Source organism: Nodosilinea sp. FACHB-131 (assembly GCF_014695395.1).
In the GTDB taxonomy this organism is placed as follows: Bacteria; Cyanobacteriota; Cyanobacteriia; order Phormidesmidales; family Phormidesmidaceae; genus Nodosilinea.
The window spans coordinates 55236-111672 of record NZ_JACJOF010000007.1; the positions used below are offsets into that span (position 1 = coordinate 55236).

The window sequence follows — 56437 nt, forward strand, 5'->3', positions numbered from 1 at the left end:
TGGGGGTGAATTTGCCCGGTCAGGCGCTCCACGCTGAGCGCCTAGAGCTGCGCCATCCGGCTACCGGGGAGACAGTGGTGGCGATCGCCCCCCTGCCTGACCATTTTCTCAAGTTGTTGACCGTGCTCAGGAGCCGGTCGGTTTAGCCGGCGATGGGCTGGGGCGGTGGAGGTTTAAGTGAGTCGACGTTAGCGGCAATTACAGATACAGAACATTTCATGGGCAACTGTGTTGCATCGGTCACAATGGAGTTAAGTGTTGGTCAAGTGAGCCCGGCAAGCGGCTCACAGTGGGCTGACTAAACCATAATCGAGTCGGCCTAGGGCAGCCGCACTGCGATCGCAGTCGTACTGCTACCCAGTTCTGACATTTATCCTCTCCCAATTGTCATGGCCATGCGTCCTCTCCTGTCTCAGTCGCCACGCCCCTGGGGCCATACTTCAGAACAGAACAGACTGGGCCGTTTAGACCAGTTGCTCACCTTTGCGATCGGGTTCTTAACCACCACCTGGTTGGGAATGGCTACAGCCAACTTCTCCTGGGCTGCACCAGAACCGCCCGCTATTACTCAAGACCTCAGGGGCAAACAAGACGCTGAGACTCCCAGTCCGCCGCCCTTACCAACGTCTCTTCCCGACCCCATCATCCCAGAAGCAACGGGCATCATTGGCCTGGCCCCAGCCTCCAACGACGACGTCGGGGTAGGGCATCTGCGTCCCGTCAACCTGTCAACCGATGCTGCGGGCGCCCTCTCGGGTGCTGGCTGGCTTCGAGATGTAGCCCTACCCATTTATCCCAGTCCAGACAGTACCCACTGGGGATGGTTGATCAACGGCTGGCTCGTGCCTAACGACGCAGACCCCCTGGCCATTGGCCGCGACGCTGCTTTCTCCATGGTGCAAACTGAGCAGCAGATTTACACCTTTCCGGTTTTAGAGATTCGCCCCGATGGCTGGTTTCGCTTTCAATACACTCCTGCCGGAGCCGCTTGGGCACACACCTCCCACTTAGAGCTGGGTGCCATACCTCTCACTGTTGAAACTTGGGAGTCGTCCATGCAAGATGCCTCCCGGGTTGAGTTTCGGCGACCGGGCCTAGCCCAACCCATGCGCTTAGCCCCCAGCGGTACTGCCCCGCTCCAGGCCCTGGTGGGTTCTAACAGCATTATCCAACCCCTCGATCTTGAGGGCGACTGGCTGCGGGTGCGGGTGACTCAACCTGCCCAAGGGTGCACCCCACTGCCCGGCTCCAGCATCTCAGAGGGCTGGGTCCGCTGGCGCAGCGACGCCAAGATTCCCCTAATTTGGTTCTCGTCAACCGATTGCCAACAGGGATGAGAATTGTCCTGTTGGCTAGCTGCATTAGTTACCCGGGTAAACGTTCTAGCAGTCTTTGTAAACGAATTTTGGCCATCACATAGAGCGGAAATTGGTAATGTTCAGCGATCAGCCAGCCCACCATGGCGCTGTGGGCGGCTAATGTCCCGATCGCCCAAACCATAGACCAGTTCACTCCTGTAGCCTCTAGGGGTGGGAAGACGTAGCCCCCCAAGGCGACTAGACCCGCCGGAAAAATGACTAGGGCCAACCCCACTAGCCAGAGAATTAGAGTAAGGTCTCCCCGGCCTTGGTAAAGCGGTTGCCAGCGCCAACCTTGCCAGCGCCAGCCCATGGGCTGCACGCTGTCTACCACATGCACCGTTTGCTGGTCGAGGTTCACTTCAAAAATGTGGCGGCAAAAGCTACAGGCGTAGGCATCCATCAGCGCCATCGGCTCAATTTGCCCATGGCGACATACTGGGCACTCGTAGGTGTCCCCTTCAAGCCCCAGCGATCGCGGTGCCCCTTTTCGACCAAAAGATGTCTGACTACCGCCCATGGGTTAACTCCCCCAAGCCGACTGAATAACCGCTAGGGTTAGCAAGCGCCATTAACTAAATTGGGCCGGCTCCTAGCCACCTGGCTAACCCCTTTGGTATATCAATTTTGAGCCGGGTGGGCCGCCAAACTTAAGCAAAACTTTGCTTTGCCAACATCACGGCTATGGTCGAGAGTGCCAAACAGCTAGAGGGCACTCACCATGGGAGCTCCGACAGTACGCGTGTAGTCTTTACCATCGTAGGTTAGTACTACCATGGGCTCTTGCCCAGACATATCCACAGACTTAAGTTTGATGCGGCCACCAGCCAGCATGTCACCCTGGGCAACACGACGGCTGACGGTGCTACCGGGCTCGGTGATAATCACGCTGATGCCGCTGCCTACCTGAACTACGCCGCTGACCACCACTTGGTCGACTAGGCTTTGAAAAGCCGGGCTGCCGGTGGGTGCAACGGCGAGGTCTGTGGGGATAGGTGGCACGCTACCGGGTAGGAAGGGGGCCGGTAGGTTGGGCAGGGCCACAGACTGGGTTACTTGGGGCAGAGGGGGCAAACTCTGGGTTGCCGACACGGGCACCGTTGGCAGTGCTTGACCTCGGGTCGGGGCAGGTGCTGGCGTCAACGCGGCGGCTGCCCGGTTAGGACGCGATACTTTGGGGCCTGGCAACACCACCGAGGCAAACGGGTCAGAACGACCGGCGGCGATCGCCTCTACTCGAGCTTGGGGAGAGGTGGAGCGCAGCAGGCTCGGGTCGGCCAGCCGTAGCGGTGCCGATGCCGCATAGAAAGGCTTTGACTGAAATGGAGTAGCCGCTTCTCCGGTGGCAGGGGTTAGAGCGCCATCGGCGGCTGGGTCAGAAATGACCGCGTCGTTAACGGTCGCGACCGCGTCGACCTCGTTGCTGCGGGAGTCGGCTGTGGTGAGTCTAATGGTGGCTCCGGCCGCGATCGCCAGCAGCAGGCCCCCTGCGATTGCAGAGTACAGCTTTCGGTTGGCTAGGCTTTTTAGCTTGGGCTCTCCAGATTGCCTCGGCTTGGCAGAGTAGGTCATCGCAGCATCTCCCCACAAAATCCCCCTAACCATAGCGAATTCTTCAGAAAGTGGCGCATTTTCGCTGGGCTAAAGAGGCGATCGCCGGTTACAGCGCCATCAATATCTAGACAGCCGGTGCTACAACACTGTCAGGATTGCTCTGTCGCCGCTGATGCTTAGCCTGCAACTGCAACAGTAAAGCCTCGGCCTCGGCCTGCAAGTGCAGCAGCTCCACCTGCTGACTGGGGTGGTAGGGAGCCTGGCGCACCTCGAGCCAGCAAATTTTATCGGCGGCGGGGGCTGCCGCTGGTTCTGGGGCCGATCCATTGGAGAGAACCGTTGCCTGAACGTTAGTGCGGTCTATGGAGGCGTTCATGGGCGAAGTTGGGTAGAGAATTGTACTCAGTCAGAAAGTTAAGACATTTTAACCATCCTGTCCAGCAACTAATCTTAAACCAGGCGATCGCAAACCGCAGAGCCGACCTAGGGCAGTTTGTAAACTGGAGATATCCCTAAAACAGAAATTTCTAGTCTCGTCGGTGCTAAAAACACAGCTCTTGATCGGTTGGCGTCAAGGCACACGGTAAACTAGAAAACAAAGGCTGAGCCTGGGCTAGGTCTCGCTGATCTACGTCTTTAGCCTGCCGTACCTATCGTCAACCTACCGTGACCCTAAGCGTAAACCCTGCCGCCACCGCCGTTTCCCGCTCTCTCGCCGCTGGGCTCCAGCCCTGGCCAGGTCTGATTGAAGCCTATCGAAGCTACCTACCCGTCTCCGATCAGACTCCAGTGGTGACCCTGTGTGAGGGCAACACCCCGCTGATTCCCATGCCAGTCTTGGCCCAACATATCGGCAAAGATGTAAAGGTGTGGGTCAAGTACGACGGCCTCAACCCCACTGGCAGCTTCAAAGATCGGGGTATGACCATGGCCATCTCCAAGGCCAAAGAGGCCGGGGCCGAAGCGGTAATTTGCGCTAGCACGGGCAATACCTCTGCCGCTGCTGCCGCTTACGCCCGTCGAGGGGGGATGCGGGCCTTTGTGCTAATTCCCGATGGTTATGTGGCGCTCGGCAAGCTGGCCCAGGCCTTGCTCTACGGGGCCGAAGTGCTCGCCATCAACGGCAACTTTGACGATGCTCTTGCCATGGTGCAGGAATTGGCAAAGGATTACCCCATTACTCTGGTTAACTCAGTCAACCCCTATCGCCTAGAGGGGCAGAAGACCGGGGCCTTTGAGATCGTTGATGCCATGGGCGATGCTCCCCACTGGCTGTGCATTCCAGTGGGCAACGCGGGTAACATTACTGCTTACTGGATGGGGTTTTGTGAGTACCATCAGCAGCGCAAATGCAGTCGCTTACCCCGCATGATGGGCTTCCAGGCCGCCGGGGCCGCCCCTCTAGTCAATGGTCACGTGGTGCGCGATCCGCAAACCCTCGCCACTGCCATTCGCATCGGTAACCCCGCCAGCTGGACCAAAGCCGAAGCCGTACGCGATGCCAGCCAGGGTGAGTTTAACGCCGTTACCGATGCAGAAATTTTAGACGCCTACCGTCTGCTGGCTCTGGAGGGGGTGTTCTGTGAACCCGCTAGTGCCGCTTCGGTAGCAGGGTTGCTGAAGGTTAAAGACCAGGTGCCTGCCGGCATCAATATTGTCTGTGTGCTGACCGGCAACGGATTGAAAGACCCTGACACTGCGATCGCCCACAGCAACAACCAGGTCAAAGGGAACCTCAATCCAGACCCTGGTACCCTCGCCAAGGCCATGGGCTTCTAAACGCCGGTTAATATTTGCTGCCGTCCGAAATCGGTAGACTTGCTGCTGTAGTCAACATCTGGAGAATGTGAACCGCGTTCAACGTCCTTCCAGAGCAACAACGACCTGTTTGCCTCGGCCCAGCGCCGAGGCATTTTTTGTGGCGGCTGAGTGTTGGGCTATCGGCTTCCAGTGGCTAGATCAGAGGCAGACTGGGTTGCCTGGGACTGGAGCCAAACCGCCTTAAGCCGCTCCAAAAAGGCAAAAACCGGCGGGGGCAAGAGCGCATCCCGCAGCACAATGACCCCAATCACGCGTTCTAGGGGTTGGGGCAACTCCGCTACCCGTAGCCCCGGAGGGATAGGCTCTGCGGCCAGGGACGCCATGATGGTGGCCCCCAACCCTCGCTCCACCATACTGAGAATAGTCGAGTCTTCGCGAACGGCATAGGCTGGCTGTAACTGCTGATCCCAGCTGTGCAGCAGGCGATCGAGGTACTGGCGATCGCCATCGTCATTGGGGGTCAAAATCAGCGGATAAGCTGCCAGGTCCTGCCAGGTAAATGGCTGGGGCAGGGGAGCATGCGGTTGGGAGCTAGGCGGCAGGAGGATGATGTAGCGATCGCGCAGCAGTTCCCACTGCTCAAACTCATCGCGGCTGGGCAAATAGGTAAACCCGACATCGGCCCGCCCCTGGCGCAGATCGCTTTCCACCATTTCATAGTGAGATTTTTCATCAATGGCAATGGCGACCCCAGGGTACTGCTGCCGAAACTGACGAATCACCTCCGGCAAAATGTGGGTCGCCACGCTGCGAAAGGCCGCAATTCGCACTTCGCCGGTTTGCAGCCCCTTCGCTTCGTCAGCTCGATTGCACAGGGCATAGAGCGATCGCAACACCTGTCGGGCTTCCTCAGTGATTTGTTCACCCACTGGCGTCAGCACCGCCCCCTGGCGGCCCCGGTTGAGCAATGACACCCCCAGCTCTTCTTCCAGAGTGGCAATGGCATGGCTCACCGCCGATTGGGAAAGCTCCATGTGCAGAGCGGCCTCGCTAAACGAACCCCGGTCGGCAATAGCCACGAGCGCTCGCAGTTGAGAGAGCTTCAGGCGATGGGGGTCAGCTTTAGCCATTGTGCTGTCCTACTCGACGTGGATAAGCTAGACACTAACCCTTGATTGCCGCTTAGCGAAAGAGACATTCCACAATTTCTGCGGTTCTATCGGCCTCTGCCTGGCTCTTGACAATGTTCTGAATGCCGTCGCAGCAATACTGAGGCCACATGGCGTAAATGCAGCCTCAGTATTGCTACGGCAATTTTTGCTACCTGATTCCGCTCGAATTACTGAAGCTTTATCTGATGCCCAGGGGATCTACTCAGGCTCTCCCTGCTGTGGCCGGATAGATTAGACCCAAGCCGTGCAAATATCACTGGCCCTAGGGCAGCCTAACTCGCCACTGCGATGCAGCCTGCTCGCCCCCAGATCCTCCCTTAGGGGCAGGTGTTCTATGTAACCCATTCACCTTTTAGCCAGGTACCAGGAGATGTTCATCAACCGTCACCTTTTAGAAGCCGGACTCGCGGCCGCCGCAGTGTGCGTCAGCGTTATGGCTACGGCTCCAGCCCAGGCCCAGCTACCCGCTGCTGGTCTCACCCCCGATCAGTTTTCCACTGACCTCGGGTTTGACAGCCTCAAGAGCCTGAATATCACCAAGCCTTCTACTAGCCTAGAGGAGCTTAAAAAGCTCATCAACAACGAGGCCAACGCCCTATCCCAAAGCTTTCTGGCCGACTATGAACTTGATACCAGCAAGCTGTTTTGGAATGGCGTTGACCCGGTTGAGGTCTACTTCATCAATGAAGGAGCTGGGTATCGCAACCAGCTCTTTTACACCGCTACCAATGCCAGCGGCGGTTTGACCAGCGGTGGCAAAATCTTCGACGATATTTCGTCTCGCGATAGCAAGCTCAGCGAGAGCAACGGCCCCCTCGCCCTCGGGCAAGGCGTTAGCCTCGGGGCGTTCGTCGGTGCCACTCAGCTCGATTTTATGATTAAGTCGAACGGCAAAAACGGCGGCAACACGATGCTAGGCACCAACGCTGCAGCCAACCCCAATGGGCTCCAGCACGTGGTTGCCTTCCAGCACCAAGACTGGATCATCCTCGGTTTTGAGGATATTGTCGGCGGTGGCGATCGCGACTACAACGACGTGATCTTCGCCGTACGCGGCATTCAGCACGGGGCACCCCCCGCTGAAGATGTTCCTGAGCCCTCTGCCCTGCTCGGCATCGCGGCCTTGGGTATCGGTGGTTTTACCACCCTGCGCCGCCGTAAGGCTGCCACCGCCTAGTTTGGCTGGCCTCGGTGGGTAGAACCGTCGAGTGATTTCTGGATATGCACCCTGATGGTAGTCGGGAGGTGAGACATCTCACCTCCCGATTTTTTAGCGCTCTAGTGCATAAATAACACCAGCCGTTAGCTCTGTTATGCCGCTTACCACCTCATTAGCCCCAGCCTTCTTCAGGGCATCGCTGTAGGCATTGCGGTAGTCGTCTGCCCCTGCCACCACGTGGGGCGGTAGAATTCCCACCCCTAGCCATTGCCGGTAGGCATAGTTGACCTGGGCCTGCACAACGGTCTGCATGTCGGCGACGGTATCGCCGGCGTAGATCACCGGCAGATCAGCGGGGAGCCCATGCTGCTCGGTCAGGCGCTCCACCACGGCTAGCAGCCCGGCGGGGTCAGGTTTACCGGGGGCATCTTCCATGGCTACGAGCACCGGATTGTTTAGCCCCAGCCGCCGCTCCAGCACATAGCGAGCCGATTCCTGAGTGGCACCGCTAAAAAAACCCCAGGGAATGCGATCGCGCGTCAGCTGATCAAAGTAAGCTGCATCCACCAGCAGCGGCTCCTGGGTGATGTAGCCTGTCCATTGGTTAGGATCTGCAATGTTAGGTCCCCGGTAGCGCTGCTGAAAGAACTCGACAATCTGGTCGTAGTTGAGAGCGATCGCATCTCGACCCTTTCCCTGACCCTCAAAATAGCGATACACCAGCTCCTGGGAGCTTTCCCAGTCGTTATTCCACTGGCCCTCGCTCTTTAATTCGTCAATCTCCTCTGACGTGGGCCGGTATTGACCACCGGTAAACTCCTCTACGGTATCGGCCAGGGCGCGGCGATAGGAGTTGCCCACATCCCTTAGTACGCCGTCAATATCAAACACCGCGATCGCTCGAGGGACAGCCAAAGAGGTCATAGAATGCAGACTTGGGGTAGAGAGCAGGGAAGCAAGGTGATAGAATTATAGACTGTAGTATTTTTGGAATTGCAGCGGAGGTTTACTTGTCCAGATTTGTCCTAAAAGTACTCTGGCTAGAAGGCGACGTTGCGCTGGCGGTTGATCAGGTGGTTGGTAAGGGCACTAGCCCGCTCACCTCTTATTTCTTCTGGCCCCGTAACGATGCCTGGGAACAAATGAAAACAGAGCTTGAGAGCAAGCCCTGGATCGAAGAAGAGGAGCGGGTTGAAATTCTCAACCAGGCTACTGAGATCATTAACTATTGGCAGGAAGAGGGTAAGGGCAAACCCCTCACCGAGGCTCAGGATCGCTTTCCCGAAATTACCTTTACCGGTAGTTCGTGATGGTTAGATCAGCGGCTAGCTAAGAATCAGACATTGGCTAAGAAGTTCGGTTCAGAACATCCCTCGCTGCTAAAACTCCACTGGAGCTATAAACCCATTCAAAAGCCCACCGGTTAAATAATCGGTGGGCTTTTGAGTGAGTGGCTATTGTCGAAGGGCTACTTGAGTCCGCCGGCCGCTTGAAGTTTTGCTCTAGCGCGCTTGAGACTCTGACGGGCCTGAATCGTAGCCGACTTATCTTCTGAGTCAACTTCGTTCAGTCGAGCCTCGGCTTCCTGGTAAGCAGTTTGAGCTTGGGCGAGGTCAATGGCATCGCCTCGCTCGGCCCCGTTAACCAGAATAATGACTTCGTTGCTGTCAACTTCTGCAAAGCCACCCATGAGCGCGATGGGCACCCACTCTTTATCATCTCTCACCCGCATCACCCCGATGTCGAGGGCGGTGAGGAGGGGCGCGTGGCCAGCTAATATGCCCAACTGACCAGTGGTACTGGGCAGAATGACCTCTTCTGCCTCAGAGTCCCAGACGGTTTTGTCTGGGGCAATTACACGAACGGTTAATGCCATAGCAAGAATGCAATAGGGATTATGACAGGATGCTGGGGGCCAGAACTATCCCAAGCCCCCAACAGCAGAAGCTATTTCTCAGCCTTGATCTTTTCGGCCGCTTCGAGCACTTCTTCAATACCGCCCTTGAGGTAAAAGCACTGCTCAGGAATATCATCTAGCTCCCCAGAAAGAATCTGGTTGAAGGCTTTGATGTTGTCTTCTAGAGAAACGTACTTACCAGGGGCACCGGTAAACACCTCAGCCACGAAGAAGGGCTGGGAGAGGAAGCGCTCGATCTTGCGGGCGCGGGCTACCACCAGACGGTCATCTTCGGAGAGTTCATCCAGACCGAGAATGGCGATGATGTCCTGTAGCTCTTTGTAGCGCTGCAGGGTCGACTGCACTGCACGAGCCGTTCTGTAGTGCTCTTCGCCCACAACGCTGGGCTGCAGCATGGTGGAAGCAGAGTCTAGGGGATCCACAGCCGGGTAGATGCCCTTAGAGGCCAAGGCCCGAGACAGTACGGTGGTGGCGTCAAGGTGGGCAAAGGTGGTCGCTGGCGCAGGGTCAGTGAGGTCATCCGCCGGCACGTACACGGCCTGGATAGAGGTGATGGAACCCTCTAGGGTTGAGGTAATCCGCTCCTGCAGGTCACCCATGTCAGTGCCTAGGGTGGGCTGATAGCCCACAGCGGAGGGCATGCGGCCCAGCAGTGCAGATACTTCGGAACCAGCCTGTACAAACCGGAAGATGTTGTCGATGAACAGCAGCACGTCCTGCTTGTTGACGTCGCGGAAGTACTCAGCCATTGTCAGGGCCGACAGCGCTACCCGCATGCGCGCCCCGGGGGGTTCGTTCATCTGGCCGTAGACCAGGGCTACCTTAGACTTGCCTAAGTCATCGGCGTTAATAACGCCGGACTCGATGAATTCGTTGTAGAGGTCGTTGCCTTCGCGAGTGCGCTCGCCGACACCGCCAAACACAGATACACCACCGTGCTCTTTAGCGATGTTGTTGATCAGTTCTTGAATCAATACGGTTTTGCCAACGCCCGCACCGCCAAACAGTCCCACTTTGCCGCCGCGACGGTAGGGAGCCAGCAGGTCAATTACCTTAATGCCGGTCTCAAACACCGTGGGCTGAGTCTCTAGCTCGGTGAACTTAGGAGCAGAGCGGTGAATAGGGGAAGTGGTGTCAACATTGACAGGCCCTTTTTCATCTACGGGCTCACCCAGCACGTTGAAAATTCGGCCCAGGGTAGCAGCGCCTACGGGCACGCTAATGGGAAGGCCAGTATCGACAACTTTCATGCCCCGCACTAGACCGTCGGTGGTGCTCATCGAAACGGCCCGCACCTGGGAATCGCCCAGGAGCTGCTGCACTTCGCAGGTGACGGCAACTTCGTTGCCAGCGGGGTTTGTGCCCTGAATTTTGAGAGCGTTGTAGATCTTTGGCATTTCACCAGCCGTAAACTTAATGTCTACAACTGGGCCAATAACTTGAGTAATGTAGCCAACGTTGGTTTGTTCTGCTGTGGTGACCATGCTTGCGCCTATTCCGTATGATCAGCTGTTTCGGTCGCTTTTAATTTACTGTTACATTTTAAAGCGCCATCATTCAGAGTATCACTAGAGCGTTACCGCCTACGACGATCGCGCCGACTTTATCTGAACCTCGGTTTGCTAGGGTGGAGGCATTCCTAGGTTTCGATAGTTGGTATAGCGCTGCGCCTTAACCAAACCATTAGGTTGCATCGCTAAAATGCCCGGACAACACAATTGGGGGGTTAAGGAAAGCCATGGCTAAAGCGAAGGTGGCCGACCAGAGCGCTGATTTGAGTGCCCCGCAGTACTACATCAACCGCGAGATCAGCTGGCTGGGGTTTAATGAGCGGGTGCTTCACGAGGCCCTTGACCCTCGCACTCCGCTGCTAGAGCGGCTGAAGCTTTTGGCGATCTACAGCGACAATCTGGACGAGTTTTTTATGGTGCGCATCTCGGGCGTGATGGATCAGGCTGAGGCGGGCGTGCATCCGGCGACGCCTGACAAGCTGACGCCGATTAAGCAGCTGGAGATCATGCGATCGCACTTAATTGAAAAGATCGCGCTACAGCAGCAAACCTTTGAGCACGAGCTGCGCCCAGCTCTGACCAAGCACGGGGTTTACCTGCAAAACTATCGCGACCTTACCAAAGAGCAGCTCTTCTTTCTAAAGGACTACTTTGAGAAGCGGATCTTTCCGGTGCTGACGCCGCTCAGCGTTGATCCGTCCCACCCGTTTCCGCGAATGTCGAACCTGAGCTTAAACCTGGCGGTCAAGGTGGCCGACCCCGAGACTGGGGTTGAGCGCTTTGCTCGCGTTAAAGTGCCCAGCAACCTGCCTCGCTTTGTGGGCATGCCCGAGCCGCTGTGCACCTACAAAGGCAAACCCTGCGTCTGGATTGGAGTGCCCCTGGAGCAGGTGATTGCCGAAAATCTGGGCTATCTGTTTCCGGGCATGACAATTGTCAGCCATCACTTGTTTAGAATTACCCGTGACGCTGACTTTCCGGTGCTGGAGGATGAAGCCGATGACCTACTGCTGGCTATTGCAAAAGAAATCAGCAAGCGGCGACTGGAGGGGTTTATCTGCCGCGTTGAGGTCGAGAGCGCTATGCCCGCTGATTTAAAGGAAGGGTTAATGCGTGAGCTGGGGGTAGGCAGCGATCGCATCTATGAGATTGATGGCCTATTGAATCTGAGAGATCTATTCTTTTTTCTATCGCTGCCCCTGCCGGAGCTTAAAGATAAACCCTGGACGCGTCTAGTTCCCCCACGGCTCAAGCCAGTGATGATGCTCGACGACGAGGGCAACCGCAACTATTCTGAGCATCCGCCCAATTTCTTCGCCGCCCTGCGAGATGGCGATATTTTGGTGCACCACCCCTACGAGTCGTTTCGAGCCTCGGTGCAGGAGTTTATTACCCAGGCGGCCGTCGACCCCAAGGTGCTGACCATCAAAATAACGCTCTACCGCACATCCGGTGACTCACCCATTATCAAAGCGCTGATCACAGCGGCAGAAAATCGCAAGCAGGTGGTGGCCTTGGTCGAACTCAAGGCCCGCTTTGATGAGGCCAACAATATTGAGTGGGCTAAAAAGCTTGAAGATGCCGGAGTGCACGTGGTCTACGGCATTGTGGGGCTTAAAACCCACACTAAAACCACCCTGGTAGTGCGCGAAGAGGGCGACAACATTCGCCGCTATGTGCATATCGGCACCGGCAACTACAACTCCAAAACGTCGAGGCTCTACACTGACCTCAGTTTGTTTAGCGGTCAGGAGGAGCTGGGTGCTGACCTCAGCGATCTGTTTAACTTTCTCACTGGCTACTCGCGCCAGAAGGCTTACCGCAAGCTGCTGGTGGCACCGCTGACGCTGCGCGATCGCATGGAAGCCCTGATTCGTCGCGAGATCGACCATGCCCAGAGCAGTGGCCAGGGCAAAATTGTTGCCAAGATGAATTCCCTAGTCGATGGTCGCATTATTCGGTTGCTCTATGAAGCGTCCCAGGCGGGGGTCGAAGTTGACTTGATTGTGCGCGGCATCTGCTGTCTGCGGCCCGGTATGCCCGGTGTTAGCGAGAACATCCGCGTGATTAGCGTCATCGGTCGATTCTTAGAGCACTCCCGCATTTTCTGCTTCCACAACAGTGGACGGCCCGAATACTACATCGGCAGCGCCGACTGGATGACTCGCAACCTCGATCGCCGAGTGGAGGCGGTTGTGCCGATTGAAGACCCGAAGTTAATCAAGGAGCTGCAAAACATTCTCGATATTTTGCAGGCTGACAACCGCCAGGCTTGGGAGATGGCGGCTGACGGTACGTATACTCAGCGCCGCCCCCTCGATGATGAGGAGGAGCGCGGCACCCACGCCATGCTCATGGCCTATGCCCTAAAGCGCGACAGCACCCTGTAGGAGTTGGGCCGCATCCTAGGGAAATCGGACCGTAGATGCGATTGGCAGTTTGTCTTGAGGCTACTGCTTGAGTTGGAGCGATTGGATTCGAACCTGATTTAGGGAAAAGATGCGATCGCCCCTCCGTCCTCCAAGCTGCTTCTCCATCAAAAATCCCCTCTACTTTCTCAATGAAAAGGCAGAGGGGATTTTTGTCAGCGCAGTTTAGCTGGCCAGGGAAAAGTTTGACTCATCCCCAGGCAAGGCCAATTAGCCTCTGGCACCAGCGCCAGCTCGGCGGGGGGCGCTAGGGCTGCTGCCGCCACTGCGGCGACGGGGCCGCTGGCGACGAGGGCTAGCCGGAGCCGCCGCCGCTCTAACCCTCGTCGTATCAGAGGAAAAGGACGGCTCGTAACCAGGCACTATGTCTTGGGTGATGGTCTGCTTGAGCATGCGCTCAATGCTGATCAGGAGGGGTAGCTCATCATCGCTGATTAGCGACACGGCGCGGCCCTCGTTGCCAGCTCGACCGGTGCGGCCGATGCGGTGCACGTAGTCTTCGGGCACGTTGGGCATCTCAAAGTTGACCACATAGGGCAGCTGATCGATATCGATACCACGGGAGGCCACGTCGGTCGCTACCAGTACGCGCACCCGACCCTGTTTGAAATCTTTCAGGGCACGGGCGCGTGCCGCCTGGGTCTTGTTGCCGTGAATAGCGGCGGTTTTCAGGCCGTCTTTAGCCAGCTGCTCAGCCAGGCGATTGGCGCCGTGCTTGGTGCGGGTAAACACCAACACCTGCTGCCAGTTGTGGAAACCAATGATGTGGGAAAGCAGTTCCCGCTTGCGGTGGCGATCGACGGGATGCACGACCTGCTCTACTCGCTCGGCAGTGGTGTTGCGGGGGGCAACTTCAATCTGCACCGGCGACTTCAGCAGGGTGTGAGCCAGCTGTTGAATGGGCTTGGAGAAGGTGGCCGAGAACATCAGAGTCTGGCGCTCTTCGGGCAGACGACCCATGATTTTGCGAATATCGTGGATGAAGCCCATATCGAGCATGCGATCGCATTCATCCAGCACCAAAATCTCCACTGCACTGAGGTCAATGGTGCCCTGGCTGACGTGGTCAAGCAGACGGCCTGGGGTGGCGATCAAAATATCAACTCCCTGGCGCAGCTGGCGAATTTGACCGCCAAAGCTAACACCACCGTAGATCATGGCTGCTCTAAAGGGCAGGTGCTTACCGTAGGTCGTGACGCTGTCGCCCACCTGGGCGGCCAGCTCACGGGTAGGAGTGAGAATTAACGCCCGGGGTAGGCGTCGCCCTGTGCTCTTGTTTTCTGCTAACCGCTGCAACATAGGCAGAGTGAAGCCTGCGGTTTTGCCCGTACCCGTCTGGGCGCTGGCTAGAATGTCTTGCCCGTCTAAAATCGCGGGGATCGCCTTTAACTGAATCGGCGTGGGTTCTGTGTAACCCTGATCGGCAACCGCGCGCAGTAGACCGGCCGCAAGACCGAGTTGCTCAAATGTCATTTAGTTCTTTGCTCCGAATGGTGCCCCTATCCCAAATCAACTACCTGGGCCCAGTCATAAGAGCAGTGAATTTAATCAAAAGAACGGCTGCTAAGCAAATTCTGTTGGCCAGCGCAGACCGGATGGCTGGACGAAGCTACATCCTAGCAGATAAGTCGAAAGATTGACGCTAGGCAGGCAAACGCCCTACACCGCCAGCTTTTGCAAAGCTCTGATGAGGTGTCAGGGACAGTGGCACCACCAGCTTTAGAGCAGATTTCATCTTTAGAAAGAATTTTTGGCCTAATCCGACCAGAAAGTTGCTTTCGCCAACTTTGAAGTCTCCGTAAATTCACTGATGGAGAGCACTGTTAGCCAGTACTGTGAATACGCTAGGGATAGGTGTACCTCCATGCCTTGGGAACGTGGCGCTAGCCATTTTCTAACTGAGTATTCAACGTTTTGATCACTGCCTGAGTCGTCACCGCAGATGTATGTTGAACTCCCTATCCCGTAAGCCACTATGCCTAAAACTTTTTTGTATGCCAGCGCCTCGTCGGAGCATGAAGCTACGTCTTCTTCGGGAGGCGATCGCCCCAAAGGGTCAGCCTCCGACCATCGCGACAAGGTTCGCATTCTCGTCGTTGGCCGCCCCACCGCCGTAAACCGAGTAATTTTGGAAATGAGCCACGTGGGGTTCTCTGACTCAATTGAGTGGAGCAAAGCCATCCCCACCGATCGCCAGCAGGAGTCGATGCGGGTACTGACTCGCTACGTGTTTGCCGACTCATAACGCTTAGAGCAGGTCGGAGTTGACTGCCGCTTGCCCCATAGTTTCTATTTTTAGAAGCTCAAGGGCAACGGTCTAAACAAACTTCACCCCGCCACAGCGGTTGTCAGGCCTGAAATTGCTGCCACAGCAAAACGGAGAACCGTCATAGACAGTTCTCCGTAGCTTATGCAAGTCGCAACTAAAAGTGACTTCCCTTCAAACGCATTGGGCTTAGCCGGTCAAGAGGCCCAGTCTGGTGTAACTATTGAGGCTGACTATCTTGAGTTACCGGTTGATTGGACTCAGCCTCAGGCTGGGCTTGGCCTTCGGGAGCAGCGCTAGGAACCTCTGGAGCAGCGTTAGGAGCCGGTGCGACAGGGTTGTTTAGCTCGACGTTAATTTCGGGGGGCTCAACGGTAGGAGCGGGAGCGCTAGGAGCAGGGGCGGTAGGAACGGGCACAGCTTCCTGGGTGCGCTCAATGGTGCGCTCGATGATGGTGGTCTCGTTGGTGGGTTCTGGGGTCTGAGTCTCCGGGGCTGGAGCCGCAGGGACGGGGATGATGCTGCCGTCGTTGGCGTCGCTGTAGACGTAGGCAACCGCACCGACTACAGCGGCAACAGCGGCTAGTACTATACCGAGAATGAGACCTGTAGAGATGCCGTTGTCGGCCCGTAGCCTGGCATTTTCTTCGTAAATTCTGGCTTCTTCGGCCCGGCGGCGCTCCTGCTCTAGCTGCTCGGTCGACTTGCCACTCACGTAGCCGTCACGGTAGGCGATTTCATCTTGGGTTACTGGTCGAGCATTAATCGAGGTGTCAAAATCTCGGTTACGAGGATTGGTATTGCGAGTAGACATAATAGTATTGGCCTCTTTAGTAGACGATTTAGATAGGTGTTCTTATCTGTAGATGTCCCTTTTAACTGTGCCAAATGTAACAATGGCCGCAGCGCATCACCCTCTACCCAAGTGATGAGCTAGGGGGAATAGATAGCTGCTCGGAGCATCTACCTTGAGAAAGACAGGCTTCAGGCAAACAAGGGGGTTGTAGCGGCTGGGTTAGCGATCGCCCTTGAGGTTGCCCTGGGAAACGTTGTAGAGCTGGTAGCGCTCTTCGATCAGGCGATCGACATCCGCTGTAGCCAATCGCTTGACGTAGTTGAGCTTAAATTCTTCGAGAAAATCTACTACTAGAGCTTCGATCTCCTCAACATTCTCGTTTTCTTTAAGCTGAGCTTTGAAGGTTTCGCCCAGCTTCTGCACGAGTGCCTGGGTGATATTGCTACCCGACTTGTCTTCTAACGATCCTTTCACAGCGTCGTAGAGGTTGGCCGAGAGCTGCGAAACCACCTGCTCGGCCATCTGGTCGGGCAGATTGCCAATGCCTGGCAATTGGCGAAACCCTTGGTAGCCGGGGGTGCGATCGAAGGCTTGGGTAACGGTGTGCTTGAGCAGGGCGTCGACCTCGGGCTTGACCTGGGGCAGCACGTTGTAGACCGTTAGGGCGGCCAGTCGTTGCGAAATTACCTCTAGCTCATTGACGCCGCCGACCTCGATGTAGCGTCGGGAACTAGGTTCTAAAAGGGCTTTAGAGATGCTGCCATCGCGCACCAGCGACTGCATCTGATCAATAATGCGCAGCACTACCATTTCGGTGATTTCGACGGCGACCTGGCTGATGATAAAGCGGCTGATGCGGCTTTGAATGGGCTCTAAATTGATGAGATTGGACTGGTTAATGCGAATGGTGACTGGAATCAGGCGCGCTAGGGCCAGCCAGGGCAATTGCAGGGCGCTGAACGGAATAATCAGCAGCATGTCGAACCAGCGCCACAGGACAGCATCGCGCCAGGTGAAGTTTTTGTAGCGGCGATCGAGGTAGATGCTGCGAGCCAACAGCTCTAGGCCAAACAGCAGATTGAACCAAATGTCGATGCGCCAAAACAGGTTTACAAAACCACCGTGGACGGCAATGCGCCGGAAAAAATTGGTTTCGACCCAAGGCTGCACGTCGCTTCTGAAAAAAGCCATCTCGGCAGAAAAACCAGCTTCGCTGAGGTGGTCAACGCTCCAAAACTCGGTCATGGATTCGGTAGCGGACTCTAACCCAATGCGATCGCGCATTTCGTTCTTAATCTGCTCCAGATTGCCGGAGCGATTGGCAGTCTGAAACGGATTCTCAGAGATCATGGCAGCGCTCTGCTGTTGCAAATCGCTCAGAATTGACTGTGCCTGAGTTGAGGTCAGCCCAGTTTGGGCCACCTGTTCTTCCAGCCTGTCAACGGTGTCGAGGTAGTTGGCGGTAAAGCGGTGAGGCTCAATGCCTTTAAAGGTTTCGCCATACCAGGTCGTCAAACCTGGTAGCAATCGCAGGTATAGATCGCGCAGGGGAATGTAGCTCAGATCGCCGATCACCAATGCCAGGTTGAGCAGTGCAATCATCGCCATAATCCGCTCAAACCAGCGTCTCCTCAGACGACGGGCATCGTATTTAGAAAACTCGCGGCGGTTAGCCGATCGGCGGGGGCGAGATAGGGCAGCCATAGCACCAGGCTTAAACGCATTCCTCTGCAACAATGCCTGGTATTCGCCCGTTTGTCACCACTCAAGGTTTGAGCGGCTCAGATTCGCTACCATCATAATTAATATATGTTTACAAGCTGATTCCCTAAGCCGCCATGACCGCCGCCACCTTTGCCCCTCAGCCCCTCAATAATCCTCCTAGCACCTACTGGACTTGGCGTGACCAAGCCATTCACTACGTGGTGGCCGGAGAAGCTCACAGCGACCGCCCTCCCCTGTTACTGGTGCATGGTTTTGGTGCGTCTACCGACCACTGGCGCAAGAATATTCAAGGGCTACAGGCCGACTTTCAGGTGTGGGCGATCGATCTGCTAGGGTTTGGGCGATCGGCGAAGCCCGACTGGCAGTACAGCGGCGACCTGTGGCAGGCGCAGCTCCACGATTTCATTACCGAGGTGATCGGCCGTCCGGTGGTGCTAGCGGGCAATTCCCTTGGCGGATATGCCTCCCTATGTGTGGCAGCAAACCATCCCGAGTCAGCCGCTGGACTGGTGCTATTGAACAGCGCTGGGCCCTTTTCTTCCCCCGCTCAAACCCCTCCCCCAGCGCCCAACCCGATCGCAAAACTGATTCAATCGCTGATGCTACAGCCGCTGCCGAGCTGGCTGCTGTTTCAGTATGTGCGCCAACCCGCTATCATCCGCCGCACCCTGCAACAGGTCTACCTCGACAAATCGGTGATTACCGACCAGCTGGTCGAGGATATTCGCCGTCCCGCCCTCGACCCCGGTGCCCCTAGGGTGTTTGCCTCGGTTTTTAAGTCTCGCCAGGGCGAAAACGTGGACGTGCTGCTGCAAAAGCTCACCTGCCCCCTGCTCATGCTCTGGGGCGAAGGCGACCCCTGGATGGATTGCCGCCAGAAGGGGATGCAGTTTCGTGAACACTACCCCACGTTGACGGAACACTACCTACAGGCGGGTCACTGCCCCCACGACGAGGTTCCTGACCAGGTGAATAGCCTGCTGCGAGAATGGGTGTTAAAGACGGTGATTGAGGGAGCGTGAAGCCATGTTTGTGCTTGCGTTTATCCCCAGGGCAGGACGGAAATTTGCCACTCGTTGAGCAGGGTCAGGATGTAGTGGCGCCACTGGGGCTGGCCTTGGGACTAGGTGCAGTCAAAAGACAGCCGGTCAACTATTACGGAATCCAAACCCGCGCTTTGGGCAGTGTCTCCCGCTTCCCCTAAACTGGGGCTTATCCTCCCCAGCCATTCACCCCATGTCTCCCCTTCCCCGCCATCGCCCCCGTCGGCTATCTCTAGGACCCTTAGAGGCCGAGATTCTGGCTATTATCTGGGCTAAAAATGGAGCCACCGTCAAAGACATCCACGACCACATTCTGGCTGACCCCGATCGCGACTTGACCCAGGCTTCGGTGACGACGGTGCTTCAACGCTTAGCTAAGAAAGGCTGGCTGCGGCGCGAGGCCGTGCAGCCAGAAAAACCCCGTCGTGCTTTCCGTTGGCAGCCCATAGTCTCGCAGCAAGAGGCTGAGCTGCTGACTGCCCATCAGCAGCTTCAAAGCTTTTTGGCGGTGGGTAGTCCCGATCTAGTAGCCGCCTTTGCCGATAGCCTAGATGTTGCTGAGCTGGACAAGATAGACGCGATCGCCGCCCGCCTACGCGCCCTGCGCCATACCCAAATCCAGGGGGAGGATGCGTAATGCACAGCAGTCTACTAGTGCTCACGATTGTGGTGGCCACGGTCTGGCGGTGGCGGTGGCGACCGTGTGATGGGGCTTGGCCGGTCCGCTGGGAGTCCGCCCTCAGTGCCTTTTGTCTGCCGCCGCTGATGATTGTGCTGGCTGCCGTGGCGGTGCTTTCCATGGGCCATCATGGCACCATGATCGGACAAGCGGTCAGTCCGGTGGGGTGCTGGGTTAGCCTCGGGATCTTGTTCTTTGCCGCTGGCGTTCTAGCTTATGCGCTGGGCCAGGCGGTGCGCACTGCCTGGGGGCTGCGCCAATACGCCGTGGTCTCGCTTCCCCAGGGAGCACAGGCTCGCTGTTTGCCCATCGACCTACCGTTGGCGGCTCAGGTGGGGCTGTGGCGATCGTCGTTGCTGGTCAGCCGGGGCTGGTTAGAGCAGCTGACAGCGAGCGAACAGCAGGCCATGCTGGCCCACGAACAGGCCCATGCTGACCACCGTGATCCGTTCTGGTTTTTCTGGCTGGGTGTTGTGCGGCGCTTCACCAGCTGGCTACCCAACACCGAAGCGCTGTGGGAAGAACTGCTGTTGCTGCGAGAGCTGCGCGCTGATCGCCAGGCTGCCAACACCAGTGACCCCCTTGTGCTGGCAGAGCTGCTAGTGAAACTTGCTCGACAGATGGCCCTGACAACCCATTCACAGTTTTCAGAGCACTGGCTTGAGACCGGAGTGGGCTTCAATCAGGCTTTGTCGCTCACACGCCTGGAGCAGCGGGTCAACGCTCTAGTTGCACCAGACACCGAGGTAAAAATTTCTGAACAACGTCAGGTCAGACTGACCTGGCTGATGGTTGCGATGCTGCCCTTGGCAGTCACTTGGCTGCACACGTAAGCTCATTCCTCGTAGGGAGCCAGCTGAGTTTGTAAAGTGGGCAGGTCTTCTTTAACAAAAACGGCCATGCGGCCTAGATAGGCAGTGCCGGCGCGATCGTAGGCAATTTCCTGCCAGTAGGCAAAGCGCTCTCCCTGCCGCACTTCACCCCGCAGTACTAGGTTGGGATTGTCTGTAGAATTGGTCCTGCTGCCTCGAGCCGGGTAGCGTAGCAGCACCGTTGCTTGGCGATAGTCGTTGAAAATCTCCTGCCCGTAGATAGCCCGCAACGACTCATCGAGCCGATCGACGGTAATAGGGTTGGCGTGGTCGGACAGACTAAAGCGCTCAGAGCGAATCTGGCGAGGGTCTTGATTGGGCGATACGCCACTGATCGGAAACACAGACGCCTGGAAGGTGAACCGCTGCCCAGGGGCAACCAGGCGATTGATCGCTAAGCGATCGCTGGGGGCAGGCTTGAGGGTAGGGTTGTTGCGAATCCACGACTCGGTTAGGTTCACCGTTTGCCCTGGCAATGCCCAGCCGGGATAGGCGGTGAGGACGAGGGCAGCGAGAGCTAGAGATCCGCTCTTTAGGGCGATCGCCGAAGACCCGATTTTCGGAGCGATCGCACCCCCAAGACTACGTTTAAACCGCATCATCTATCCTGCCTCCCAAGGAACCCGTGCCCGATGATAACAACTCTGGAATAGAACGAATCAACAGAAATGCCCCGGAGGAAAATTCCCCCGGGGCACTTGGCTATCGCTGAGAGCTTAGTATTCGGGAACTGAGGCGTCTACCTCTTTACTCCAGGCGGTGATACCGCCTTTCACATTGGTGCCCTCAATGCCGTGCTGCTTGAGAATACCTAGGGCTTTAGCCGATCGCCCACCCATTTTGCAGTGCACAATCAGGCGATGGCCGTTGACCAAGTTCTTGACCTGATCAACCCCGTCGCCATTCTCGATGTCGGGCAGCGGCACCAGCACCGAGCCAGGAATGCGGGCAATTTCGTACTCGTTGGGGTTGCGCACGTCGAGCAGCACCACGTCGTCGGCCCCGCTGTCGAGCACCTGCTTCAGCTCAGTGACGGTCATTTCCGAGATTTCAGCCAACTCTTTCTCTGCCTCCATACGCGCCTGGGGAATACCGCAGAACTCGTCGTAGTCAATTAACTTTTCGATCACGGGGCGTACGGGATTGGGCCGCAGCTTCAGCTCTCTAAAGGTCATCTCGAGGGCATTGTAGAGCAGCAGGCGACCGCTGAGGGTATTGCCCGTGCCCAAGATTACCTTGATGGTTTCGTTGGCCTGAATAACGCCAATGATGCCGGGCAGCACGCCCAGCACGCCACCCTCGGCACAGGAGGGCACCAGCCCCGGCGGTGGCGGTTCGGGATAGAGGTCCCGATAGTTGGGACCATCCTGGTAGTTAAAGACTGTGGCTTGGCCCTCAAAGCGAAAGATGGAGCCGTAGACGTTGGGCTTGCCCAGCAGCACGCAGGCGTCGTTAACTAAGTAGCGGGTCGGGAAGTTATCGGTGCCGTCAACCACCACATCGTAGGGCTCAAAAATGCCCAGGGCATTCTCGGCGCTGAGACGGGTTTCGTAGAGGTCAACCTGGCAGTGGGGATTGATTTCAAGAATGCGGCTTTTGGCTGACTCAATTTTTGGTTTGCCCACCCACGACTCGCTGTGGATCACCTGGCGGTGAAGGTTCGACTGATCGACGGTGTCAAAGTCGACAATGCCGATCCGGCCAATGCCAGCGGCGGCTAAATACAGCAGCAGGGGTGAACCCAAGCCTCCGGTGCCCACGCAGAGCACGCTGGCGGCCTTGAGCTTCTTCTGCCCATCGAGACCCACCTCCGGCAGAATGATGTGGCGGGAGTAGCGCTCGTACTCCTCTTTAGTGAGCTGAATGTCGTCCAGGTTTGGGTTGAGCATGGCCTCGGCAGAGAAACTGTGGCGGTAAAAACAAAAAACGGTCTGGGGCACGACCGTTTTTTACATCATCTAAGCTTAGGACAAGAATGAGGCTTTGTTGGCAGATGATCCAATCATTTTCACAGCCTCGGGCTCGAACTGGCTTTGGTCATTGAGCTGCCAGCTTTTGAAGTCGGCAACTTGTCCTGCCATTACCGACACAATGATGTAGGAATAGACGGGCCAGGCGAGGGTGCGATCGCACTCCGACGGCACCGCTACATGGTCGGGGTGCGAGTGAAATACGCCAATAACCTCTAGCTCTCGCTCCTGCGCCGATCGCTGTACTGCCAACATATCGGCGGGGTCGATCCAGTAGCGATCGCTCAGACTATGGGCCTCGTCGCCTGAGGGATCGGTATAGTCCAGTAGCGACGGCTCCCAGGCGTTATCCAAAGCGACAACCTCAACCACAGTGCGGGCGGCCTCGCCGGGTTGAGCTTCCCCAGAACCACGCCGGCCCACTAGCAGCCCACAGCATTCCTTGGGGTAGCCAGCAACAGCCGCCTCGACTATGGCTTGGTAGCAGTCGGTATCAAGGTAAAGATCAGCCATAGCAAAAAGATAGTCGCTAACGTTGCCCCTTCCTATTCTTCAACTGCTTCCGGAGTCTCAACTGTTCCCAACGTATCGTCGGCTGGGGTGTCCAGGTTGCTGACAGCCCGCTCTAGGCGAGCCAAGGCGCGGTTGTATTCGAGCACTGCAGTCACCAAGTTGCCCTGGGCTTCAGTCAGATCTCGAATGGCATTGATCACCTCGAGCTGCGTACCTACCCCGGCATTAAACCGCAGGTTGGCCAGCTCCAGCGCTTCCTCAGCCTGGTTGACGGCCACCGAGGCCGTGTCAATATTCGACTGGTTAGACACTAAGGTGTAGTAAGCCTCTTCCACCTGCACCCGAATGTCGTTGCGGGCGCTCTCAAACTCCGACTCATCGGTTTCAATGTCGATTTCGCTCTGGTCGGCTCTGGCTCGGGCAGCCCCACCGTCAAACAATCGCCAGTTGAACTGTGCCCCTAGCGAAAACCCATCGTCAATGCTGGATGATGCCCCTGACGATGAGCTCAACAGGCTCTGGACTCCATACTGGGCAAACACGCCCAGATTAGGGCGAACCGCTGCCAGGCTGGCCTGACGCTGAGCATCGTTGAACTCTCGCTCGACCAAAAATTGCTCTAGCTCTGACCGATTCTGGAAGGCCAGCACAATGCTTTCCTCCAGCGAGAGCGGCCAGGCCCCGGCAATGTTGACGGCCAGGGTCGTCAGATCGATCGAGGGCTGAATGTTGAGCCGTCGGGCCAGCTGTCGCTGGGAAATTTGTCGCTGGCTGGTGGCCTGGGTGAGGGTTTGGCGCGCGTTAGCCACCTGCACCTCAGCCTGCAATACGTCGAACCGGGTGCCAACGCCGACTTCTTCGCGCAGCTGAGTATCGCGCAGGTTGCGCTCGGCAGCCTCTAAAAAGGCCTGGTTGATGCGAATTTGCTCGATCGCTTCCTGCACAGCGTAATAGTCGGTGGTGGTGTTGAGCCGCAAATCTTCACGGGTTTGCTCCACCTGCAGCTCAGAGACTCGCACCTGGCGTTCTGCCGCGCGAATGCGGGCCGATCGCTCACCCGACAGGCCCAAATCATAGTCAGTTCTGAGGGTGCTGCCAGCAGTGGTGCTGGTGGAGTCGAACGTTCCCCCCGAGCCCGATGAGGACTGGTTGCTGGTTTGCAGATCGGCACCCAAATCTACTGTGGGCAGCCGCGTCGCTTGCTGAACCCTCAAACCTGCCTGGTCGCGCTCCAGCCGCAGCTGCGCAACGCGGAGTTCTTCGCTGTTGCGGTAGGCCAGCTCGATGGCCGTTTCTAAGGACAGCGGCTGGGTACCCAAAATTTCTACCTCCTCGGGCTGGGTGGGCACCAGCAGGGGATTAGGGTTAGGAGTCAGGTAGTCGGGTGGGGTCTCAAAACCCTGATCGGTGGGACGATCGGATTGGGGTATCAGGGGGCCAGTCTGCGCCGTGGAGGAGGGAGTAGTGGCCCCGTCAGCCTCCAAAGGCACAGCCTCTTCGCCGGGCTCCAACCGTGGTGCGCCTGCTGCGGGGGCAGGCACATCCTCAATAACGGTTGGGGTTGCCTCTAGGGCTTCGGTCTCGGCCTGGGTAATGCTGATTCCCGAACTATCGTCGAGTAAGGGACGAGGCTCAGGGTTGGCTAACCCCGCAGCGGACCAGCTGGATAGCGTAATGCCTAGGCTTAGCGGTATAAGGCAACGGCAATAAGAGTAAAGCATAGACACCATGGGCTATCACTACCTAAATTGAGTCACCAACGGGAAAAACGAAAATATCTGCCACAGTTTTTTAGCATATCGGCACTAACCAAAGTTAGACCCGCCAAAACCCAATCTATCCTCCCATAGAGACCAAACTATCTCGATAGGAGGAAGGATCACCCACAGAATTTTCAGTCACCAGCTTAGCAAACTAAACGGTTTAGTACAATTACGACGGTGTCCAATAGCCAGCGGCGGGCTGTAAATCAGCGAAGCTGTGGTCGGGCAGATCGCCGCAGCAGGCCTGCACTAAAGCATCGGTGTCGTCTATAGGAATGACTGGGCAGCCAAGGCGCTGGCTGATCTCAGCTACGCTGAGGTCGTCCAAAAACAGAGTGTCTTGGGCTTGGCCCGAATCGCTGGGCTTAAGCATAACCGTCGGCAGCAGGAGGGCGTCGCCTAGAGAGCCATGCCGGCGTGCAGGCTCGTCCCGCATCGGTGGTTGAATGGTAGGTAAATCGTGCAGCCCCAGCAGCAGATCGTGGCCGGTCAGCAGCCCTGTTACCGTCATCTCTCGCCCCCAGTAGTCGCTGGCTAAGGCGGCCAGACGAACCGTCAAGCCTTGGACTTTGTTGAGGCGATCGACGATGGGCTGGAAGGCATGCTCTACCGCATTGCCCACTACCCAGGTCAACGTGCGCGGTGAGCTGACGGCCTCTGGCAAGTAGTCGTCAGCCGACTGCTGAAACTCTTTGAGAAACTGACGAATCGACCCCACCCCGTTGCCCAGTTGAGGATAGTCTTCGTAGTGGCTTTCGTCGGGCACCTCTTGCTGAGCAATCAAAAACCACTCGTCGGCCAGCCAGACAAAATTGGTGCCAAACCGCCGCTGGCAGTCCTGCTGGAAGGCTTGCACCTGGGCGATCGCCTGCTGGGCCTGGGCCTGAGTCACCGGCGTTAGCTCATCGTCGGAGGGGCGAAACCGGGTGAGACCCACGGGAACCACAGCCACTGACGCTACCGCAGGCACTTCGCCCTCGTGAAACCGGGCCAAATCCCGCAGGGTGGTAGCTAAGTGATCGCCATCGTTGATGCCGGGACAGACCACCACCTGAGCGTGAATCTGCAATCGCTGGTCGCGAAACCAGGCCAGCTGATCGAGAATTTGGCCAGCCCGAGGATTTTTGAGCAGGCGCGATCGCACCTCCGCCTCTGTGGCATGCACCGACACATACAGGGGCGATAGCCTCATTTGGGCAATGCGCTCCCACTCCTGGGGCAGTAGGTTGGTGAGGGTCAGGTAGCTGCCGTAGAGAAAGCTGAGACGATAGTCGTCATCTTTGAGGTAGAGTGTGCCGCGCTTGCCGGGGGGCTGCTGATCGATAAAGCAAAAGGGGCAGGCGTTGTTGCACTGCATCAATCCGTCAAAGAGGGCCGTGTCAAACTCCAGGCCCAGATCGTCATCGATCTCTTTTTCGATATCGATGTGGTGGGTCTTGCCCCGGGTGTCTAGCACTTCTAAGGTCAGGTCTTCGTCAGCGCAGAGAAAGCGATAGTCGATCAAGTCGCGAGGTTTCTGACCATTGATGGCCACCAGGGCATCGCCGGGCTCAAAACCAATCTCGTCTGCAATGGAGTCGGGCAGCACGCGGGTAATGCGAGCGGGGCGAATAGCCGGGGCAGCCATAGCTAAAGAAAGCCTTGGAGAAGCAAAATGTGCCCTCCTATATTAGATGTTTTGCATTTTTCCGGTGGCCAGCGCCAGCAGAATGGCGGCTCCGAAGGCCAGACGGTACCACACAAACACCCAGGTGCTGTGCTGCTTTAGAAAGCGAATCAGCCAAAAAATTGCCAGATAAGACGACACCACCGCCGCCACGATGCCGCCGATCAGCGGTGCCGGTCCAGCGGCACCAAACCCAGTTTCTAAAAAACCTTCTAGCTCTACTAGCCCCGACAGGGTAATGGCGGGTACCCCAAGCAAAAAGGAGAACCGCGCCGCTGTCGATCGCTCTAACCCCATAAACAGACCGGCGGTTAGGGTAGACCCCGATCGCGACACGCCGGGAATCAGCGCTAGAGCCTGGGCAAAGCCCATGATCACGCCATCTTTTAAGGTGAGTGCCTCAAAAGTGCGTTTGTGGTGGCCAACAATCTCGGCGGCGGCCAGGGCTAGGGCCATCACAATAGAAACTATGGCGATGGTGGAGGCACTGCGCAAAGGCGAATTGTCAAAATCTGGGATGAAGGCTTTGATTAGGAGCCCACCCACCACGATGGGAATTGTGCCCAGCAAAATACCCAACCCCAGGCGAAATTCTGGAGAATCAAACTGTTGGGTCACAGTGGCCTTGACCATGCCCATCGTCACCTGGCGGAGGTCATCCCAAAAGTAGTAAAGAATGGCGGCAATGCTGCCCAGCTGAATGACTGCAGTAAACGCCACCCCTGGGTCTCCCCAGCCCAACACCACGGGCACCATCTTGACGTGGGCCGTGCTGCTGATGGGTAAAAATTCCGTTAGCCCCTGCACAATGCCAATCACAATGGCTTGGAACAGGTTCATCGTCTCCGTGGTAGGTGTGGTCGCGCCGCTGCCCGCCTGGGCTACCGTAGCCACTAGACCAAGGAACACACTATTCATAAGGGGTAACCATAGTAATGGATATAGCTTTGCAAGCCTAAGGCACCTGCTAAAGGTGACAGGGAAGCCTAGGCGGTCTCTACCATGGCGAGGTCATTGACCACAGGGATGAGCTCTGCATTGCTCTGCCCCCTCCCTAGGATACTTCCCTAAAATCTTAAAATAAGTACACTAATTCCATGGGCAGCTGCCTAATTTCGGGTGGTCTCCATCAAGTATCTTTACGTTGACTATTCTATGGAGCGGACAGAGTATCCGGTATTAAGGTATTTATTCTTCGTTCAGATTTAACCCCTGCTTGGGTTAAGTATGAATTTGGGGGCAGCCTTAATCTGAAGACAATCTTAATACTGGTCTGATCTTTGCCCTAGCTCCCCTATCCCCCCCAGGGGCATGTTATGTTAACAATGATTAATTAAACACTCAGAATTACGTTGAGTCTACATTGAGCCTTTCCTACAGTTCTGCTTCAAACAAAGAGACTTTACCGTGGCTGGCCCTAGTTCAGGGCTGGGTAGCACGGTCAGGTCTTCAAATTAAGGTCTTTGGGGCAGCGCTGGGCCTGGTAATTTTGCCGGTGTTTGTGCAGGCCCCCTTGGTGCGCTACTTCCCTTGGGTGAGCCTGGCAATTACCCCACTGTGGCTGGTGCTGGGAGCGTGGCTCATGCAGCGCCCTCGTTGGAGTCTTTGGGGTGATTTGATCGTCGGCTTTGGCTGGATTTGGCTAACGGGCTCCCTGTACTGGGGCTGGTTTCGATGGGATCCGGTTGTTCATCTACCCATTGAGGCCCTGGGTTTGCCGATCGCCCTGGTTTGTCTGTGTCAAGGCTGGGGCCGGGTAGGCAGTTATTTCTTCTTGGGGTCTCTGTTGGGCACGGCAGTTACAGACCTCTATATCAACTGGATGCATTTGTTCCCTACCTGGCGGCAGCTGATGCTGACGAGCCCTGATGCGGCTCCCCTAGTGCTGCGAGCGGCTAGCGCTGCCCTGCAAACGGATGTGGCAGCTTGCCGAGCCGTGATTTTGGTACTGTTTTTGCTGGTGGCGACGGCGATTGCCCTTAGCACCTCGCGTCAGCTTGCCTGGTGGGCCTTTGGGGGAGCCGTGTTTAGCACGCTTGTAGTTGATGGATTGTTCTTTTTGACGGCGGCGCTAGCCTAGAGCGAGTACTGGGTTTGCATCTCTGGCATAATAGGGTGAGCTCAGGGATAGTTTGAGGTTGTTTGCTGCGATCGCAGCTTAGGTTTTGGCGCAGTTGCGCTCGATCGTCTTTTTTGTGTGCCTAACTTTACCGTTGTGACTTCATCTGGTCCCTACCTTGCGCTTAAAACAGGCTCCGGCGATCGCCAGCTTTCCTTGGCAGGTGGCAGTTACTGGACAGTAGGGCGTGGCGACGACAATAACTTTGTGCTGCCCGACCGGTGGATATCGCGCAACCACGCCATGCTTCAGGGTGCCGACAGCGGCCGGTTTTATCTAATTGACCTGGGCAGTCGTAACGGCACCTTTGTCAACGGTAGCCGGGTCAGCGTGCCGGTCATTCTCCACGACGGCGATCTGCTTACCTTTGGCCAAACCGAACTGCGGTTTTTCTCCCCTCAGGATGCTGCTGTGGCGATAGAAGCGCCCCTGGGTGAAGCCCACGGCCAGAATGCTACCGCTACGGCCATGCTCCACGTGCGCCAGCTCATTTCGGTCATGGTGGTCGACATTCGCGACTTCACCGTACTGACCCGGCAGATTGACGAAAAAATTCTCTCCGAGGCCATTGGCACCTGGTTTCGCCGCGCTGGAGAAATCATTGGTCAATACGGCAGTTGGGTTGATAAATATATCGGTGATGCCGTGATGACGGTGTGGATTCACGGTCCCGAGGGGGCTGACCAGGCCAGCATGATCAAGATTTTGCAGGCCGTCAGCACCCTGGCCGAAATGACTAGTCAGCTCCACGAGCAGTTTCCGCTGCCGTTTCCCCTGCGCATTGGGGCCGGCATTAACACGGGCTATGCCATGGTCGGCAACACTGGCAGTGGCGATCGCCCCGACTACACCGCCTTGGGCGACACCGTCAACGCAGCCTTTCGCCTAGAGTCTGCGACCAAGCCCCTGGGCCTAGATATCGCCATTGGCGAAACCACCTACAAATACCTGCAAAAGTCCGAGGTAGATGACCCCTGCTTCAAGCACTTCACCGTAGAGATGAAAGGCTACGAGGAGCCCATCACTACCCATGCTGGCACTTTTGTCGATTTGAACAAGTTTTTAGCCGAGTACTCTTGACCCCCTACTCACCGGCCACGCCTCACGCGCCGCGACATGATCATTCGAGCTGAGCAGCTAGCGGATATTGAGTCGATTTACCAGGTTAATGCGATCGCCTTTGGTCGCGAGCATGAGGCCAAGCTGGTCGATCGCCTACGGGGGTTACCCCACATGCTGTCGCTAGTGGCGGTGGTGGTGGATGCGATCGTGGGCCACGTCTTTTTCAGCCCAGTCACCCTTGAGGACGCTGATACAGGGAATTCAATGGCTTTAGGCCTGGGGCCAGTGGCTGTGCTGCCAGACCACCAGCACCAGAGCATTTGGACACAGCTAATTCGTCAGGGGATAGAGCAGTGCCGTCAGCAGGGCAGCGGGGCGATGGTTGTGCTGGGCGATTCGCAGTTTTATGCCCAATTTGGCTTTATTCCTGCTGAAGAGCGGGCGCTACGGTGTGAGTACACAGTGCCCGAGGGTGCGTTTCGGGTGCTGGAGTTGAAGCCGGGGGCTTTGCAGAACTGCTGGGGGCTGGTGCGGTATCGCCCAGAGTTTGCCGACTGCGAGTGACCAAATTTGCCCACCACGCCGATTCTGCAAAGGGCAGGCTGAAAGAACCCCACTGAATGCGGTGAAGGCTCACCTGCTGCAAAGTCTCAAGCGGTCCGCTGCTAAAGCCGCCTACCAACGCTGGGCTATCAGAAGATGCTGCAATTCGTGAATTGCTACTGATGCGATCGCGTCAACTCCCCTAACGCGCTACTCTCACACCCATCCAGCCATCTACTCCCTTTCCCCGCTCCAAAAGACAACTTAGGGCTAAGATCGGTAGGCAACTTCCCCCCTGCCAGCATGACAGCCTTTTCTACCGCCCCTTTTAGCCCCGCAGAAATTGCCTCTGAAGGTATCAAGCCCGAGGAGTACGACGACATTGTGCAGCGCTTGGGCCGCCACCCCAACCGCGCTGAGCTGGGCATGTTTGGGGTGATGTGGTCAGAGCACTGTTGCTATAAAAACTCGCGCCCCCTGCTCAAGCAGTTCCCCACCGAAGGACCACGGGTGCTGGTGGGGCCAGGGGAAAACGCAGGCGTCATCGATGCCGGCGATGGGCTACGGGTGGCCTTCAAAATTGAGTCCCACAACCATCCTTCTGCCGTAGAGCCGTTTCAGGGAGCTGCCACCGGGGTCGGCGGTATTCTACGCGATATTTTTACCATGGGCGCGAGGCCAATCGCCGTGCTCAACTCTTTGCGGTTTGGGGAGCTGGCCGACAGCCGCACCCGCCGCCTGTGCCAGGGGGTGGTGTCGGGCATTGCCCACTACGGCAACTGCTTTGGGGTACCCACCGTGGGCGGTGAGGTGTATTTTGACGCTGCCTACAACGGCAACCCGCTGGTGAATGCCATGGCGATCGGCATCATGGAAACCGACGACATCGTCAAATCTGGGGCGGCGGGCCTGGGTAACCCAGTGGTGTACGTGGGCTCGACCACCGGGCGCGATGGCATGGGCGGGGCCAGTTTCGCCAGCGCAGAATTGACTGACGAGTCTGAGCAAGACCGCCCCGCCGTGCAGGTGGGCGACCCTTTTCTCGAAAAGTCCTTGGTGGAGGCCTGTTTAGAGGCATTTAAGACAGGGGCGATCGTCGCTGCTCAAGACATGGGGGCGGCGGGCCTCACCTGCTCCACTGCCGAGATGGCAGCCAAGGGGGGCGTCGGCATCGAGCTAGATCTTGACCTCATCCCTGTGCGGGAAACCGGCATGGTGCCCTATGAGTATCTGCTGTCGGAATCCCAAGAGCGGATGCTGTTTGTGGTGGCCAAGGGCCGCGAAGCTGAGGTGATCGAGATCTTCGAGCGCTGGGGGCTGCACGCCGTGGTGGCCGGAACAGTGATTGCAGATCCAATTGTGCGGATTCTGTTCCAGGGTGATGTTGCTGCCGAAATTCCTGCCCTGGCTTTGTCGGAAAATACGCCGATCTACCACCGTGAGCTGTTGGCCGAACCGCCAGACTACGCCCAAAAAGCTTGGGCCTGGAGTGAAGATAGCCTGCCAGACTCAGAGCAGGCTGGCATCGCGCTCTCCGGTTCAGAGAATACCTCCTGGACTGAGGTACTTCACAAGCTGCTGGGCCAGCCGACAATCGCCTCTAAAAACTGGGTCTACCGCCAGTATGACCACCAGGTGCAAAACAACACTGTGCAGCGCCCCGGTCAGGGCGACGCCGCCGTCATTCGCCTGCGCCCTCAGGAAGCAGTTCCTGGGTATCGACCGGGCGGCACCACCCGAGGGCTGGCGGCTACGGTAGACTGCAACGCCCGCTACGTCTACCTCAACCCCTACGAAGGCGCTAAAGCCGCCGTAGCCGAAGCCGCCCGCAACCTCAGCTGTGTCGGGGCTTTGCCCTTGGCGGTGACCGACAACCTCAACTTTGGCAGCCCCGAAAAGCCCATTGGCTACTGGCAATTGGCCAACGCCTGCCGGGGGCTGGCCGACGCCTGTCGCGAGTTTGAGACCCCAGTCACCGGGGGCAATGTCTCGCTCTACAACGAAACGGTGGATAGCCAGGGCACCCCTCAGCCTATTTACCCCACCCCTGTGGTTGGCATGGTCGGGCTGATTGACGATTTGAGCCGCACCTGCGGTCAGGGCTGGCAGCAAGAGGGGGACTTGATCTACCTACTAGGTGTGCCGGTGGAGCAGACCGGGACCGCGATCGCCGATGGCAAGCCCCTAGTCACTTTGGGCGGCTCGGAGTACCTGGCAGCAATCCACGGTCAGGCGACTGGACAACCCCCGGCGATCGATATGGCGCTTGAGAAGCGAGTGCAGGCCGTTTGTCGTCACGGTATTGGTCAGGGTTGGGTGCGATCGGCCCATGATAGCGCCGAGGGCGGGCTGGCTGTGGCTTTGGCAGAATCGTGCATCAGCGGCCAGCTTGGGGCTCTGGTGCAGCTTTCTCTGGAGGCCGGTCAACCTAACCAGCGGTGGGATCGGCTGCTGTTTGGGGAAGGGGGCGCAAGAATTGTCGTCTCGGTGAGCCGCGAGCATCAGTCCGCCTGGGAGGCTTATCTGAATCAACACCTGGCGAGCGAGTGGCAATGGCTGGGCACTGTACAGGGCGACACCTTGACCCTTGCCACTCAGGATGGTCAAACCTTGATTGCTGACGCGGTTGAATCTCTAGCTTCCACCTGGCACACCGCGATCGAGCAGCGTTTAGCTGGGGAGAGCTAGGGCAGGCTTGGAACTTTCCTTATCATCTACATGACAACCCGATAATCCTTTCTACATCGGGTTTAGGGCGCCGCCTGCGGAGAATACGGCAGGTGTTATGATCGGGCGTATGTTAAGGAACTATTAAATAGGTTAGGGGAGTTCGGTAGTTTCTAATACCACTTCGAAATTCCTGACCCTATGATGAAGCTGGGCTCGCATTGAGGGCAAAATGCGGCAGCCGAATGTGTTGAGAAGTCTTGCTCCTTTGCCAATTGCGTTCTTAAGCCACCCTGCACCACCAATGACGTTCCCTTCTAAATCTTTCCTAGACGAGTCCTACGATTCCCCTCAGGATCATGTTGCGGATACTCGTTCCGAGTCGCTGCTCGAACGTCCCGATAAGCCCGAAGAGGCCTGTGGCATCTTCGGGCTTTATGCTCCCGACGAAGAGGTAGCTCGGCTAGCCTACTTTGGTCTATTTGCCCTACAACACCGAGGCCAAGAGTCGGCGGGCATTGCCACCTTCAACGCATCGGGTAGCAACTGCTACAAGCACATGGGCTTGGTGTCCCAGGTGTTTGATGACCAAATTCTCAAAGATCTCACTGGCCACATTGCCGTCGGTCACACCCGCTACTCCACCACTGGCTCCAGTCATGTGTGCAATGCCCAGCCCGCTGTAGTGCCCACCCGCCTGGGGGATCTGGCCCTGGCCCACAACGGCAATTTGGTCAACGCGGCTGATCTGCGTGAAGAACTGTTAGACCGCCACCATGACTTGGTGACTACCACCGATTCAGAAATGATCGCCTTTGCCTTAGCCGAGGCCGTCAACGACGGGGCCGACTGGGTCCACGCCGCTGAGCAGGCCTTTAACCGTTGTTATGGGGCCTTTAGCCTAGTAATCGGTACACCTAATGGAATTTTGGGTGCCCGCGACCAGCAGGGTATTCGGCCCCTGGTGCTGGGGGTATTGGGTAATGACATTCCTGAAGTGGGGCAACCGGCTCACTATGTGCTGGCTTCGGAAACCTGTGCCCTTGACATCATTGGAGCAACCTACGTCCGCGATATTGAGCCAGGTGAGCTGGTGTGGATTACCCCCGAGGGAATTATTTCTCGCCAGTGGGCAGAGGCGACCCAACGCAAGCTCTGCGTGTTTGAGATGATTTACTTTTCTCGACCTGATAGCATTGTCAACGGCGAAAGCCTCTACAGCTACCGCCGCCGCTTGGGCCATCAGCTAGCCAAGGAAGCCCCCGCCGATGTCGATTTGATTATGGCAGTACCCGACTCTGGGGTGCCAGCGGCGATCGGCTTTTCGCAGCAGTCCCAAATTCCCTACGCGGAGGGGCTGATCAAGAATCGCTACGTGGGGCGCACCTTTATTCAGCCCACCCAGTCGATGCGAGAGGTGGGCATTCGCATGAAGCTGAACCCCCTTAAGGATGTGCTGGAGGGCAAGCGAATTTTGATCGTGGATGACTCGATTGTGCGAGGTACTACCAGCCGTAAGATTGTGCAGGCATTGCGCGATGCAGGGGCGACCGAGGTGCACATGCGGATTTCGTCGCCACCGGTCACCCACCCCTGTTTTTATGGCATTGACACCGACAACCAAGATCAGCTGATCGCGGCTACGAAGTCTCTAGAAGAAATTGCCGACCAAATTAATGTCGATTCCCTGGCCTATCTGAGCTGGGAGGGCATGCTGGCCGCGACGAACCAGGAGCCAGGCAGCTTCTGCTCCGCCTGCTTTACGGGCAACTATCCAGTAGAAATTCCTGAACCCTTTAAGCGGGCCAAGCTCAAGTTTGAGGCCAAAGAGCCGGTGGCGACTTAGGGGTTGCCCTAGCTGACGCAGGCCAAGGTTATCCGCCAGTCTTGGCCCTGCTGTTGCACTTTCAAAGAACGGCATTTGGCCAAAAATTTTGGCAGACCCTTGGGCTCGCCGATGCGTTTTAGCACGGCGCTCATGGGTTCTTGATAAATGTGGGCAAAGTAGGTCGCCAGCACTGAGAGCTGAATTTGGCTATCTGTCTGACCCGAGGATAGACGCCATAGAAGGGTAATCAGTGCCTGCTCTAGGCTATGAGCATCGGTGATAGGCGGTGGTGCTAGTGCTACCGTCCCCGCTGCTCCCTCAGCCTTCTCGGGCGAGGCGGCGATCGCGACTGCGGGCTCTAGAGGTGAAGTTTTTTCTTTGGCCGGTGTTGCTAGGGTCACGACGATGTGCTGACCATCTGGCGATCGCGACAGCTCGAAGCCGTCGTGGTCTTCAAGGAAATGTCTCAGGGTTCTATAGCCAGAATTGGCTTTGAGCGCTTCACTGGCTGAGATGTGGTTCCGATCGCGAAACAGATGACCCAATCGACCAAGGGTAATTGGCTCCCCTGGCTTGGCCTGCTGCTCCTGCATGATCAAAACCTTGAGCCACCATTTCATTTGGCCAAGGGAAGGCACTTCAACTACATCGGAGGGCACCACAGCCTGGCGCTCTACTGACACAGCGTTTGGTGTTGGAGGTTGAGGTTGATCGATGGACTGGCTCTCCTGAGAAAGGTGAAACACTTGAGCCGTCTGCTGGGCAACATTGAAAATCGAAAACCGGTTGTGGCGGCGACTGACGCGGTAGGGCGTCACTCCGAGATGCAGCAGCGTATGGCCCAAATGCAGCATGTCTGAGTCGGTGGAGCAAATAAATACCTCACGAATTGACGGGTTCCAGAGGGAAATCAATGAGGCGTCTAGGGACATTTTGATGTCGGCGCTATTTTTGCCTGAAGGCACATGCACCATTTGGTATCCCCGCTGGTAGAGCACCTGGTCTCGCCGACCCAGCTTGCGCCAGTTGCCGAAGGCCAGACGGTGCCGGATGGGGTACTGACCTACGGTTTGCAGAAACGCCTCCAACGCCTCGGGCGGATTCATGTTTTCGGCATCCACCAGCAAAAGCCCGACCCAGGAAAGGTTGGGGGGCCCGTCCTGGGTTTGCTGCCTTGGGGGTGGCTCAGGGCTAGGAGCGCTGGCGGCGGCTGCGATCGCTAACTGCTGCACCCGCTGCAAAATCTGATCGTAGGGTTTAGATCCCTGGAAGGCTGGTATAAACAGCTTGGCTAAAATACGCTCGACGGTCAGTGCTGGCAGGGCAGGTTGTTGCTCAAGCATTGCCGTCAGCCTATTGATCTGCGACTCCGCAGAGGTCGCCTGCAACCAAGTGCTACCGGCCTCCGTGAGCAGATCAACCCGCTGCTGCTGCGTTTTCAGCAGTACGGTATGCAGAAAGCGAGCAATCTTCTCCCAGTGCTCTGGGGTAGGCGGCTCAGGGGAGCGAGTCATACCAAGGGCCTAGACGGTTAATGGCTTAGTCTACACGATGAAAAATTCAGCTTTTCTCGAAGCATAGCAACGGCAGTTTCTCCGGTTTAGGTTACCCCTATTGCGATCGCTACACCCCGCCGCTGGCCTAGGCAAGGTAAACTTCAGCATGTCTCAGCAGTTTGCTGTAGTAAACGATCGCTATACCGGCGCAATGGAGCGTTGACACCATGGGCAAGGGCAGAGTAGAAGCCTTCAGCGACGGCGTGCTCGCTATCATCATCACAATTATGGTGCTAGAGCTGAAGATACCCCATGAGGCTGAGCTTACGGCGCTGCAGCCGCTGATTCCGGTGTTTTTGAGCTACGTACTGAGCTTTGTCTATATCGGTATCTACTGGAACAACCACCATCACCTACTGCAGGCGGTGCGCCAGGTGAATGGCAATGTGCTGTGGGCTAACCTGCACCTGCTGTTTTGGCTGTCGCTAATTCCCTTCGTTACTGGGTGGACGGGGGAGAACCACTTTGCAGCACTGCCAGTGGCGTTTTATGGTGGGGTGCTAATGGCGGCAGCGATCGCCTACTACATCCTCTGTCGAACGCTGATTGCTTATGAAGGCCGAGATTCGGCCCTGGCGACTGCGGTAGGGCGCGACTGGAAGGGCAAGATTTCGGTCGTAATTTATGCGATCGCCATCCCTCTCGCCTTCTTGAATTCCTGGCTATCTCTAGGGCTGTACGTCTTCGTCGCCGTGATGTGGCTCATCCCTGATCGCCGCATTGAACGCGCCCTAACGTCCTAAGCAAATGTTCTCGCTTTTGCAGATGTCATTTGGAATGTTGCCATCGTGCCGGGAAAAAACTTGATCTAAAGCATGGAACCAAACCCCTTCACATCCTCATCGGTTACCGGTTCATCGTCTGCTTCGACCAAATTGCCCTACAAACTATAGCCTACGCCATACTTAGGTCGTCAGGAGCGATCGCTAGGGCTTTAAGCCCAGCCAGTGTTTGAGCACTCGCCAGCGATGGGCGGAGGTGGGCAGCCGCAGCCAGTAGGCCCAGCGGCGCGACCAGCCACCCAAACGTCCGGTGATGCATAGTCCAAACCCGCAGACCACAGCCTCCCCCTGACCCAGGGTAAGCATGTCGCCCAGATGGTTGTAGCGAAAGGGTTTAAGAGAACGATTGGCGATTAGCGCCAGTACATTAGAGGCGACCGCAGGCCCAGCCTGGTAGGCGGCCTGGGCTGTAGTGGGGGCTCGATTCCGAAATGGATACTCATGCTGAATCGGTTCCCGTTTCTGAGATGCCGTAGGCTTTACGCTCTGCGAACTGTGCCCAGGAGCAGGCATGGCAGCCATGTCCCCCAGCACAAAAACATTGTTGTAGTCGGGCAACTGTAGGGTAGGCAGCACCTGGCACTGGCCAAACGCGGTTGGCTTGAGGTCATCCCCTAGCCAAGCATGAGGCACTGTGCCGACCGTCCACAGGGTAATGTTGGCCTGGCAGTGGCGGGTTTTGCCCTCGTGGCCAAAGGTCAACCCGCTGGCGTCTACCGCCTCGATCGCAGCATTTAGATAGACCTCTACCCCCCGTTTCGCCAAAGCTCGCGCCGCCGCCCGCTGGATGCGTTGCGGATAGGATCGCAAAATTTCGCCCCGGCGATCGACCAAGGCGACCTGACCCCGGCTACCGAGGCGATCGCTTAGCTTGCAGGCCAGCTCTACGCCGCTGGGGCCAGCTCCGGCCACCACCACCCGGACATGGGGCGATTGTTCGAGGGCGTTTAACCGCCGCTCTAGCTGTTCGGCATCCTTCAGGGTGTTAAAGGGCAGGCTATGGATCTGGCTGCCGGGGGTAGCGGGGGGCCGCATTTGGCTACCTAGCGCCACCACCAGGTAATCGTAGGTGAGGGGTGCTCCGTGGCGTAGGATGACGCGTTGCTGAGCTAGGTCAATGTGCTCGGCCCAGTTCTGGCGCAGGTCGATGGCGGTGTGCTGGAGCAACTCTCGGTAGGCGGGGGCGATTTCCCAAGGGGCGAGTTCCTGGGTGAGCAGTTCGTAGAGCAGGGGGGTAAAGTTGAAGTGATCGCGCGGCTCGACTAGGGTGATGTGAATGGGGCGAGGCGATCGCCGCGATCGCTGGTGCAGAGATAGGGCGCAATACAGCCCCCCAAATCCGCCCCCCAAAATGCAAACTTTTACTGCCCCAGCTTGGCCAGGGGCAGATGATCCAGGAGCAGCGGGGTCATCTGAGGCAGCAGTAAATGGCTTTGATGGCATAGCAAGTGAACCGGGGGGCTGTGCCAAGGGTGCCCAGCTTACTGCACAATAGCGCTAGGTTGCCCTTGCTGCTCTCACCCCCTATCCCTACTCTATGTCTGAGTTTCGCCAGGGCTGTACTTCACCCGCTATCGACCTCTGGCTACTCTCTACCGACTTTGAGACGACTACCCAGCAGGTCCTCAAAGCCTGTTTGTCGCCTGCGGAACAAGCCCAGCTGCAGCGCATTCGCCGGCCCGCCGTCCAGGGTAAGTTTCTGGCCAGTCGAGGCTGCCTGCGCCACCTGCTAAGCCGCTACACCGGTCAAGCTCCCGCCGCGCTCACCTTTGTCTACGGGCCCAAGGGCAAGCCAGAACTCAGCCCCGCTACTAGTAGCGCTGGCGCGATGCCAAAATTCAACCTATCCCACAGTGGGCAGCGGCTGCTGGTGGCCATCAGCACCGCCGCTGACGTCAGGGCGATCGGTGTGGATATCGAAGCCCTGCGTCCGGTGACATGTCTGCCGGGTCTGTGTCGTCGCTATCTCACAGCCGCTGAGGCTGAAACCGTGCTGGCTCTGCCGCATCCCCAGGCCGACCATCATTTTTTGCGCTACTGGACGGGTAAAGAAGCCTGCCTGAAATCCTTAGGCATTGGCATAGCCGATTCTATGCAGGCCCTAGAGTTGCGCCTAGAGGTTCCACTGACCTCAGGGCCGACATCGGTGAAAGTGGCGACGGCACCGGGGTTAGACCATCCAGGACAGCTCTATCAGTGGTACCAGCCAGGCTATATGGGCGCGATCGCCGTGCAGGCTGCTCTGCTAGAGCCGGAGCGGCTGCGCTTTTGGCAGACGACCCCTGCCGCCCTGTTAGCCGACTGCTCACCCACTGGCCCTCAGCTCAGTCGGTGAGCCCAACTACTGCCGAGGCGTTCGCCAAAATCTCTAGCTATTGCCTAGGTCGGGAATTCCCAGAGGCGAGAGGGTATCGTCCTGGTTCCAAGAGATATCCGGCATGCTGGTTGAAGCTTCTCTCAGGGCAACCTCCCAATGCTTGCGCATTTTGATCAAATAGGGATCTCCCGCTTGAAACTGAGCTCGGTGGCGGATCTCAAAGCTGTTGGTCTGGTACATGGCCATATGAATCGGTGGCCCCACCGACAGGTTCGATCGCATTGTCGAGTCAATTGACAGCAGCGCGCACTTGGCCACTGCATCGAGGGGCACGTCAAACCCCAGGGTGCGATCGAGGATGGGCTTGCCGTACTTGGTTTCGCCAATCTGCAAAAACGGTGTCTCAGGGGTGGCCTTAATGCAGTTGCCTTGGCTGTAGATTAAAAACAGCTCTGGCGCTTCGCCCTGTACCTGACCGCCCAGCAGAAAGCTGCACTTAAAGTCAATCTTGTCTTGAGCTAGCCAGGCGCGATCGGTCTCTTGCAGGGCACGAATTTGATCCCCCAAGTAGCGGGCCACGTCGTAGAGACTGTGCAGGTTGTGCAGGTTGTGCTCGCGATCGCGCTTAATATCTTGACCCAGCTGATGCACCACCGCCTGGGTAATCGACAGGTTGCCCGAGGTGCACAGCAAAAGGACGCGATCGCCCGGCTTAGAGAAATCAAACAGCTTGCGGTACGACGAAATGTAGTCAACCCCAGCATTGGTTCTGGAGTCGGCGGCCAGCACCAACCCCTCCTTCACCAAAATGCCTAAACAGTACGTCATTGGTTCCCAACGGTACGCCATGGCCGACCCACGGTTCATGGAGCAGGCTACCGCAACCCATAGACCGCAAAAAAGCGCCGGTTAATCCAGCGCCCTAAGAATACACCTAATTCCCATAGCCCGACCTGCTGCCCCTCTAGCCGGTGCAACAGCCCCAACCCGCGATCTTACGATCCCGTTTGTTTGCTAGAGGTCTGAATGTACAGAATTAGCAGAAAAACCGTCGGTACCAGAACAAAGAGAATGCTGGCTACAAAACCAAGCTTATTGACTTCCATCAGTGCTTGCCTCTACTACTCTCAACCCAACAACGTCGCATCGAGCTTCCAGCGCTAGCCGTCTCTACCCTTGTCAAACCTGCTTTAGCTCAACTCACCAAAGACTTGCTGCGCTTAAAAACCCGACAACTTCAGAATATCACTCTACTTGTGAGAATGCAGCGAGGCGCCAAAGCCCCTGAGCCGATGCCAGACGATCAAAGCTAGGCGCTCTTGGCTTTAGCCTGAGCCAGGGCCTTGCGATCGGGCTTTGTGGCCACCGAAACCGGCCCATTCACCATGGCCTGGCAAGCCAATCGACAGCTCGCAGGCCACTTCTTTAGTTTGCGCTCTTCTACCTGAGTGCGGGGTGAAAGGTTCTCGCCACCCGCCACTACATCGACAACGCAGGTGCCGCACTGGCCGTAGCCACCGCAGTTCATCAGCTTGCCGCTAAAGGTATAGATATCAATGCGGTTTTCTAAGGCCTTAAAACGCAGGTTGGCCCCGTCGGCAACGACAATCTCAGTGCCTTCGTTAACAAACTTAACATTAGCCATCAAGGGAATCTCCTTAGCGTTCTGCGTCGTTAGCAGCGGTAAATCAAGCCTTTGGCCGCTAGACCGAGGTGTTCTTAGGCCACAACCCTGAGCGATCGCCCCCAGCCAAGGCTCAAGCTGGTTGCGAGGGAATTTGGGACTGGTTACACTTCGTTAAGTAATTTCATTGTTACATCTCATCTGTACCAAATGGTTCCGCATCCAACAATGACATCGCCCCCTCAGGCAATGGCGGGATGACGGGGCAATTGGAGCAGTACTGAGAGCCTGATTCTGATAGGCTAATCAGTACTGGCATGCTTAAGACAATTCCCAAAACAACATTGTTTTACCTAGAGGAGGAGCGTAGTCAATGGGACTACCCTGGTACCGGGTACACACGGTCGTCGTTAACGATCCCGGGCGACTGATTGCTGTACACCTAATGCATACGGCCCTGGTAGCTGGCTGGGCCGGCTCGATGGCTCTCTTTGAACTGTCCACCTTTGACCCCAGTGACCCCGTGCTCAACCCCATGTGGCGGCAGGGCATGTTTGTCCTACCCTTCATGTCTCGTCTGGGCGTAACCCAGTCGTGGGGCGGCTGGAGTGTGACCGGCGCATCTGCCGTCAACCCTGGCTTCTGGTCCTTTGAAGGTGTGGCTGCGGCTCACATCGTCCTGTCAGGCCTGCTATTTTTGGCTGCCTGCTGGCACTGGGTCTATTGGGATCTAGATCTGTTCCGCGATCCTCGCACCGGGGAACCGGCGCTGGATCTGCCCAAAATGTTTGGTATTCACCTGTTCCTGTCGGGGCTTCTCTGCTTTGGCTTTGGGGCCTTCCACCTGACCGGTCTCTGGGGACCTGGTATGTGGGTATCTGACCCCTACGGTCTCACCGGTCACGTGCAGGGAGTTGCTCCCGAATGGGGTTCCGCAGGCTTTAACCCCTTTAACCCTGGTGGTATTGTGGCTCACCACATCGCCGCCGGAATTGTGGGCATTATCGCTGGCCTGTTCCACCTCACGGTGCGCCCGCCCCAGCGCCTCTACAAGGCTCTGCGTATGGGTAACATCGAAACGGTGCTATCCAGCAGTATTGCAGCGGTGTTCTTTGCCGCCTTTGTGGTGGCAGGCACCATGTGGTACGGCAGTGCTGCTACTCCCATCGAACTGTTTGGCCCCACCCGCTACCAGTGGGATGGCGACTACTTCAAGCAGGAAATTCAGCGACGGGTTCAGGCCGACGTCAACGCCGGGTCATCCCTGGATGAGGCCTACGCCAGTATTCCTGAGAAACTGGCCTTCTACGACTACGTCGGCAACAGCCCTGCTAAGGGTGGTTTGTTCCGGGTTGGCCCCATGGTCCAGGGCGATGGTATCGCTGAGGGTTGGCTGGGTCACCCTGTCTTCAAAGACAAGGAAGGCCGTGAGCTGTTTGTCCGCCGCCTGCCTAACTTCTTTGAGACCTTCCCCGTGGTGTTGGTCGACAAAGATGGCGTCGTTCGGGCTGACATTCCCTTCCGTCGCGCTGAATCTAAGTACAGCTTCGAGCAGACTGGTGTCACCGCTACCTTCTATGGTGGTGAGCTAGGTGGTCAAACGATCACTGAGCCAGCCCTAGTGAAGCGCTACGCCCGCAAGGCGCAGCTGGGTGAACCCTTCGAGTTCGATCGCGAAACCCTCGGCTCTGACGGGGTATTCCGCACCAGCACTCGCGGTTGGTTTACCTACGGTCACGCTGTGTTTGCGCTGCTGTTCTTCTTTGGTCACATCTGGCACGGGTCTCGTACTCTGTTCCGCGATGTGTTTGCGGGTGTAGACCCCGACCTGTCTCCCGAGCAGGTGGAATGGGGCTTCTTCGCGAAGGTGGGAGATACCTCCACTCGTAAAGAAGAAACGGTTTAGTTTCCCGTGAGCTAAGGTGCCCGGCGGTTGATTTTAGAACGTCATCCGTCGGGCACGTTATATCTAATCCTTGTAAACTAAAGATAACCCGGTTGAGATAGGAGCCTTTTTCACTATGGAAGCTGTCGCTTACATCTTCATTTTTGCCTGCATCATTGGTACCCTGTTTTTTGCGATCGCCTTTCGCGAACCCCCTCGCATTTCCAAGGACTAACCCCAGCCACTTAGTCACTTAGCTCGACAATGGTTTGAGGTTTACGCAAATCTGACAGGACTTTCGACTCATTTCGATTGTTTTCTCACAATTTAATTAATATAGAGGCAAGCCTTTCCGTTCATGGGAAGGTTTGCCTTTATTTTTTCCAGGTTGCAATGACCCCAAGGCATTCTGACCTGGTCCTTTTTCTCCCATTGGGAGTGTGTCTATGCATTGCCCGTTCTGTCAGCATCTGAACAATCGAGTCTTAGAGTCGCGATCGGCGGAGGCGGGGCGCAGTATTCGCAGGCGCCGGGAATGCTTGCGATGCGAGCGTCGATTTACTACCTACGAGCGCATTGAGTATGTACCCGTTACGGTGATTAAGCGCAGCGCCGATCGAGAGCTGTTTGAACGTTCCAAGGTGCTGCGGGGTATAGTGCGGGCCTGCGAAAAAACTCCCGTGTCGTCCCTAGCAATGGAGGCGATCGTCGATGACATTGAAGCTGAACTTCAGCAGCGGGCCAGCCGAGAGGTGACCAGCGCTGAGATTGGCGAAATGGTGCTGACCAAGCTCCAGGCCATGAATGAGGTAGCCTTTGTGCGGTTTGCCTCGGTCTATCGTCAGTTTCAAGGCATTCGCGATTTTGCAGAAACCCTAAGCCAGCTTCAGGGTGATCGAGGCGATCGCTCTGGGGGCGGTACGGAAAACGGTCAGTCCTCAACCTACGTGATTTCTGCCTAATCTTTGTAAGCAGTAGTCCCAGTGAATTTGACCTTGAACTCAAACCAATCCTGTCGGTGTAGATAACAACACCGCTTATTCAGCTATAATTTTAATCCTGTGGGTTTATCGGGCTGTCTATGTCGGCACGCTGTTGCGTGGGGGCTGACTGTCACATATCTGAGTTGATTGTTTTGTACGTCTACACGGAAACCGCAGTATTACGGAGAAATAATAGGACAACACTAGCATGCTCAATCAGGACGTAAAGGACGCTGACATCGGGTTTACACACGAAGACTTTGCCGCACTTTTAGATAAGTACGACTATCACTTCAACCCAGGCGATACGGTTTCTGGTACCGTGTTTAGCCTTGAGCCCAGGGGCGCCCTGATTGATATCGGTGCTAAAACCGCCGCTTATCTCCCTATTCAGGAGATGTCGATCAACCGGGTTGATCACCCTGAAGAGGTGTTGCGCTCTAATGAAACCCGCGAGTTCTTTATTCTTACCGACGAAAACGAAGACGGTCAGCTGACCCTTTCCATTCGTCGTATTGAGTATATGCGCGCCTGGGAGCGGGTACGCCAGCTCCAGCAGGAAGACGCCACCGTCCGTTCCGGTGTGTTTGCTACCAACCGAGGTGGTGCTCTGGTGCGCATTGAGGGGTTACGCGGCTTTATCCCCGGTTCTCACATCAGCACCCGCAAGCCTAAGGAAGATCTGGTGGGTGAAGACCTACCCCTCAAGTTCTTGGAAGTCGACGAGGAGCGCAACCGGCTTGTGCTCAGTCATCGTCGTGCTCTGGTTGAGCGCAAGATGAACGGTCTTCAGGTGGGTGAAGTAGTGCTGGGTGCAGTGCGCGGCCTCAAACCCTACGGTGCCTTTATTGATATCGGTGGCGTTAGCGGTTTGCTGCACATCTCTGAGATTTCCCACGACCACATCGACACGCCGCACAGCGTGCTCAACGTCAACGACGAAATCAAGGTCATGATCATCGACCTCGATGCTGAGCGAGGCCGAATCTCTCTCTCGACTAAGCAACTAGAGCCCGAGCCGGGTGACATGGTCAAGAATCCTGACCTGGTCTACGACAAGGCTGAGGAAATGGCTGCTAAGTACCGCGAAGCCATGCGTCGTCAGGCTGCTGAGCAAGCTGGCGAGATAATTGACGAACCTGAAGAACAGTATGAAGAAGAGGAAGTGGCCGTGGCCGTAGACTAAACCCCTCGTCTAGTCTAAGCTCTCTCCAAATGCTTCCAGCGCCCGCTCGATGACACTATCAGGCGGGCGCCATCTATATTTGCCCAGATCAACGCGACCCCGGTGGTCAAACTCAATGCCTTCGTCCTCCAGCATGGCCCGCTGAATGCAGTCGCTGCCGTGGCGCAGAGGCGACTCAGAGACTTCTCCCTTAGCGTTGATTACCCGTTGCCAGGGTACGTCGTCGGTGGTCATATCAACCCGGTAAAGGGCGTAACCTACCAGACGAGGTTTGCCAACCAGCCCTGCCAGCTCAGCCACCTGCCCATAGGTGGCGACCTGGCCCCGAGGAATTTGGCGGACTACGGCGTAGATGCGTTCGTAGGTCAGCATAGCCTTAGCCCGCAGTGGGTTTGGGGCTGGTCAGTACGACTAGCGAAAAGTCGGCTACGGCGATCGCCTGTCCAGGTTTGTAGACCTGCTTGTCATTCACGAAGCCAGCAGGCTTTTCAGTGTCAATCACCATCGACCAGGGCTGGTGCCTAAGCAGGGGTGGAATACAAAAATCTTGAGAATCGGCTTGGGCATTAAAAAATAGCAAAAAGCTGTCATCCTCTAGCCGTTGACCCTGGGTCTCAAAGCCCATCAGCTCTTCGCCGTTGAGGAATACCGTAATCGCCTTGGCCGAGCCGCCATACCACTGGTCGGCTGTAATTTCGCTGCCGTCAGGGTTGTACCAACCGATGTCGTGAACCCCAGAACCATGAATGGCGCGTCCCTGAAACCAGTGGCGACGGGCAAAGGAAGGGTGGGTTTGTCGGAGCTGAATCAGCTTACTTGTAAACGACAGCAGGTCATGTCCTAAGGGGCTCAAGTTCCAATCGAACCATGACAACTCGCTATCTTGGCAGTAGGTATTGTTATTGCCCTGCTGAGTACGGCCGAGCTCATCACCACCGAGCAGCATGGGAACCCCCTGGGAGAGTAACAGCGTAGCCAACAGGTTGCGCTGCTGCTTATGCCGCAGAGCCAGAATGGTTGGGTCATCAGTTTTGCCCTCTGCTCCGCAGTTCCAAGAGCGGTTATAGCTCTCGCCGTCGCGATTGTTTTCGTGGTTAGCGAGATTATGCTTCTCGTTGTAGCTCACCAAATCCTGCAGGGTAAAGCCATCGTGGCAGGTGATGAAGTTGATACTGGCATGGGGACGTTTGCCGTTGGCTTTATACAGGTCAGAACTACCGGTAATCCGAAAGGCAAACTCGCCCAAGCGGCAGTCATGGTCACGCCAGAAGTCGCGCATCGAATCGCGGTACTTGCCGTTCCACTCTGACCACAGCAGCGGAAAGTTGCCCACCTGATAGCCCCCCTCCCCCAAATCCCAAGGTTCGGCGATCAGCTTAATAGTGGACAGCACCGGATCTTGGTGGATGATGTCAAAGAAAGCTGCCAGACTGTCTACTTCGTACAGTTCCCGAGCCAGCGCTGAGGCTAGATCAAAACGAAAGCCATCGACGTGCATCTCTAGCACCCAATAGCGCAAGCTATCCATAATCAGCTTGAGCACTTGCGGATGGCGTACGTTGAGGGAGTTGCCGCAGCCGGTGAAGTCCATGTAGTAGCGGGGAGCATCTTCGACGAGGCGATAGTAGGCCGCATTGTCGATGCCTCGTAGGCTGATGGTTGGCCCTAGGTGGCTGCCTTCTCCGGTGTGGTTGTAGACCACATCTAAAATGACTTCAATGCCGGCCCGATGCAGCGCTTTAACCATCTGCTTAAACTCGTTGACCTGGCCACCCGTCTGCCCAGCGCTGCTATAGCCGCCGTAGGGAGCCAAATAACTGAGTGAGTCGTAGCCCCAGTAGTTGCGCAGCCCTGTGTTAGCTAGATGCCCTGGATAAGCATGGAAGTGGTGAACAGGCAGCAGTTCTACAGCAGTAATGCCCAAACTGCTGAGGTGGTCAATTATGGCTGGATGAGCCAGCCCGGCGTAGGTGCCCCGTAGCGGTTCTGGGACGTCTGGATGGCGCTGGGTCAGCCCTTTAACATGAGTCTCGTAGATAATAGTGCGATGCCAGGGAATATCAAGGGGGCGATCGCCCTCCCAGTCGAAGCTGGGATCAATCACCACAGCCTTGGGCATAAACGGGGCGCTATCGACCTCAGAAAACGACAGATCGAGGTTTTCGAGATCGTTTGTCGCCTCTAGGTCATAGCAAAAAATAGCAGGGTCAAACTGCACATCGCCGTCTACTGCCTTAGCGTAGGGGTCAATGAGCAGCTTATAGGGGTTGAACCGCTGCCCAGCCTTAGGATAGTGGAGCCCCTGTACCCGGAAGCCATAGCGCTGCCCAGGCCCCACCCCGGCCAAATAGCCGTGCCATACGTAATTATCGACCTCAGTGAGAGGAATTCGAGTTTCCTGATCAGCCGCATCGAACAGACAGAGGTCGACCCCTGTAGCATTTTCTGAAAACAGGGCGAAGTTGGTGCCCGTGCCATCCCAAGTGGCACCCAGGGGATGGGGACGACCTGGCCAAACTTGCATTCCCATGGTGAGTGCTGTGTTGCTTAAAGATCCTAAGTTCAACGACGCTGAGGCTGACGACCCATTGGGGAGCCCCCATCGAAAAGGCTTCGCCGTGCCAATGCATCGTGCCTATCCCAGGGTAACAGGCTACGGGAATGGGCGTGGCAATGGCAAGAGGGGTTTGGCATTCCTGAGGCTTATCAAACTTTTATAGTCTTACGGTAATGTTGCCAGGAGAGATTGGGTTGTCGATCGCAATCCGTGTCGAACAATACTGATCGGCTTTGTAAACTTCATGGGTAGGAGTGGTAAGCAATGCCTCTCACAAAGCGTTGTGTAGCTGAATTTTTTGGGACGTTGTGGTTGGTACTGGGCGGCTGTGGTAGCGCCGTGCTGGCCGGTAAGTTTTTAGATAGCAGCGGTGCCTTTAACCTAGGCATTGGCTTTTTGGGTGTTTCGCTGGCGTTTGGTTTGACGGTGCTAACCATGGCCTACGCCATTGGCCATATCTCAGGTTGTCATCTCAATCCGGCGGTATCCTTCGGGCTGTGGGCTGGGGGACGGTTTCCCAGTAGCGAACTGCTGCCCTACATCGTGGCTCAGGTGTTGGGGGGCATTGTCGGGGCTGGCATCATCTACATTATTGCCACCGGACAACCAGGGTTTGCCATTGACCCCTCCGTGGGCAATCCTTTGGCTACTAACGGATTTGGGGCTCACTCACCCGGTGGGTTTAGCCTACTGGCTTGCTTTGTGTGCGAAGTGGTGATGACCTTCTTTTTCTTAGTGGTTATCTTGGGGGCTACTGACTTTCGCGCTCCAGTAGGTTTAGCCCCAGTGGCGATTGGCCTGGCGCTGACGCTAATTCACCTCATTAGCATTCCAGTAACCAATACGTCTGTGAACCCGGCTCGCAGCACAGGTCCAGCTCTATTTGTCGGTGGCCCGCTGTTTGCCCAGCTGTGGCTATTCTGGGTGGCGCCTATTTTAGGGGCGCTGCTGGCAGGGTGGTTCTATGCCACGTTCTTTTCCGTTGATAGAGAACCAGCGGTTCAAGTTGAAAGTGCCAAGCCAGCCGTCTAGCGCAAAACCTCAGACCCCAAGTTGCTAGCTCGCTCTGGTGGTTTAGGGTCTAGACTCCATCATTGAAATTGTGGACACAGATTGGGGGGAGGCATTCCCCCAGTTTTTTGTGGTCCAAAGGTTAAGGCAGCTGACGGCCACAGCTGCCGCAGAAACGATCGCCCTGGGCGATCGCAGCCCCGCACTGGGTACAAAATTTTGGGGTGTTAACCGCCGGCGTGCCCAAGCCGAGGGTCATCTTACCCATACGCAGGGTCATGGGGTTGCTCGACATCTGCATGTCGCCCATTTGCATAGGAGCCATAGGTGGCATGGGCGGCATTGGGGCGATCGGAGAAGGCGCAAGTTCGGTCGCCTGCATGGGAGTGGCCTGATCGGCAACCCAGGCTGTGGTAGGTGCGGCTTCAATCTGCATCCCCTGAATCTGCCAAAAAAACGTTCCCTGGGCCGCAACGCAGCGCAGGAGCACCCCGTTGCTTACCCTGGCTATTTGAGGTGTCTCCGTCCAGGGGCCCGTATGCACCTGGGTGCTTGACTGCTGCTGTTGGCCGACACCAGCGCTGACTAGGGTAATGAGAGTGATGGAACCGGGGTTATCAAGATATATCTTTTGGCCAGGGCTAAAATCGCAGTGGTAAGGCATAGTTAACGGTGCTAATTCTGCTAATAACCTAAAGCTGTTTGAATTCGTTAAACCTAGGCTATAAGTATGCTAGGGCAAGCCCCTGACCTCTAGCCGTTTTTTCAAACCTTTTGGTTTATTGACTCGGTTTAGAGCTGGTTCAAGGCTCCCCTTGGGGCGCTTTGGGAAAACCAAGGACAGGTCAAACTAAGCGTTTTTAGACCCGCCGGCTAAAATCGGATAGTCAAATGAGTCCTTTGTCTAAGGTTGTAACTGCTAATTATTTAAGGAAGACATGCCCAAGCCTGGCCAGGCGGGCTTGGGTATGGCGCGATCGCTGCCATGGCTAAAAAAAGCGCAGGGCTACTCATGTATCGAACCCAGGATCGCCACCTAGAGGTGCTGTTGGTGCACTCAGGTGGGCCTTACTGGGCCAATCGCCGCTGGCAAGCCTGGACAATTCCCAAAGGCGAAATCGACCCTGGAGAAGACACCTTTGAAGCCGCCAAGCGCGAATTTTTAGAAGAAACTGGGCAAGTTCCGACTGGCAGCTTTCGCCCCCTACAGCCGGTACGCCAGGCGGGGGGCAAGCTAGTCTTTGCCTGGGCCTTCGAGGGCAACTTTAACCCTGCAAATCTACACAGCAATACCTTCGTTCTAGAATGGCCACCCAACTCTGGCGTGCTACGGGAGTTTCCTGAGGTAGACCAAGCCGCTTGGTTTGAGCTAGAAGAGGCCAAGAGACGCATCATCAAAGCCCAAGGCCAGTTTTTAGACGAACTAGTGCGAGTGCTGGGACAGGTGCCTTTAGCGTGAGTGCTTTTGGGTGCTTGGCAGACTTCAAAGGGTAGGCTGTTGCAAAAACTGCCGCAGTCGCGCCATCACCAAGCTTTGACCCAGGTTTAAAGGCAGGGCCGACACTCCCTCCAGGCGCGACTGCACCCACTGATCACCCCAGTACCATTCATGGAAGCCATCAATTCCGCCAGATAGCACCATGTAAAGGCTGTGGTCATTTACATGTTTGACATCGTGGTGAATTTCAACCGGGCCAAGGTAACTGTTAAAGCTCAGACCACTATGGATTTTGCCAGGCAACCCCTGGCTAAACTGTTGGGGCCAAAGCCACCGCCGAAATTGGCTGGGCTGCACCAAGCTGGCCTGAATATGCTCGTGGTTGGCATTGACTTCGATGCGGAGGTGGCTGTGCTGAAATGTGCCTAGCATAGGGTAGAGTCCGCAAACAACACCTCTCAGTATGCCAAAAGAAACCCGATGGCATGCAGGCACAGAGGCGGCAAGCAAGCTCTCTCCTGAAGGTAGGCAAATCACTCCAAACCCCTACTCACCAAACCTCTTACAATAATTAATAAGCAATATTAAGTGAAGACTAGGGCAGCGCATGGTAGATCAACTGATTCGGGCTACCGCCGCCGATGGCGGTATACGGGTGGTAGGCGTCATCACCACTAAGCTTACTGAGGTGGCCCGGCAGCGCCACAACCTCTCCTACGTAGCTACCGCTGCCCTGGGTCGTACCCTTTCGGCGGGTCTGCTGTTGGCCTCCAGCATGAAACAACCCCAGGGCCGGGTGAATATTCGCGTGCGGGGAGACGGCCCCCTTGGTGGCATTTTGGTAGATGCCGGTATGGATGGTACTGCCCGTGGCTATGTGGATAACCCGGCTGTGGAGCTGCCTCCCAATGCCCAGGGCAAGCTTGATGTTGGCGGAGCCGTAGGTCGCAATGGCTATGTCTATGTCGTGCGCGACATGGGCTATGGCTACCCCTACTCCAGCACTGTTGGGCTAGTCTCAGGGGAAATTGGCGATGATCTCACTCACTACCTAGTGAACTCTGAGCAAACCCCCTCGGCCCTGATCCTGGGTGTATTTGTAGGGGCTAATGGGGTTGAGGCGGCCGGGGGCCTGCTGCTGCAAATTTTGCCCCGAGCTGCCGAAGATACCGAAATGGTGACTTTGATTGAAAGTCGTTTGGCAGGCTTGACCGGCTTTACCCCCCTGCTGCGGGCCAACAAGACGTTGCCGCAGATCTTTGATGAGCTGGTGGGCGATCTGGGCCTGGAAATTTTGCCCGAAACTCAAATGGTGCAGTTTTCTTGCCCCTGCTCGTTCGATCGCATGCTGAGAGCGCTCAAAATGCTGGGCGAAGATGAGCTGCAAGACATGATTGAGACCGATGATGGGGCCGAAGCTATCTGTCATTTTTGCAATGAGGTCTACCACACCAACAGCGATCAGCTAGCGCAGCTCATCGAAGATCTGCGTGAGGAGCGCCAGGAGGCGAGTCGTTGAGGTTTGGGGAAGATGATGAGATGAGGAAGCTAGGGAATGGATTCTGTTATTGAATCAATCCCTACAGGGCTTAGCTGCTCCTTACCGCAGCATCTTCTCGTCTTTCCTATTGACCCATCAATCGCCGATAGGCCAGGGCCAGCGCCCCCTCATCTCCCACATTGCCGGGGAAAAGCACTACTGGCAGATCGGGAAACTGGGGGTGGTCGGCGGGGGTGCGCACAGCAGAGACGCCGGGTAAAATTTGGCCGAGCAGACGGGCAGTACGCAGCGCTAACCCAGTGCTGAGGGTGTCGTTGGAGGTGATGCCGCCTTTGCTGATGAGAAATCCAATCTCGTCGGGCAATCCTTTGACCACGTCCATTAGCAAGGAAGAAACTTCGACACCAAAGTCGAGACGGGCTTGAACGGTATTGAAGGTGAGTTCCTGGCGGCTGGTGTAAACCACTGGCACCTGACCGCCGTCGTGGGCCTGGTTTACCTGGTCAAGAATATCGGCTAGCGCCGCTTTGTGATGGCCGGGTTTGCCGTCTCGGAGCTGTGCTACGTCTACTTCAATGCCAGTCACCCCAGGTTCCTGTAGTAGCTGCTCAAGCTGCTGGGTGGTTTTTTGCACGTGGGAACCGACGATGATGGCTCCAGGGCGACCACCGCGCACGTAAGTGCGCATGTGATTGGCGTCGATGGGCTGGGGAGGAAGGGCGGCCAGGGCTGTGAGAATGCTGGCAGCACTGCGAAAGAGAAATTTTTTGCTTTGGGCGGCGGCAGCGAGCAAATCCTGGGCAAACTGGTCCAGGTCAGTCTGGGTTTCACCATCCACAGCGCAGCAGACGTTGTGCTCTAGCCCCATTAGCCGCTCTAGCGAACCCGTCCGAATATCCTCAAGGGTAAAGCGTTCTACGGATGCAGCTGGGATGCGGCCTGAGGTTTTTTCGGCAACGTAGTCAGGCAGATAGCTGGTGCTGTAGCCAAACACTGAATCTTGAGCAAACTCGGTTTCGTGGACGGGGGTGGGGACGCCATCCACCATGAGGTAATGAACGCTGTCGCGGGTAATGCGTCCCCCCTCAAAAAAGGCGGGCACCAAGAAGTGGGCATCGAAGGGGCCTAGTTCTTGGGCGATCGCATCGGTCTCCACCGGATAGTGTCCCCGCAGGGTCGAGTCGGAGCGACTGACAACGAGAAAATCCTCGATGCCTTCAAGGGCGATCGCCTGCTTGAGATGCTGGCAAACCTCTCGGGTCACCTGCTCAGCGGCGACGGCGGTGAGCGCGCGGGTGTTGGTCAGCACAAAGAAAATCGGCGAGGCATCGCGCAGCCCCTGACGTAGGGTGTCTACGTCCCACTGCATGAGCAGCAGGCAGCTGTGCACCGTTTGAGAACCGGTAGGGTCGTCGTCTAAAACAATGATCTTGGGCTGAGCCATCGGTGCCGGCCTCGACGGGATGAACAAAAATCACTATCGCCCATTGAGGACGCGTTGGCCAAGGTAGCTCCAAAAAAATAGGGTTCCTAGCCATGGCTAGGAACCCTATTTTTGTTTTGGTGGCGGGGCATGGATTTGAACCATGGACCTTCGGGTTATGAGCCCGACGAGCTACCAGACTGCTCTACCCCGCGTCGGCTTATTCAATATAGCGCTAAATGTTCTTAGATAACAATCTAATTTTCTTTTTTAATCAAATTTCTTCAGCAATTGCCTGCATGTCGAATCTTCGAGGCGGCTGAAGCGGGCGAATAGCGGTACAGCGTTGTCCCCCAAGCGGAATCGTTTGTCTCCACAGGTCAGCGGCTCTAACAGGCATCGTCCTGGGGGCGCAGGAGAATCACTGCGGATAGTTAGTACATCATGGGCAGATCGCCGACGACGTCGAGCCGGGTAAAATCGCCAATTTTCATATAGGTTTCGGCTAGGGTGTCGGCCACTGTGGGAGTGATCCAGCCGAGTTGCCTCAGGGTAAAGATCGCGGTGGCGTACTTGGCTCGCTTGGCCCCGTCGATTACCTTGATCGACAGGCCTAGACCTTCACCCACCCGCCCAATGCACTGAATGCCTTCGGCCCCCGATTTGCTGACCAGAGCCCCATGGGTAAGATTCATCAGCGTGGTGTCGAAGCTGCCGGGGCCGCCCACCATGTCGGGGTGGCTAATCATGGCCCGGACAATACGCTCCATGTCGAGGTTTTTGCCCGAGGAGAGCATGGCAAACAGGGAAGCCATCTGGCTCAGCTGCATGAAGTAGGTGGGAGCACCACAGTCGTCATGGGCGCAGATAAACTCGTCAGAAGGCATGCCCAGCAGCTCTGAAATGCGGGTCAGGATCAGCTTTTGTACTGGGTGGCTGCGATCGAGATAGGTTGCTAGGGGCCAGTTGCGCTGCTGACAGACGGCCAGCATACCGGCGTGCTTGCCTGAGCAGTTGTGCTCAAGGGGGCTTTTCTTGCCTGCTGGAGTAGGACAGCGTAAGGCCGTAGGGTCGAGATCAGCTTGCCAGAGAATGTGAAAGGCCTGACGCGCCTGCTCGATGGTGCCCTGGTGAGAGCCGCACATAATGGCTAGGTCGCGATCGCCAAGGCTGTAGCGCTCTAGCGCTCCGGCTGCGGTCACCGCCAGGGCCTGAAATGGTTTGAAGGCAGAGCGAATAAAGGTACCTAGCTCGCCGTTGCCCGCCACCGATAGGGTGCGCCCCCGATCGTCGCATACCGCTACGTGGGCCAGATGGGTAGCCTCTACAATGCCCTCCCGCAGCAGCTGAATTTCTAACTCTTTGGTTTGATGGCGATTAACCCGACTGCTGGTCATAGGGAACGCTCTGCGGTGGTGTACAACGTTGATGTAGCGGCGATGACAACTATACCAGGGGCCAAGCAATCAGTCCCAGGGCGAGCAGCAGGGCCATGACCCCCAGAGTGCGGCGAATGCGCTGAAGTACAGGCTGCACCTCATAGTCGACGATCAAGCGATCGCGGTTTGAGACCTCCTCCGGTTTGACCCAGAGCTGACCGTCGTACCAGCCCGACTCTTCGTAGGGTACGGTAGTTTGCCGCAGGCGTCCGCCCACGTGAGCCCACCCCACGTAGAGCTGAAGGAGGGCCAGCACGGGCAATACCAGAGCCCCCAAGGCTCCACTGAGGCTAAAGGAAAGGGGATGCTTGGCTGGGGCAAAGCTGGCGGCGGCTATGGGCCCAGCCACAACCCAACCTACCAGCCAAAGAACAGCGACGGGTTTGAGATAGCCTGCCAGATCTCGGCTGCCCCAGCCGTAAAACCAGGACTCGCGCACGTCCTGGTATTCGTTGATAGGCTGTTGCTCAGCCGGTACTGGACATCGTTGAGTCATGGCCACCGACAATACGCAAATCTAGCTATAGCCTAAACGAATTGCCTACCAATAGGAATCGCTGAGCGGGAATTTGTGTTTCAACCGACAATGGCCGCGAGGGTGAAGCGGTAAATTCCAGTTCAACTCGATTTCAAAACTGGGCCGGGCTAAAGTGCTGGCCCGAGGGTTGGTAGAGGATTTGGTTGGCATGACCCCAAAATGCCTCTAGATCATAGTAATCTCGAGCCTCAGGCATGAAGATATGGGTGATGACTTCACCGTAGTCCATGACGATCCAGCTGCCCTCGCCTTGACCTTCGACCCGCAGAGGGCGGCGGTTGTGGTCGCTTTCGAGAGTAGCCTCAATGGAGCGGGTAATGGCGCGCACCTGCACGGCTGAAAAGCCGGTGGCAACTACAAAATAATCAGCTAAGTACGACACATCTCCCACCTGGAGAATTGTGATGTTGCCTGCTTTACGCTCATCGGCGGCGGCCGCAATGGCGTAGGCCAGTTGAAGGGCATCGTCCTCAGCTTGATTCGGCGCAGGGGTATCGGTAGCAGCAGGCGGGCGGTGGGAAGACTGGGTCATACGCAAAGACGTAATGGGACAATTACGGTGGCTATGGTTCAGACTTACTGCACCGATACACCGTAGCTTCATTCTAGAGGATGACTCCAAGGGGGCGCGGACTGGCTCTCTCCACGGTCATAATCTGTTATGGAAAGTTCCGGCCCTGCCCGAGGTGGGGCAAAGTTCGAGATCCCAAACGGGGCACAGCGTATATCATTGATCGTCAATATTTAGCGGCTGAAAAGTGGCTGCAAAGGCGGGGTGGCGGTTGGTTTCTGCCCCTCAGGCGTGGATACTCTACGGCTCGTCTTTGAACTCTACAGGGGAAGATATACCATGCCTCAACTTACGCAAGGGCTCATCGTTGCTGCTTTAATCGGCCTGCTGCTGGCGATCATCGTGGGGTATTACCTGCGCCAGAGTCAGGTAAATGAGTTGACCGAGGCCTTGCAGCAGAGCCAAAAGCGCAAAGAGGGGCTAGAAAAAGAGCACGAGCAGCGGCTGCGCACCGCCACCCAGCAGCTGCAAAAAGATTATGAAGCTCAGCTTGCTGAGAAAATGGAGCAGTATCAGGATCAGTTTGAGGAGCGGCGCGATCAACTAGAGTCTGAGTACCGCACCCGCCAGAGCGTGATGGGCGGTGCCCCCGTCGATGCCGATAGCACCACCGAACAGCGCATTCGCAAACAGTACGAAACCCGCCTCAAAGAAGCAGCTACCAAAATTCAGCAAGCCTACGAACAGCACCTGCAAGACAAGCTTGTGGAAGCGCGATCGCAGGCGCAGCAGGACTACGACCAGCGGCTGGCGGAGGCGATCGCCCATTACCAAGACCAAGAGCAAACTCGCCAGCCCCTAGCCCCTAGCGCTCTTTCCCTGGGTGCGCTGGTGCCAGATCAGACAGCCGTAGCTAGTGTAGATACCTCTAACGTCGCTGAGATCGAAGCCCGACTGCAGGCCGAGTATAATCAGCGTCTGGCCGACTACCAAGCCGACATGGACCAGCGTCTGGCCCAAATGAAACAGGACTACGAGGCCCGGCTCCGGATGACCCAGGCCAATGGTCCAGTGCCCGCTGCCCTAGACCCCGCTGCCCTAACCCCCTCCACCGCAGAGCTAGAACTCAATCTGCGACGAGAGCTAGAGGAAAGCCTCGGAGCGGAATACGAGCAAAAGCTGGCCGAGAAGATCGAGCACTACCAGGATGAGCTGACCCAGCGCACCCTGGAGCTTGAGCAGGCCTACGAAGCCCGTCTGCAACTGCAAGTTCCATCTTTCCCAGAGCCAGTTGCCCCTGTGGCCGATGCGC

At 56.6% G+C, this 56437-nt stretch carries 54 protein-coding genes and 1 tRNA gene (2 of these 55 only partly in view); 25 read left to right on the top strand and 30 right to left on the bottom strand.

Translation table 11 applies throughout. From position 1 onward, the window contains the following. Nucleotides 1-146, top strand: partial view of an RluA family pseudouridine synthase gene (locus H6F75_RS03320; RefSeq protein ID WP_199303735.1) — the end only. 829 nt of this gene lie to the left of the window's left edge; the window shows 146 of its 975 coding nt (coding positions 830-975); its start codon lies beyond the left edge, outside the window; it ends in the stop codon at nt 144-146. Nucleotides 147-389: 243 nt separating this feature from the next. Continuing rightward, entirely contained in the window at nt 390-1337 is a 948-nt protein-coding gene (locus H6F75_RS03325) for a hypothetical protein (protein ID WP_206754665.1), read from the top strand. A gap of 28 nt (nt 1338-1365) precedes the next feature. On the opposite strand, the gene H6F75_RS03330 is transcribed toward H6F75_RS03325, so the two are convergent. From H6F75_RS03330 to H6F75_RS03340, 3 genes are all read right to left on the bottom strand, one after another. After that, entirely contained in the window at nt 1366-1878 is a 513-nt protein-coding gene (locus H6F75_RS03330; RefSeq protein WP_190749220.1) for a hypothetical protein, read from the bottom strand. 185 nt (nt 1879-2063) lie between these two features. Continuing rightward, nucleotides 2064-2930, bottom strand: coding sequence for a hypothetical protein (locus H6F75_RS03335; RefSeq protein ID WP_190749222.1), 867 nt, complete (start codon nt 2928-2930; stop codon nt 2064-2066). 106 nt (nt 2931-3036) lie between these two features. Further along, a complete protein-coding gene (locus H6F75_RS03340; protein ID WP_190749223.1) occupies nt 3037-3288 on the bottom strand; it encodes a hypothetical protein in 252 nt (83 codons plus the stop codon). Between the two features lie 290 nt (nt 3289-3578). Between H6F75_RS03340 and thrC the strand changes: the two genes are divergently transcribed. Further along, nucleotides 3579-4691, top strand: coding sequence for a threonine synthase (gene thrC / locus H6F75_RS03345; RefSeq protein ID WP_190749225.1), 1113 nt, complete (start codon nt 3579-3581; stop codon nt 4689-4691). 158 nt (nt 4692-4849) lie between these two features. Here the strand turns inward: thrC and H6F75_RS03350 are convergent, their stop codons facing one another. Continuing rightward, complete coding sequence (locus tag H6F75_RS03350; protein WP_190749227.1) at nt 4850-5803, bottom strand: LysR family transcriptional regulator; 954 nt, start codon at nt 5801-5803, stop codon at nt 4850-4852. A gap of 412 nt (nt 5804-6215) precedes the next feature. Here H6F75_RS03350 and H6F75_RS03355 point away from each other — a divergent pair, with 412 nt between their 5' ends. Further along, nucleotides 6216-7022, top strand: coding sequence for a DUF4114 domain-containing protein (locus H6F75_RS03355; RefSeq protein ID WP_190749691.1), 807 nt, complete (start codon nt 6216-6218; stop codon nt 7020-7022). A gap of 93 nt (nt 7023-7115) precedes the next feature. On the opposite strand, the gene H6F75_RS03360 is transcribed toward H6F75_RS03355, so the two are convergent. Beyond that, a complete protein-coding gene (locus H6F75_RS03360; protein WP_190749230.1) occupies nt 7116-7928 on the bottom strand; it encodes a TIGR01548 family HAD-type hydrolase in 813 nt (270 codons plus the stop codon). Nucleotides 7929-7975: 47 nt separating this feature from the next. Between H6F75_RS03360 and H6F75_RS03365 the strand changes: the two genes are divergently transcribed. Then, nucleotides 7976-8314 carry a 30S ribosomal protein PSRP-3 gene (locus H6F75_RS03365; RefSeq protein WP_171973078.1) on the top strand — a complete coding sequence of 113 codons (339 nt, stop codon included), beginning with the start codon at nt 7976-7978 and terminating at the stop codon, nt 8312-8314. Between the two features lie 158 nt (nt 8315-8472). Here H6F75_RS03365 and atpC read toward each other — a convergent pair whose 3' ends face one another. Together atpC and atpD are read right to left on the bottom strand one after the other, a co-directional pair. Further along, nucleotides 8473-8880 (bottom strand): ATP synthase F1 subunit epsilon, encoded by a 408-nt coding sequence (atpC, locus tag H6F75_RS03370; protein ID WP_190749232.1) that lies wholly within the window; start codon nt 8878-8880, stop codon nt 8473-8475. A gap of 71 nt (nt 8881-8951) precedes the next feature. After that, nucleotides 8952-10406, bottom strand: a complete 1455-nt coding sequence (gene atpD, locus H6F75_RS03375) for a F0F1 ATP synthase subunit beta (RefSeq protein ID WP_190514988.1) — start codon at nt 10404-10406, stop codon at nt 8952-8954. A gap of 254 nt (nt 10407-10660) precedes the next feature. On the opposite strand from atpD, the gene ppk1 reads away from it, so the two are divergent. Beyond that, nucleotides 10661-12823, top strand: coding sequence for a polyphosphate kinase 1 (gene ppk1 / locus H6F75_RS03380; protein WP_190749234.1), 2163 nt, complete (start codon nt 10661-10663; stop codon nt 12821-12823). 249 nt (nt 12824-13072) lie between these two features. Here ppk1 and H6F75_RS03385 read toward each other — a convergent pair whose 3' ends face one another. Then, nucleotides 13073-14335 carry a DEAD/DEAH box helicase gene (locus H6F75_RS03385; protein ID WP_190749236.1) on the bottom strand — a complete coding sequence of 421 codons (1263 nt, stop codon included), beginning with the start codon at nt 14333-14335 and terminating at the stop codon, nt 13073-13075. A gap of 502 nt (nt 14336-14837) precedes the next feature. On the opposite strand from H6F75_RS03385, the gene H6F75_RS03390 reads away from it, so the two are divergent. Beyond that, entirely contained in the window at nt 14838-15107 is a 270-nt protein-coding gene (locus H6F75_RS03390) for a hypothetical protein (protein WP_190749238.1), read from the top strand. A 241-nt stretch (nt 15108-15348) separates the two neighbouring features. On the opposite strand, the gene H6F75_RS03395 is transcribed toward H6F75_RS03390, so the two are convergent. Then, on the bottom strand, nt 15349-15942 hold the full coding sequence (locus tag H6F75_RS03395) for a hypothetical protein (RefSeq protein ID WP_190749240.1): 594 nt from the start codon (nt 15940-15942) through the stop codon (nt 15349-15351). Between the two features lie 201 nt (nt 15943-16143). After that, entirely contained in the window at nt 16144-17628 is a 1485-nt protein-coding gene (locus tag H6F75_RS03400; protein WP_190749242.1) for a hypothetical protein, read from the bottom strand. A gap of 134 nt (nt 17629-17762) precedes the next feature. On the opposite strand from H6F75_RS03400, the gene H6F75_RS03405 reads away from it, so the two are divergent. The 3 genes from H6F75_RS03405 to H6F75_RS03415 all read left to right on the top strand — a co-directional run bounded on the left by H6F75_RS03405 (nt 17763) and on the right by H6F75_RS03415 (nt 20204). Continuing rightward, nucleotides 17763-18671 carry an alpha/beta fold hydrolase gene (locus tag H6F75_RS03405; protein WP_190749244.1) on the top strand — a complete coding sequence of 303 codons (909 nt, stop codon included), beginning with the start codon at nt 17763-17765 and terminating at the stop codon, nt 18669-18671. Between the two features lie 214 nt (nt 18672-18885). Then, on the top strand, nt 18886-19329 hold the full coding sequence (locus tag H6F75_RS03410) for a BlaI/MecI/CopY family transcriptional regulator (protein WP_190749246.1): 444 nt from the start codon (nt 18886-18888) through the stop codon (nt 19327-19329). Further along, nucleotides 19329-20204 (top strand): M56 family metallopeptidase, encoded by an 876-nt coding sequence (locus H6F75_RS03415; RefSeq protein ID WP_190749248.1) that lies wholly within the window; start codon nt 19329-19331, stop codon nt 20202-20204. Before H6F75_RS03410 ends, H6F75_RS03415 begins: the two co-directional genes overlap by 1 nt. A gap of 2 nt (nt 20205-20206) precedes the next feature. On the opposite strand, the gene H6F75_RS03420 is transcribed toward H6F75_RS03415, so the two are convergent. The 6 genes from H6F75_RS03420 to H6F75_RS03445 form a co-directional block, all read right to left on the bottom strand. Next, the gene (locus H6F75_RS03420) at nt 20207-20845 is read right to left on the bottom strand and encodes a hypothetical protein (RefSeq protein ID WP_190749250.1); all 639 of its coding nucleotides are present in this window, start codon (nt 20843-20845) and stop codon (nt 20207-20209) included. A gap of 114 nt (nt 20846-20959) precedes the next feature. Further along, a complete protein-coding gene (gene moeB / locus H6F75_RS03425; protein WP_190749693.1) occupies nt 20960-22132 on the bottom strand; it encodes a molybdopterin-synthase adenylyltransferase MoeB in 1173 nt (390 codons plus the stop codon). A gap of 75 nt (nt 22133-22207) precedes the next feature. Continuing rightward, nucleotides 22208-22726, bottom strand: coding sequence for a M67 family metallopeptidase (locus H6F75_RS03430; protein ID WP_190749252.1), 519 nt, complete (start codon nt 22724-22726; stop codon nt 22208-22210). A 32-nt stretch (nt 22727-22758) separates the two neighbouring features. Beyond that, the gene (locus tag H6F75_RS03435; protein WP_190749255.1) at nt 22759-24456 is read right to left on the bottom strand and encodes a TolC family protein; all 1698 of its coding nucleotides are present in this window, start codon (nt 24454-24456) and stop codon (nt 22759-22761) included. Between the two features lie 202 nt (nt 24457-24658). Continuing rightward, the gene (locus tag H6F75_RS03440; protein ID WP_190749257.1) at nt 24659-26116 is read right to left on the bottom strand and encodes a TIGR03279 family radical SAM protein; all 1458 of its coding nucleotides are present in this window, start codon (nt 26114-26116) and stop codon (nt 24659-24661) included. 42 nt (nt 26117-26158) lie between these two features. After that, nucleotides 26159-26995 carry an undecaprenyl-diphosphate phosphatase gene (locus tag H6F75_RS03445; RefSeq protein WP_242019675.1) on the bottom strand — a complete coding sequence of 279 codons (837 nt, stop codon included), beginning with the start codon at nt 26993-26995 and terminating at the stop codon, nt 26159-26161. A 523-nt stretch (nt 26996-27518) separates the two neighbouring features. Between H6F75_RS03445 and H6F75_RS03450 the strand changes: the two genes are divergently transcribed. The 5 genes from H6F75_RS03450 to purF all read left to right on the top strand — a co-directional run bounded on the left by H6F75_RS03450 (nt 27519) and on the right by purF (nt 34392). Then, a complete protein-coding gene (locus tag H6F75_RS03450) occupies nt 27519-28235 on the top strand; it encodes a DUF3120 domain-containing protein (protein WP_242019637.1) in 717 nt (238 codons plus the stop codon). Nucleotides 28236-28370: 135 nt separating this feature from the next. Then, entirely contained in the window at nt 28371-29354 is a 984-nt protein-coding gene (locus H6F75_RS03455) for an adenylate/guanylate cyclase domain-containing protein (RefSeq protein WP_347710602.1), read from the top strand. A 36-nt stretch (nt 29355-29390) separates the two neighbouring features. Further along, nucleotides 29391-29900, top strand: coding sequence for an N-acetyltransferase (locus H6F75_RS03460; protein ID WP_190749263.1), 510 nt, complete (start codon nt 29391-29393; stop codon nt 29898-29900). A 282-nt stretch (nt 29901-30182) separates the two neighbouring features. Continuing rightward, nucleotides 30183-32567, top strand: coding sequence for a phosphoribosylformylglycinamidine synthase subunit PurL (purL, locus tag H6F75_RS03465; RefSeq protein WP_190749265.1), 2385 nt, complete (start codon nt 30183-30185; stop codon nt 32565-32567). 283 nt (nt 32568-32850) lie between these two features. Then, nucleotides 32851-34392, top strand: a complete 1542-nt coding sequence (gene purF / locus H6F75_RS03470) for an amidophosphoribosyltransferase (RefSeq protein WP_190749267.1) — start codon at nt 32851-32853, stop codon at nt 34390-34392. An 8-nt stretch (nt 34393-34400) separates the two neighbouring features. Here the strand turns inward: purF and H6F75_RS03475 are convergent, their stop codons facing one another. After that, nucleotides 34401-35888 (bottom strand): NYN domain-containing protein, encoded by a 1488-nt coding sequence (locus H6F75_RS03475; protein ID WP_190749269.1) that lies wholly within the window; start codon nt 35886-35888, stop codon nt 34401-34403. Between the two features lie 209 nt (nt 35889-36097). Between H6F75_RS03475 and H6F75_RS03480 the strand changes: the two genes are divergently transcribed. After that, nucleotides 36098-36673, top strand: a complete 576-nt coding sequence (locus H6F75_RS03480) for a TMEM175 family protein (RefSeq protein WP_190749271.1) — start codon at nt 36098-36100, stop codon at nt 36671-36673. Between the two features lie 183 nt (nt 36674-36856). Here the strand turns inward: H6F75_RS03480 and H6F75_RS03485 are convergent, their stop codons facing one another. After that, the gene (locus H6F75_RS03485; RefSeq protein WP_190749273.1) at nt 36857-38155 is read right to left on the bottom strand and encodes an NAD(P)/FAD-dependent oxidoreductase; all 1299 of its coding nucleotides are present in this window, start codon (nt 38153-38155) and stop codon (nt 36857-36859) included. 94 nt (nt 38156-38249) lie between these two features. Between H6F75_RS03485 and H6F75_RS03490 the strand changes: the two genes are divergently transcribed. Beyond that, entirely contained in the window at nt 38250-39047 is a 798-nt protein-coding gene (locus tag H6F75_RS03490; protein ID WP_190749275.1) for a 4'-phosphopantetheinyl transferase superfamily protein, read from the top strand. A gap of 33 nt (nt 39048-39080) precedes the next feature. Here H6F75_RS03490 and H6F75_RS03495 read toward each other — a convergent pair whose 3' ends face one another. From H6F75_RS03495 to H6F75_RS03505, 3 genes are all read right to left on the bottom strand, one after another. Then, nucleotides 39081-39857 carry a proteasome-type protease gene (locus H6F75_RS03495; RefSeq protein WP_190749277.1) on the bottom strand — a complete coding sequence of 259 codons (777 nt, stop codon included), beginning with the start codon at nt 39855-39857 and terminating at the stop codon, nt 39081-39083. A gap of 167 nt (nt 39858-40024) precedes the next feature. Further along, nucleotides 40025-40135: a photosystem II reaction center protein PsbM gene (gene psbM / locus H6F75_RS03500; protein ID WP_017300174.1), complete on the bottom strand. Its 111-nt coding sequence runs from the start codon at nt 40133-40135 to the stop codon at nt 40025-40027. A gap of 203 nt (nt 40136-40338) precedes the next feature. Further along, nucleotides 40339-40674 (bottom strand): 2Fe-2S iron-sulfur cluster-binding protein, encoded by a 336-nt coding sequence (locus tag H6F75_RS03505; RefSeq protein WP_190749279.1) that lies wholly within the window; start codon nt 40672-40674, stop codon nt 40339-40341. A gap of 352 nt (nt 40675-41026) precedes the next feature. Here H6F75_RS03505 and psbB point away from each other — a divergent pair, with 352 nt between their 5' ends. The 4 genes from psbB (at nt 41027) to H6F75_RS03525 (ending at nt 44707) form a co-directional block, all read left to right on the top strand. After that, complete coding sequence (gene psbB, locus H6F75_RS03510) at nt 41027-42559, top strand: photosystem II chlorophyll-binding protein CP47 (protein WP_073607451.1); 1533 nt, start codon at nt 41027-41029, stop codon at nt 42557-42559. A 115-nt stretch (nt 42560-42674) separates the two neighbouring features. Continuing rightward, the gene (locus H6F75_RS03515) at nt 42675-42773 is read left to right on the top strand and encodes a photosystem II reaction center protein T (RefSeq protein WP_073607450.1); all 99 of its coding nucleotides are present in this window, start codon (nt 42675-42677) and stop codon (nt 42771-42773) included. A 211-nt stretch (nt 42774-42984) separates the two neighbouring features. Further along, nucleotides 42985-43500 carry a transcriptional regulator NrdR gene (gene nrdR, locus H6F75_RS03520; protein WP_190749281.1) on the top strand — a complete coding sequence of 172 codons (516 nt, stop codon included), beginning with the start codon at nt 42985-42987 and terminating at the stop codon, nt 43498-43500. Between the two features lie 229 nt (nt 43501-43729). Further along, complete coding sequence (locus H6F75_RS03525; RefSeq protein ID WP_073607448.1) at nt 43730-44707, top strand: 30S ribosomal protein S1; 978 nt, start codon at nt 43730-43732, stop codon at nt 44705-44707. 9 nt (nt 44708-44716) lie between these two features. Here H6F75_RS03525 and H6F75_RS03530 read toward each other — a convergent pair whose 3' ends face one another. Both H6F75_RS03530 and glgX read right to left on the bottom strand, forming a co-directional pair. Continuing rightward, the gene (locus H6F75_RS03530; RefSeq protein WP_190749283.1) at nt 44717-45079 is read right to left on the bottom strand and encodes an MGMT family protein; all 363 of its coding nucleotides are present in this window, start codon (nt 45077-45079) and stop codon (nt 44717-44719) included. 4 nt (nt 45080-45083) lie between these two features. Next, the gene (gene glgX, locus H6F75_RS03535) at nt 45084-47237 is read right to left on the bottom strand and encodes a glycogen debranching protein GlgX (RefSeq protein ID WP_190749285.1); all 2154 of its coding nucleotides are present in this window, start codon (nt 47235-47237) and stop codon (nt 45084-45086) included. A gap of 291 nt (nt 47238-47528) precedes the next feature. On the opposite strand from glgX, the gene aqpZ reads away from it, so the two are divergent. Next, a complete protein-coding gene (gene aqpZ, locus H6F75_RS03540; protein WP_190749287.1) occupies nt 47529-48296 on the top strand; it encodes an aquaporin Z in 768 nt (255 codons plus the stop codon). A 121-nt stretch (nt 48297-48417) separates the two neighbouring features. On the opposite strand, the gene H6F75_RS03545 is transcribed toward aqpZ, so the two are convergent. Then, nucleotides 48418-48939: a zinc ribbon domain-containing protein gene (locus tag H6F75_RS03545; protein ID WP_190749289.1), complete on the bottom strand. Its 522-nt coding sequence runs from the start codon at nt 48937-48939 to the stop codon at nt 48418-48420. A 321-nt stretch (nt 48940-49260) separates the two neighbouring features. Here H6F75_RS03545 and H6F75_RS03550 point away from each other — a divergent pair, with 321 nt between their 5' ends. Continuing rightward, nucleotides 49261-49734, top strand: a complete 474-nt coding sequence (locus H6F75_RS03550) for an NUDIX domain-containing protein (protein WP_190749291.1) — start codon at nt 49261-49263, stop codon at nt 49732-49734. 24 nt (nt 49735-49758) lie between these two features. Here the strand turns inward: H6F75_RS03550 and H6F75_RS03555 are convergent, their stop codons facing one another. After that, nucleotides 49759-50145 carry a hypothetical protein gene (locus H6F75_RS03555; RefSeq protein ID WP_190749293.1) on the bottom strand — a complete coding sequence of 129 codons (387 nt, stop codon included), beginning with the start codon at nt 50143-50145 and terminating at the stop codon, nt 49759-49761. A 175-nt stretch (nt 50146-50320) separates the two neighbouring features. Here H6F75_RS03555 and hslO point away from each other — a divergent pair, with 175 nt between their 5' ends. Beyond that, the gene (gene hslO, locus H6F75_RS03560) at nt 50321-51232 is read left to right on the top strand and encodes an Hsp33 family molecular chaperone HslO (RefSeq protein WP_190749295.1); all 912 of its coding nucleotides are present in this window, start codon (nt 50321-50323) and stop codon (nt 51230-51232) included. A 106-nt stretch (nt 51233-51338) separates the two neighbouring features. Here the strand turns inward: hslO and H6F75_RS03565 are convergent, their stop codons facing one another. The 5 genes from H6F75_RS03565 to rsfS all read right to left on the bottom strand — a co-directional run bounded on the left by H6F75_RS03565 (nt 51339) and on the right by rsfS (nt 55146). Continuing rightward, nucleotides 51339-52658 (bottom strand): four-carbon acid sugar kinase family protein, encoded by a 1320-nt coding sequence (locus tag H6F75_RS03565; protein WP_190749297.1) that lies wholly within the window; start codon nt 52656-52658, stop codon nt 51339-51341. Nucleotides 52659-52775: 117 nt separating this feature from the next. After that, nucleotides 52776-52852: transfer RNA gene (locus H6F75_RS03570), tRNA-Met, on the bottom strand. A gap of 219 nt (nt 52853-53071) precedes the next feature. Beyond that, a complete protein-coding gene (locus tag H6F75_RS03575; RefSeq protein ID WP_190749299.1) occupies nt 53072-54034 on the bottom strand; it encodes an asparaginase in 963 nt (320 codons plus the stop codon). A 49-nt stretch (nt 54035-54083) separates the two neighbouring features. Next, entirely contained in the window at nt 54084-54572 is a 489-nt protein-coding gene (locus H6F75_RS03580; RefSeq protein WP_190749300.1) for a CGLD27 family protein, read from the bottom strand. Nucleotides 54573-54705: 133 nt separating this feature from the next. Continuing rightward, nucleotides 54706-55146: a ribosome silencing factor gene (gene rsfS, locus H6F75_RS03585; RefSeq protein ID WP_190749302.1), complete on the bottom strand. Its 441-nt coding sequence runs from the start codon at nt 55144-55146 to the stop codon at nt 54706-54708. A gap of 318 nt (nt 55147-55464) precedes the next feature. Between rsfS and H6F75_RS03590 the strand changes: the two genes are divergently transcribed. Next, nucleotides 55465-56437, top strand: the beginning of a protein-coding gene (locus tag H6F75_RS03590) for a hypothetical protein (protein ID WP_190749304.1). It continues 1508 nt past the right edge of the window; 973 of the gene's 2481 nt are visible here — the first part of the coding sequence; its start codon is at nt 55465-55467; its stop codon lies off the right edge, out of view.

Bases quoted from the DNA above. Each gene is read 5' to 3' on its own strand.
- H6F75_RS03325 (WP_206754665.1), top strand. From the start codon at position 390: ATGGCCATGCGTCCTCTCCTGTCTCAGTCGCCACGCCCCTGGGGCCAT.
- H6F75_RS03330 (WP_190749220.1), bottom strand. From the start codon at position 1,878: ATGGGCGGTAGTCAGACATCTTTTGGTCGAAAAGGGGCACCGCGATCG.
- H6F75_RS03335 (WP_190749222.1), bottom strand. From the start codon at position 2,930: ATGACCTACTCTGCCAAGCCGAGGCAATCTGGAGAGCCCAAGCTAAAA.
- H6F75_RS03340 (WP_190749223.1), bottom strand. From the start codon at position 3,288: ATGAACGCCTCCATAGACCGCACTAACGTTCAGGCAACGGTTCTCTCC.
- H6F75_RS03350 (WP_190749227.1), bottom strand. From the start codon at position 5,803: ATGGCTAAAGCTGACCCCCATCGCCTGAAGCTCTCTCAACTGCGAGCG.
- H6F75_RS03355 (WP_190749691.1), top strand. From the start codon at position 6,216: ATGTTCATCAACCGTCACCTTTTAGAAGCCGGACTCGCGGCCGCCGCA.
- H6F75_RS03360 (WP_190749230.1), bottom strand. From the start codon at position 7,928: ATGACCTCTTTGGCTGTCCCTCGAGCGATCGCGGTGTTTGATATTGAC.
- atpC (WP_190749232.1), bottom strand. From the start codon at position 8,880: ATGGCATTAACCGTTCGTGTAATTGCCCCAGACAAAACCGTCTGGGAC.
- atpD (WP_190514988.1), bottom strand. From the start codon at position 10,406: ATGGTCACCACAGCAGAACAAACCAACGTTGGCTACATTACTCAAGTT.
- ppk1 (WP_190749234.1), top strand. From the start codon at position 10,661: ATGGCTAAAGCGAAGGTGGCCGACCAGAGCGCTGATTTGAGTGCCCCG.
- H6F75_RS03385 (WP_190749236.1), bottom strand. From the start codon at position 14,335: ATGACATTTGAGCAACTCGGTCTTGCGGCCGGTCTACTGCGCGCGGTT.
- H6F75_RS03390 (WP_190749238.1), top strand. From the start codon at position 14,838: ATGCCTAAAACTTTTTTGTATGCCAGCGCCTCGTCGGAGCATGAAGCT.
- H6F75_RS03395 (WP_190749240.1), bottom strand. From the start codon at position 15,942: ATGTCTACTCGCAATACCAATCCTCGTAACCGAGATTTTGACACCTCG.
- H6F75_RS03400 (WP_190749242.1), bottom strand. From the start codon at position 17,628: ATGGCTGCCCTATCTCGCCCCCGCCGATCGGCTAACCGCCGCGAGTTT.
- H6F75_RS03405 (WP_190749244.1), top strand. From the start codon at position 17,763: ATGACCGCCGCCACCTTTGCCCCTCAGCCCCTCAATAATCCTCCTAGC.
- H6F75_RS03410 (WP_190749246.1), top strand. From the start codon at position 18,886: ATGTCTCCCCTTCCCCGCCATCGCCCCCGTCGGCTATCTCTAGGACCC.
- H6F75_RS03415 (WP_190749248.1), top strand. From the start codon at position 19,329: ATGCACAGCAGTCTACTAGTGCTCACGATTGTGGTGGCCACGGTCTGG.
- H6F75_RS03420 (WP_190749250.1), bottom strand. From the start codon at position 20,845: ATGATGCGGTTTAAACGTAGTCTTGGGGGTGCGATCGCTCCGAAAATC.
- moeB (WP_190749693.1), bottom strand. From the start codon at position 22,132: ATGCTCAACCCAAACCTGGACGACATTCAGCTCACTAAAGAGGAGTAC.
- H6F75_RS03430 (WP_190749252.1), bottom strand. From the start codon at position 22,726: ATGGCTGATCTTTACCTTGATACCGACTGCTACCAAGCCATAGTCGAG.
- H6F75_RS03435 (WP_190749255.1), bottom strand. From the start codon at position 24,456: ATGGTGTCTATGCTTTACTCTTATTGCCGTTGCCTTATACCGCTAAGC.
- H6F75_RS03440 (WP_190749257.1), bottom strand. From the start codon at position 26,116: ATGGCTGCCCCGGCTATTCGCCCCGCTCGCATTACCCGCGTGCTGCCC.
- H6F75_RS03445 (WP_242019675.1), bottom strand. From the start codon at position 26,995: ATGAACCTGTTCCAAGCCATTGTGATTGGCATTGTGCAGGGGCTAACG.
- H6F75_RS03460 (WP_190749263.1), top strand. From the start codon at position 29,391: ATGATCATTCGAGCTGAGCAGCTAGCGGATATTGAGTCGATTTACCAG.
- purL (WP_190749265.1), top strand. From the start codon at position 30,183: ATGACAGCCTTTTCTACCGCCCCTTTTAGCCCCGCAGAAATTGCCTCT.
- purF (WP_190749267.1), top strand. From the start codon at position 32,851: ATGACGTTCCCTTCTAAATCTTTCCTAGACGAGTCCTACGATTCCCCT.
- H6F75_RS03475 (WP_190749269.1), bottom strand. From the start codon at position 35,888: ATGACTCGCTCCCCTGAGCCGCCTACCCCAGAGCACTGGGAGAAGATT.
- H6F75_RS03480 (WP_190749271.1), top strand. From the start codon at position 36,098: ATGGGCAAGGGCAGAGTAGAAGCCTTCAGCGACGGCGTGCTCGCTATC.
- H6F75_RS03485 (WP_190749273.1), bottom strand. From the start codon at position 38,155: ATGCCATCAAAGCCATTTACTGCTGCCTCAGATGACCCCGCTGCTCCT.
- H6F75_RS03490 (WP_190749275.1), top strand. From the start codon at position 38,250: ATGTCTGAGTTTCGCCAGGGCTGTACTTCACCCGCTATCGACCTCTGG.
- H6F75_RS03495 (WP_190749277.1), bottom strand. From the start codon at position 39,857: ATGACGTACTGTTTAGGCATTTTGGTGAAGGAGGGGTTGGTGCTGGCC.
- psbM (WP_017300174.1), bottom strand. From the start codon at position 40,135: ATGGAAGTCAATAAGCTTGGTTTTGTAGCCAGCATTCTCTTTGTTCTG.
- H6F75_RS03505 (WP_190749279.1), bottom strand. From the start codon at position 40,674: ATGGCTAATGTTAAGTTTGTTAACGAAGGCACTGAGATTGTCGTTGCC.
- psbB (WP_073607451.1), top strand. From the start codon at position 41,027: ATGGGACTACCCTGGTACCGGGTACACACGGTCGTCGTTAACGATCCC.
- H6F75_RS03515 (WP_073607450.1), top strand. From the start codon at position 42,675: ATGGAAGCTGTCGCTTACATCTTCATTTTTGCCTGCATCATTGGTACC.
- nrdR (WP_190749281.1), top strand. From the start codon at position 42,985: ATGCATTGCCCGTTCTGTCAGCATCTGAACAATCGAGTCTTAGAGTCG.
- H6F75_RS03525 (WP_073607448.1), top strand. From the start codon at position 43,730: ATGCTCAATCAGGACGTAAAGGACGCTGACATCGGGTTTACACACGAA.
- H6F75_RS03530 (WP_190749283.1), bottom strand. From the start codon at position 45,079: ATGCTGACCTACGAACGCATCTACGCCGTAGTCCGCCAAATTCCTCGG.
- glgX (WP_190749285.1), bottom strand. From the start codon at position 47,237: ATGGGAATGCAAGTTTGGCCAGGTCGTCCCCATCCCCTGGGTGCCACT.
- aqpZ (WP_190749287.1), top strand. From the start codon at position 47,529: ATGCCTCTCACAAAGCGTTGTGTAGCTGAATTTTTTGGGACGTTGTGG.
- H6F75_RS03545 (WP_190749289.1), bottom strand. From the start codon at position 48,939: ATGCCTTACCACTGCGATTTTAGCCCTGGCCAAAAGATATATCTTGAT.
- H6F75_RS03550 (WP_190749291.1), top strand. From the start codon at position 49,261: ATGGCTAAAAAAAGCGCAGGGCTACTCATGTATCGAACCCAGGATCGC.
- H6F75_RS03555 (WP_190749293.1), bottom strand. From the start codon at position 50,145: ATGCTAGGCACATTTCAGCACAGCCACCTCCGCATCGAAGTCAATGCC.
- hslO (WP_190749295.1), top strand. From the start codon at position 50,321: ATGGTAGATCAACTGATTCGGGCTACCGCCGCCGATGGCGGTATACGG.
- H6F75_RS03565 (WP_190749297.1), bottom strand. From the start codon at position 52,658: ATGGCTCAGCCCAAGATCATTGTTTTAGACGACGACCCTACCGGTTCT.
- H6F75_RS03575 (WP_190749299.1), bottom strand. From the start codon at position 54,034: ATGACCAGCAGTCGGGTTAATCGCCATCAAACCAAAGAGTTAGAAATT.
- H6F75_RS03580 (WP_190749300.1), bottom strand. From the start codon at position 54,572: ATGACTCAACGATGTCCAGTACCGGCTGAGCAACAGCCTATCAACGAA.
- rsfS (WP_190749302.1), bottom strand. From the start codon at position 55,146: ATGACCCAGTCTTCCCACCGCCCGCCTGCTGCTACCGATACCCCTGCG.